52 protein-coding genes and 2 tRNA genes (1 of these 54 cut by a window edge) are annotated in these 57671 nt (G+C 45.8%); 31 read left to right on the forward strand and 23 right to left on the reverse strand.

Annotation, left to right across the window (positions count from 1 at the left end):
• Positions 1 to 78 precede the first annotated feature (78 nt).
• Positions 79 to 357 (forward strand): hypothetical protein, encoded by a 279-nt coding sequence (locus QH73_RS16080; RefSeq protein WP_039717153.1) that lies wholly within the window; start codon positions 79 to 81, stop codon positions 355 to 357.
• Between the two features lie 67 nt (positions 358 to 424).
• Here QH73_RS16080 and QH73_RS16085 read toward each other — a convergent pair whose 3' ends face one another.
• Complete coding sequence (locus QH73_RS16085) at positions 425 to 1471, reverse strand: ABC transporter ATP-binding protein (protein WP_039717152.1); 1047 nt, start codon at positions 1469 to 1471, stop codon at positions 425 to 427.
• Between the two features lie 134 nt (positions 1472 to 1605).
• Here QH73_RS16085 and QH73_RS16090 point away from each other — a divergent pair, with 134 nt between their 5' ends.
• From QH73_RS16090 to QH73_RS16105, 4 genes are all read left to right on the forward strand, one after another.
• Positions 1606 to 3279: an ABC transporter permease gene (locus QH73_RS16090; RefSeq protein WP_039717151.1), complete on the forward strand. Its 1674-nt coding sequence runs from the start codon at positions 1606 to 1608 to the stop codon at positions 3277 to 3279.
• A gap of 194 nt (positions 3280 to 3473) precedes the next feature.
• Complete coding sequence (locus QH73_RS16095) at positions 3474 to 4487, forward strand: histidine phosphatase family protein (RefSeq protein ID WP_201278178.1); 1014 nt, start codon at positions 3474 to 3476, stop codon at positions 4485 to 4487.
• Positions 4488 to 4662: 175 nt separating this feature from the next.
• The gene (locus tag QH73_RS16100; RefSeq protein ID WP_039717150.1) at positions 4663 to 5331 is read left to right on the forward strand and encodes a Fe2+-dependent dioxygenase; all 669 of its coding nucleotides are present in this window, start codon (positions 4663 to 4665) and stop codon (positions 5329 to 5331) included.
• Between the two features lie 104 nt (positions 5332 to 5435).
• A complete protein-coding gene (locus tag QH73_RS16105; RefSeq protein WP_039717149.1) occupies positions 5436 to 6497 on the forward strand; it encodes a Fe(3+) ABC transporter substrate-binding protein in 1062 nt (353 codons plus the stop codon).
• 77 nt (positions 6498 to 6574) lie between these two features.
• Here QH73_RS16105 and QH73_RS16110 read toward each other — a convergent pair whose 3' ends face one another.
• Positions 6575 to 6820 (reverse strand): hypothetical protein, encoded by a 246-nt coding sequence (locus QH73_RS16110; protein ID WP_039717148.1) that lies wholly within the window; start codon positions 6818 to 6820, stop codon positions 6575 to 6577.
• A 302-nt stretch (positions 6821 to 7122) separates the two neighbouring features.
• Here QH73_RS16110 and QH73_RS16115 point away from each other — a divergent pair, with 302 nt between their 5' ends.
• From QH73_RS16115 to QH73_RS16145, 7 genes are all read left to right on the forward strand, one after another.
• A complete protein-coding gene (locus QH73_RS16115) occupies positions 7123 to 8037 on the forward strand; it encodes an IS982 family transposase (RefSeq protein WP_039711688.1) in 915 nt (304 codons plus the stop codon).
• Positions 8038 to 8200: 163 nt separating this feature from the next.
• Positions 8201 to 9562, forward strand: coding sequence for an AAA-like domain-containing protein (locus QH73_RS16120; RefSeq protein WP_039717146.1), 1362 nt, complete (start codon positions 8201 to 8203; stop codon positions 9560 to 9562).
• Between the two features lie 4 nt (positions 9563 to 9566).
• On the forward strand, positions 9567 to 11117 hold the full coding sequence (locus tag QH73_RS16125; RefSeq protein WP_039717145.1) for an AAA-like domain-containing protein: 1551 nt from the start codon (positions 9567 to 9569) through the stop codon (positions 11115 to 11117).
• Between the two features lie 306 nt (positions 11118 to 11423).
• Positions 11424 to 12869 carry an ABC transporter substrate-binding protein gene (locus QH73_RS16130; protein ID WP_039717144.1) on the forward strand — a complete coding sequence of 482 codons (1446 nt, stop codon included), beginning with the start codon at positions 11424 to 11426 and terminating at the stop codon, positions 12867 to 12869.
• 64 nt (positions 12870 to 12933) lie between these two features.
• Positions 12934 to 14397: a sugar ABC transporter substrate-binding protein gene (locus QH73_RS16135; RefSeq protein ID WP_052290225.1), complete on the forward strand. Its 1464-nt coding sequence runs from the start codon at positions 12934 to 12936 to the stop codon at positions 14395 to 14397.
• 122 nt (positions 14398 to 14519) lie between these two features.
• Positions 14520 to 16988: a hybrid sensor histidine kinase/response regulator gene (locus QH73_RS16140; RefSeq protein WP_039717143.1), complete on the forward strand. Its 2469-nt coding sequence runs from the start codon at positions 14520 to 14522 to the stop codon at positions 16986 to 16988.
• A complete protein-coding gene (locus QH73_RS16145; RefSeq protein ID WP_165587720.1) occupies positions 16985 to 18166 on the forward strand; it encodes a response regulator in 1182 nt (393 codons plus the stop codon). Before QH73_RS16140 ends, QH73_RS16145 begins: the two co-directional genes overlap by 4 nt.
• A 504-nt stretch (positions 18167 to 18670) precedes the next feature.
• On the opposite strand, the gene QH73_RS29405 is transcribed toward QH73_RS16145, so the two are convergent.
• On the reverse strand, positions 18671 to 18769 hold the full coding sequence (locus QH73_RS29405; RefSeq protein ID WP_445263847.1) for an IS1/IS1595 family N-terminal zinc-binding domain-containing protein: 99 nt from the start codon (positions 18767 to 18769) through the stop codon (positions 18671 to 18673).
• Between the two features lie 75 nt (positions 18770 to 18844).
• Here QH73_RS29405 and QH73_RS16150 point away from each other — a divergent pair, with 75 nt between their 5' ends.
• From QH73_RS16150 to QH73_RS16160, 3 genes are all read left to right on the forward strand, one after another.
• Complete coding sequence (locus tag QH73_RS16150) at positions 18845 to 19777, forward strand: hypothetical protein (protein WP_039717142.1); 933 nt, start codon at positions 18845 to 18847, stop codon at positions 19775 to 19777.
• Positions 19778 to 20107: 330 nt separating this feature from the next.
• A complete protein-coding gene (locus QH73_RS16155) occupies positions 20108 to 20401 on the forward strand; it encodes a Mo-dependent nitrogenase C-terminal domain-containing protein (RefSeq protein ID WP_132867154.1) in 294 nt (97 codons plus the stop codon).
• A gap of 154 nt (positions 20402 to 20555) precedes the next feature.
• Complete coding sequence (locus QH73_RS16160; protein WP_039717141.1) at positions 20556 to 21080, forward strand: DUF4242 domain-containing protein; 525 nt, start codon at positions 20556 to 20558, stop codon at positions 21078 to 21080.
• A 324-nt stretch (positions 21081 to 21404) separates the two neighbouring features.
• On the opposite strand, the gene QH73_RS16165 is transcribed toward QH73_RS16160, so the two are convergent.
• The 3 genes from QH73_RS16165 to QH73_RS16175 form a co-directional block, all read right to left on the reverse strand.
• Positions 21405 to 21476, reverse strand: a tRNA-Thr gene (locus QH73_RS16165).
• Positions 21477 to 21498: 22 nt separating this feature from the next.
• A tRNA-Tyr gene (locus QH73_RS16170) sits at positions 21499 to 21580 on the reverse strand.
• 52 nt (positions 21581 to 21632) lie between these two features.
• Positions 21633 to 23447 (reverse strand): ABC transporter ATP-binding protein, encoded by a 1815-nt coding sequence (locus tag QH73_RS16175; protein WP_039717140.1) that lies wholly within the window; start codon positions 23445 to 23447, stop codon positions 21633 to 21635.
• 258 nt (positions 23448 to 23705) lie between these two features.
• Between QH73_RS16175 and rbp the strand changes: the two genes are divergently transcribed.
• Complete coding sequence (gene rbp / locus QH73_RS16180) at positions 23706 to 24023, forward strand: RNA-binding regulator (protein ID WP_015155553.1); 318 nt, start codon at positions 23706 to 23708, stop codon at positions 24021 to 24023.
• A 238-nt stretch (positions 24024 to 24261) separates the two neighbouring features.
• Positions 24262 to 24441, forward strand: a complete 180-nt coding sequence (rpsU, locus tag QH73_RS16185; RefSeq protein WP_015155552.1) for a 30S ribosomal protein S21 — start codon at positions 24262 to 24264, stop codon at positions 24439 to 24441.
• Here the strand turns inward: rpsU and QH73_RS16190 are convergent.
• The 8 genes from QH73_RS16190 to QH73_RS16225 form a co-directional block, all read right to left on the reverse strand.
• Entirely contained in the window at positions 24438 to 25235 is a 798-nt protein-coding gene (locus QH73_RS16190) for a DUF6816 family protein (protein WP_039717775.1), read from the reverse strand. The genes rpsU and QH73_RS16190 overlap by 4 nt on opposite strands.
• 29 nt (positions 25236 to 25264) lie before the next feature.
• Entirely contained in the window at positions 25265 to 25672 is a 408-nt protein-coding gene (locus QH73_RS16195) for a ChuX/HutX family heme-like substrate-binding protein (protein WP_039717139.1), read from the reverse strand.
• Between the two features lie 30 nt (positions 25673 to 25702).
• A complete protein-coding gene (locus QH73_RS16200) occupies positions 25703 to 26554 on the reverse strand; it encodes an MFS transporter (protein ID WP_039717138.1) in 852 nt (283 codons plus the stop codon).
• Between the two features lie 69 nt (positions 26555 to 26623).
• Positions 26624 to 27763: a D-alanine--D-alanine ligase family protein gene (locus QH73_RS16205; RefSeq protein WP_039717137.1), complete on the reverse strand. Its 1140-nt coding sequence runs from the start codon at positions 27761 to 27763 to the stop codon at positions 26624 to 26626.
• Between the two features lie 788 nt (positions 27764 to 28551).
• Positions 28552 to 29994 carry a phosphoglucosamine mutase gene (gene glmM / locus QH73_RS16210; RefSeq protein WP_039717136.1) on the reverse strand — a complete coding sequence of 481 codons (1443 nt, stop codon included), beginning with the start codon at positions 29992 to 29994 and terminating at the stop codon, positions 28552 to 28554.
• A gap of 239 nt (positions 29995 to 30233) precedes the next feature.
• Positions 30234 to 30533, reverse strand: a complete 300-nt coding sequence (locus QH73_RS16215) for a DUF7734 family protein (protein WP_039717135.1) — start codon at positions 30531 to 30533, stop codon at positions 30234 to 30236.
• Entirely contained in the window at positions 30530 to 31126 is a 597-nt protein-coding gene (locus tag QH73_RS16220; protein ID WP_039717134.1) for a DUF3177 family protein, read from the reverse strand. Before QH73_RS16220 ends, QH73_RS16215 begins: the two co-directional genes overlap by 4 nt.
• A gap of 170 nt (positions 31127 to 31296) precedes the next feature.
• Positions 31297 to 31518, reverse strand: a complete 222-nt coding sequence (locus QH73_RS16225; protein ID WP_039717133.1) for a Calvin cycle protein CP12 — start codon at positions 31516 to 31518, stop codon at positions 31297 to 31299.
• A gap of 298 nt (positions 31519 to 31816) precedes the next feature.
• On the opposite strand from QH73_RS16225, the gene QH73_RS16230 reads away from it, so the two are divergent.
• Positions 31817 to 33235 carry a protein adenylyltransferase SelO gene (locus tag QH73_RS16230; RefSeq protein WP_039717132.1) on the forward strand — a complete coding sequence of 473 codons (1419 nt, stop codon included), beginning with the start codon at positions 31817 to 31819 and terminating at the stop codon, positions 33233 to 33235.
• Positions 33236 to 33316: 81 nt separating this feature from the next.
• On the opposite strand, the gene QH73_RS16235 is transcribed toward QH73_RS16230, so the two are convergent.
• From QH73_RS16235 to QH73_RS16245, 3 genes are all read right to left on the reverse strand, one after another.
• The gene (locus tag QH73_RS16235; protein ID WP_039717774.1) at positions 33317 to 33661 is read right to left on the reverse strand and encodes a YunG family protein; all 345 of its coding nucleotides are present in this window, start codon (positions 33659 to 33661) and stop codon (positions 33317 to 33319) included.
• A 19-nt stretch (positions 33662 to 33680) separates the two neighbouring features.
• Positions 33681 to 34604 carry a glycerate kinase gene (locus tag QH73_RS16240; RefSeq protein WP_039717131.1) on the reverse strand — a complete coding sequence of 308 codons (924 nt, stop codon included), beginning with the start codon at positions 34602 to 34604 and terminating at the stop codon, positions 33681 to 33683.
• A 75-nt stretch (positions 34605 to 34679) separates the two neighbouring features.
• Positions 34680 to 35012: a DUF565 domain-containing protein gene (locus tag QH73_RS16245; RefSeq protein WP_039717130.1), complete on the reverse strand. Its 333-nt coding sequence runs from the start codon at positions 35010 to 35012 to the stop codon at positions 34680 to 34682.
• A 211-nt stretch (positions 35013 to 35223) separates the two neighbouring features.
• Here QH73_RS16245 and QH73_RS16250 point away from each other — a divergent pair, with 211 nt between their 5' ends.
• Positions 35224 to 35838, forward strand: a complete 615-nt coding sequence (locus tag QH73_RS16250; RefSeq protein WP_039717129.1) for a hypothetical protein — start codon at positions 35224 to 35226, stop codon at positions 35836 to 35838.
• A 75-nt stretch (positions 35839 to 35913) separates the two neighbouring features.
• On the opposite strand, the gene QH73_RS16255 is transcribed toward QH73_RS16250, so the two are convergent.
• Positions 35914 to 36090 (reverse strand): hypothetical protein, encoded by a 177-nt coding sequence (locus QH73_RS16255; protein ID WP_165587721.1) that lies wholly within the window; start codon positions 36088 to 36090, stop codon positions 35914 to 35916.
• Positions 36091 to 36170: 80 nt separating this feature from the next.
• On the opposite strand from QH73_RS16255, the gene QH73_RS16260 reads away from it, so the two are divergent.
• From QH73_RS16260 to trmB, 4 genes are all read left to right on the forward strand, one after another.
• Entirely contained in the window at positions 36171 to 37976 is a 1806-nt protein-coding gene (locus QH73_RS16260) for an ArnT family glycosyltransferase (protein WP_039717128.1), read from the forward strand.
• A 90-nt stretch (positions 37977 to 38066) separates the two neighbouring features.
• Positions 38067 to 39698, forward strand: a complete 1632-nt coding sequence (locus tag QH73_RS16265) for an ArnT family glycosyltransferase (protein ID WP_039717127.1) — start codon at positions 38067 to 38069, stop codon at positions 39696 to 39698.
• A gap of 166 nt (positions 39699 to 39864) precedes the next feature.
• The gene (locus QH73_RS16270) at positions 39865 to 41076 is read left to right on the forward strand and encodes an FIST signal transduction protein (RefSeq protein WP_039717773.1); all 1212 of its coding nucleotides are present in this window, start codon (positions 39865 to 39867) and stop codon (positions 41074 to 41076) included.
• Positions 41077 to 41192: 116 nt separating this feature from the next.
• A complete protein-coding gene (trmB, locus tag QH73_RS16275; protein ID WP_039717126.1) occupies positions 41193 to 41825 on the forward strand; it encodes a tRNA (guanosine(46)-N7)-methyltransferase TrmB in 633 nt (210 codons plus the stop codon).
• On the opposite strand, the gene QH73_RS16280 is transcribed toward trmB, so the two are convergent.
• On the reverse strand, positions 41822 to 43330 hold the full coding sequence (locus QH73_RS16280; protein ID WP_039717125.1) for a dolichyl-phosphate-mannose--protein mannosyltransferase: 1509 nt from the start codon (positions 43328 to 43330) through the stop codon (positions 41822 to 41824). The two genes, trmB and QH73_RS16280, sit on opposite strands and share 4 nt — an antisense overlap.
• 628 nt (positions 43331 to 43958) lie before the next feature.
• Here QH73_RS16280 and QH73_RS16285 point away from each other — a divergent pair.
• The 8 genes from QH73_RS16285 (at position 43959) to QH73_RS16320 (ending at position 55554) form a co-directional block, all read left to right on the forward strand.
• A complete protein-coding gene (locus QH73_RS16285) occupies positions 43959 to 45188 on the forward strand; it encodes a glycosyltransferase family 4 protein (protein WP_039717124.1) in 1230 nt (409 codons plus the stop codon).
• A gap of 339 nt (positions 45189 to 45527) precedes the next feature.
• Positions 45528 to 46730: a glycosyltransferase family 4 protein gene (locus tag QH73_RS16290; RefSeq protein ID WP_039717123.1), complete on the forward strand. Its 1203-nt coding sequence runs from the start codon at positions 45528 to 45530 to the stop codon at positions 46728 to 46730.
• 38 nt (positions 46731 to 46768) lie between these two features.
• A complete protein-coding gene (locus QH73_RS16295) occupies positions 46769 to 48907 on the forward strand; it encodes a GumC family protein (RefSeq protein WP_132867158.1) in 2139 nt (712 codons plus the stop codon).
• 24 nt (positions 48908 to 48931) lie between these two features.
• The gene (locus tag QH73_RS16300; protein ID WP_236147048.1) at positions 48932 to 50413 is read left to right on the forward strand and encodes an O-antigen ligase family protein; all 1482 of its coding nucleotides are present in this window, start codon (positions 48932 to 48934) and stop codon (positions 50411 to 50413) included.
• Positions 50414 to 50474: 61 nt separating this feature from the next.
• Complete coding sequence (locus QH73_RS16305) at positions 50475 to 51491, forward strand: methyltransferase domain-containing protein (protein ID WP_052290224.1); 1017 nt, start codon at positions 50475 to 50477, stop codon at positions 51489 to 51491.
• Positions 51492 to 51704: 213 nt separating this feature from the next.
• Positions 51705 to 52619 (forward strand): IS982 family transposase, encoded by a 915-nt coding sequence (locus QH73_RS16310; RefSeq protein WP_039711688.1) that lies wholly within the window; start codon positions 51705 to 51707, stop codon positions 52617 to 52619.
• Between the two features lie 419 nt (positions 52620 to 53038).
• Positions 53039 to 54028, forward strand: a complete 990-nt coding sequence (locus QH73_RS16315) for a glycosyltransferase family 2 protein (RefSeq protein ID WP_039717120.1) — start codon at positions 53039 to 53041, stop codon at positions 54026 to 54028.
• A gap of 98 nt (positions 54029 to 54126) precedes the next feature.
• Complete coding sequence (locus QH73_RS16320; RefSeq protein ID WP_039717119.1) at positions 54127 to 55554, forward strand: oligosaccharide flippase family protein; 1428 nt, start codon at positions 54127 to 54129, stop codon at positions 55552 to 55554.
• A 111-nt stretch (positions 55555 to 55665) separates the two neighbouring features.
• Here QH73_RS16320 and urtE read toward each other — a convergent pair whose 3' ends face one another.
• The 4 genes from urtE to urtC form a co-directional block, all read right to left on the reverse strand.
• Complete coding sequence (gene urtE / locus QH73_RS16325) at positions 55666 to 56367, reverse strand: urea ABC transporter ATP-binding subunit UrtE (RefSeq protein ID WP_039717771.1); 702 nt, start codon at positions 56365 to 56367, stop codon at positions 55666 to 55668.
• A 163-nt stretch (positions 56368 to 56530) separates the two neighbouring features.
• Positions 56531 to 57304: an urea ABC transporter ATP-binding protein UrtD gene (gene urtD, locus QH73_RS16330; RefSeq protein ID WP_039717118.1), complete on the reverse strand. Its 774-nt coding sequence runs from the start codon at positions 57302 to 57304 to the stop codon at positions 56531 to 56533.
• A gap of 22 nt (positions 57305 to 57326) precedes the next feature.
• On the reverse strand, positions 57327 to 57518 hold the full coding sequence (locus QH73_RS16335) for a hypothetical protein (RefSeq protein ID WP_039717117.1): 192 nt from the start codon (positions 57516 to 57518) through the stop codon (positions 57327 to 57329).
• Between the two features lie 10 nt (positions 57519 to 57528).
• A protein-coding gene (gene urtC / locus QH73_RS16340; protein WP_052290223.1) for an urea ABC transporter permease subunit UrtC crosses the window boundary here: on the reverse strand, positions 57529 to 57671 show its end. The gene runs 1027 nt beyond the window's last position; 143 of the gene's 1170 nt are visible here — the last part of the coding sequence; its start codon lies beyond the right edge, outside the window; it ends in the stop codon at positions 57529 to 57531.

The raw sequence follows: 57671 nt of genomic DNA on the forward strand, positions 1-57671 counted from the left end.
AAACACTACTCTTTTGGTGGATGAGCGTTGAGCTACTGCCTACAGTACACTCAAAAATCATACCTACATTTCACCGATATGGAAGACACTTTGTTCAACCGTACTTTTCGGGACAGCCAGGGCGAGATTGTTCTGGCTCAAAAGCCCAATCTGCCGATTCTGGTCTGGCTAGCAGCAACTTTACTCAATTTGATTCCCACGACTGGCAACATCCACACAGGGCTAGACGCACTCGCCTTTGGCTCCTTGTTCACTTGGGCGTGGCTGGAACTGTTCCAAGGTGTTAACTACTTCCGGCGGGCGTTAGGATTTATCGTGCTAATAGGCGCGCTCGCCTCTAGACTTCCCTGGTCGTAACGGGTTCATCATTCCAAAACTGTAATGCCTATTGCATTCCTTAAAGGAGTTGACAAGGGGTGTGAGTTTAGGTTGTAGGATAAAGCTGTAACTTTTGGGTGGCGATCTCTAGCTGCACTGGAGTGTTAACCGCTAAATAAGTGTTTGTAGGAGTCCGCGCCACGATTTCACGACCGCTAGGCGTATGGAGGACGTAGCGATATTCGCGTCCGAGGAACTGGCGATCGCGAATTAAAATTTGACTGGTAGGAACGGGGGTGAGAACGATCTCTTCTTGGCGCACCATCAGATCGACTGCATCCTGCCGATCGCGATCGCCAGTTAGGGAAACAGGGATAGTGCCGATTTCTGTCTGCCACACATCACCTCGTCGCTGAGCTGGAATCAGATTGGCTTGGGTGACAAACTCGGCAACAAACCGCGATGCTGGTTGCTGATATAGGTACTCTGGCGTATCAATTTGCTCCAGATAACCATTGCACATGACTGCAACCCGATCGGCGATTGATAGCGCTTCTTCGCGATCGTGCGTGACCAGTATTGCTGATACACCCGCAGCTTTAAGGATCGCCCGCAACTCGTGCCGCAACCGCAATCGCACTTGTGCATCCAGATTGCTCAGCGGTTCGTCAAGCAAAATTAGCGCCGGACGCGGAGCAATGGCACGAGCGAGAGCAACACGCTGCTGTTGTCCCCCAGAGAGTTGGTGAGGATAGCGGTTTTCCATGCCAGTCAGATTGACTAAGGCGAGTGCATCTTTCACCTGCTTCGTAATTTTAGAGGAGCGATCTAAGCCAAATGCAATATTTTGACTCACCGTGAGATGCGGGAACAAGGCGTAGTCTTGAAACACCATCCCCACATTCCGCTGTTCTGGGGGCAACCAATGCCCGTCGCCCGATACCCGCCGCTGGGCAATGTCAATCGTGCCGTTCTGGGGCTGTTCAAATCCAGCAATTAACCGCAGGAGCGTAGTTTTACCACAACCAGAAGGACCGAGCAGCGCTAGTAAATCGCCTGCTGGCAACGATAGGGAAACCCCACAGACGGCGGGTTGACTTCGGCGGGAAAATTGTCGAGTGACCTGATGCAGACAGAGAAGGGGAGAGGGCATGAAACCAGAAAAGCCAGTATATAAACTTAGACTTGCCTTTATAGTGTAATGGAGTCCTGCAATATATTCTCATCAAGAATTTCATCTTGCTGGACAAATTGTTTCTGATTATCTTTTTGCTTCATTGTGTCCCTATGCCTACGCTCGACTCTCATCGCATTTTCAAACGTTCCTGGAATAGCTGGACGTTCTTGGTTATAGCGATCGCCTTACTGATTCTCGCTCCGATTGGAGTCGTACTCAGTAGTGTCTTGACTAACTCCGGCACGGTATGGAATCACCTTCTAGCCACAGTGCTGCCGGACTACATTAGTAGTTCTCTGTGGTTAATGCTGGGAGTTGGACTGTGTACGGTGGCGATTGGCGTAGGCACGGCATGGTTGGTGACAATGTGCCGATTTCCCGGACAGCGGCTATTAGAATGGGCGCTACTGCTACCATTAGCCGCTCCAGCTTACGTGTTGGCATACGTGTATACCGAGTTGTTAGAGTTTTACGGTCCGGTGCAGTTGGCACTGCGAGACATGTTTGGCTGGACGAGCGTGAATGACTACTGGTTTCCTACCGTTCGATCGCTTGGTGGCGCGATCGCCATTATCAGTCTCGTGCTGTATCCCTACGTTTACTTACTCAGCCGCGTGGCATTTTTAGAGCAGTCAGTTTGTACGCTAGAAGCAAGTCGGTTACTGGGATGCAATCCGTGGCGCAGCTTCACGCGAGTTGCATTGCCGCTGGCTAGACCAGCAATTGTCGCAGGAGTATCGCTGGTGCTGATGGAAACGCTGAATGATTTTGGTACGGTGCAATATTTTGCCGTGAATACATTTAGTGTTGGGATTTACCGCACCTGGTTTGGTATGGGCGATCGAATTGCTGCCTCGCAGCTATCGGCGTTGTTATTGGTGTTTGTGCTGTTACTAATCGGGCTGGAGCGCTGGTCTCGGCAGCAAACGCGCTATCACCACACGGGACGCTATCAGCGATTGTCTGCGTTTAAGTTACGGGGATGGCGAGCGATCGCTGCTGTCATCGTTTGTGGACTGCCGATCGCGCTGGGTTTTTTGATTCCTGCCGGACGCTTGCTGTACATGGCAACTAGCGATATTACCCACAACTTTAGCCAACGCTTTTGGGAGCTTTCTCGCCATAGTCTGATCCTAGCGGCAGTAACGGCAATAGTGGCAGTCGTCGTGTCGCCAATCCTGGCTTACGGTTTGCGGCTGAGTTCTAATTGGGGTATGCAGGTAGCGGTCAGAACGGCAACGGTGGGCTATGCAATTCCTGGCGCGGTGATTGCCGTGGGCGTGCTGTTTCCAATTGGGGCGATCGATAATGCTATAGATGCTGGGATGCAATCGACTTTCGGCATTTCTACCGGCTTGTTGCTCAGTGGCACAATTACAACGCTGGTATTTGCCTATTTGGTGCGCTTCTTGGCGGTGTCGTATAACACGGTTGAATCCAGCCTCAGCCGTATTAAACCCAACCTGGATGACGCGGCGCGATCGCTCGGCTGTGGCACGACCCGCACTCTGGTGCAGATTCACGCACCGTTAATGAGTGGCGGCTTGCTAACGGCAGCAATTTTAGTTTTTGTCGATGTGATGAAAGAATTGCCTGCGACACTCATCGTTCGTCCGTTTAACTTTGATACGCTGGCAGTGGAGGTATATCGGCTAGCAGCAGACGAGCGTTTGGCAGAGGCGGCTGCACCCGCATTGGCGATTGTCGCTGTTGGTATTATTCCTGTGATTGCTTTAAGTCGGCAGATTACCCGTACCAGACCGGAGGAAATTGACTACAGGTAGTTCTTTTGACACGAGATCGTGGTATATTCCTGTCTAATGCAAAAACTTATCATTAGCAGGCTATCTGCGATCGAAAAGGCGTTTTGTTAAACGCCAAGTCTTGACTGAATCTTGTCTTGACTAGATAGTGCTGAATCGATTTTCGAGTAGCACGTAGTTCCCTGGTCTTAGTTAATTAATGTGGTTAGTGAGTTATGAACTTAGGTAAGGTAAAAATCTGGGTAGGTGTGGGCGCTTACGTTCTTTCAGGCGCGGCTGCGATCGCAGGGTCAGATCGCGCCGCAGAAGCAGCTGCGGAAAGGGCGATCGAAATACCCGATCGCGCTTCAGTGATGAAGATAGCCCAAGGTGGCGAAGGTGGTGAAGGCGGTGAAGGTGGTAGCCCCGCCAAGCCTTCTACTACTACCCCTAACCAGGGCGGTGAAGGCGGTGAAGGTGGTAGCCCCGCCAAGCCTTCTACTACTACCCCTAGCCAAGGTGGTGAAGGTGGTGAAGGTGGTGAAGGTGGTGAAGGTGGTGAAGGTGGTAGCCCCGCTAAGCCCCCCACCACCTTTACTCCCAGGCAGGGTGGTGAAGGTGGTAGTCCCGCCAAGCCTTCTACTACTACCCCTAGCCAGGGTGGTGAAGGCGGTGAAGGCGGTGAAGCAGGAACATCATTCAAGGATAAGCTCAGTGGTAAGCAACTGTTAAATGCCTTGCAGAATGGTGGATATGTCATTTACTTCCGACATGCCCAAACTGAAAAGGATTATGCCGACCAAGTCTCTGCAAAAATGGGAGATTGTTCGACTCAGCGAATGCTAAGTGAAGTTGGCTGGCAGCAGTCACGGACGATCGGTCAAGCTTTTGAAGCGTTGAAGATTCCTGTGGGTCAAGTTTACTCTAGCGAGTATTGTCGTGCTTGGCAGACAGCAGATATTGCGTTTGGTCGCACTGAAAAGAGAGCAGCCTTAAATTTTCCACCTGCTGAAGATTACACCGAAGCCCAGAAAGCCCAAATGCGGAATGCGGTGATGCCATTCCTCACGACTACGCCTGCTGACGGAAGCAATACGGTAGTTGTGGGTCACGACGACGTGTTTGATGCGGCAACAGGAATTTATCCAGAGCCTCAAGGCGTTGCATACATTGTGAAGCCAGATGGCAAGGGGAAGTTTGAGATCGTCGCTAATATGTTGCCTGAAGAATGGGCAAAAATGACACAGTAAATCAGTTATCAGTTATCAGTTATTAGGGAAATTGGTAATTGGTAATTGGTTGTTGGTTGACAGTTGACAATTATCAGGGAGCAGGGGTCGAGAGTTGGGAAATTTTGAATTTTGAATTGCTCGCCTTATCTCCCTTATCCTTTCCCTAACTCCTTCTTACAGCATTGCGATCGCCATGATTCTGTGTATTGGCAATATTCTTAACCTTACAGAGCTAGAAACGACGATCGCCAAGCTGGAGATGGCTGAGTTTGTGGACGGTAAAGCTACAGCTGGCTGGCACGCTCGTCAGGTCAAACACAATACCCAACTGCCTCAGAGTTCGCCCGCACTGGCAAGCGTGCGAAATATCATTGATGCAGCTTTACAGCGGCACGCCTTATTCCAAATGGCGGTGCGTCCCTATATTGTTCGTCCGGTAACTATCAGTCGCTACGAGATCGGCATGTCTTACGGCACTCATGTTGATAATGCCCTGATGTACGATCCTCTAATGAGATCGGATGTATCGATGACATTATTTCTCAGCAATCCTACCACTTACGAAGGGGGAGAACTGATAATAGAGAGTACCCAGGGAGAGGTAGCATTTAAGTTGCCTGCGGGATCGGCGATCGTTTATCCTTCATCCACGTTGCACCGCGTGGAAACCGTGACTCAAGGCGTGCGCCTAGCAGCAGTCACTTGGATTCAAAGTTTGGTACGCGATCCTCAACAGCGAGAAATTTTGTTCGATCTCGATACGGCACGTCAAACGCTGTTTGAAGCCTCCGGCAAAACGCCTGTATTCGATTTAATTTCGAAAAGCCATGCCAATCTCTTACGCCAGTGGACGGAGTTTTGAGCTAATGCAAAACTTTTTTAAAAGTCTGTGCCTATTAATGACATTATTATTATTAAATCAAAATATCAAAATTGCGATCGCGAGAACGTAAGCTAGAAGGATTTATGAGCAAGATGACTCGTCGCACCTTTTTGGGTGCTAGTGCTGGTGCTGCTGCGGCAACTGTAACGATGGGGACGTGGGGGCTGGGAGTGTCAGCCCAAACAGGGGGCAATCGAGTAGTCAATCTTTATTCAGCGCGTCACTATGATGCAGATAGTGAAATCTATCAAGCCTTTGCAGATGCTACGGGAATTCAAGTGAACCTGATTGAAGGCGAAGCCGATCCTCTGATCGAGCGGATTAGAAGTGAAGGAGCCAATAGTCCAGCAGACGTTTTGGTGACAGTCGATGCAGGGCGTTTGTGGCGGGCAGAACAAGCAGGGCTGTTTCAACCTGCCAAATCAGCGCTCTTGACTAAAGCTATTCCCAAGAACCTGCGTCATCCTGATGGTCTGTGGTTCGGCTTCTCGAAGCGGGCGCGGGTGATTATGTATGACAAAACTAAGGTAAAACCAGCAGACCTGTCCACATACGAAGACTTGACCAACCCGAAATGGCGCGGTCAGATTTTAGTGCGACCGTCCAATAATGTTTACAACCAATCCTTAGTCGGTTCGATTTTAGCGGCTAATGGCGAGTCTAAAACGGAGGCTTGGGTACGGGGGCTAGTCGCAAACTTTGCTCGTCCAGCCCAGGGGAATGATGTCGGACAAATTCAAGCCTGCGCTGCTGGGGTGGGAAGCTTAGCAATTTGCAATACCTATTACCTAGCACGAATTGCAGCTTCCGATAAACCTGCCGATCGCGCCATTGCTGAAAAAATTGGCGTGTTTTTCCCCAACCAAAAGGGTCGTGGTACTCACGTCAATATTAGCGGTGGTGGATTGGTCAAGACCTCTCCCAATAAAGAAAACGCAATTAAATTCCTCGAATTTCTGGCAGGTTCTCGCGCCCAGGAAATTTTTGCCAAGAGCAATCACGAATATCCAGTCGTAGCCGGTGTTGCAGTCGATCCGATTTTGGCAAGCTACGGGAAATTTAAGGAAGATTCGCTCAATGCGGCTGTGTTTGGTCGCAATGGTGCAACAGCCTTGCAAATTATGGATCGAGCTGGGTGGAAATAACGCGGGTAGCTTTGTAGGGACGCACAGCTGTGCGTCCCTACAGATCGTCTGTTTTACCAATGGCAAACCGCTACCAATCAGTCTGTACAAAAAGAAATCTGCTTGTCGTTAACCGAAACAATTTTATCCAATCGAATTTCTGTACCATCATTCATCTTCAGAAAATCAGCTTGGTTTGCAGCATAAACATCCACAATGAGACCTTGAATCTCAACTAATTTACCAGCTGCATGACGATATACAATCCGACATGATTGACGCAGGGTTGCTAATGCTTCTAGCTCATCGTGAAAACCGCAATCAACAAGAATATATTTGTCCACGATCCTTTGGTTGTATGGCGTACGGGTTAAAAACTTGAGTGTTATCTAGTTTCTAACAACATAGACAAGTATGTCACGCCGCTAGTTTGCTCGATGTTATCCGAACTGGGACAACTACAAGTCTCTCTATCCCTCTGCAGATGCGTTAGGGATTGCTTTTCGCATGATAATGACCCGTTTACGTCGCTACTGAAATTCTTCATAGCGGTTTTCAATTGGGTAAACGTGAGTTCGACGGTGGGAGATGAGCCAAAAAGAAAAAAGAGACCTATGCTCAAAATACACAGCGCTCGGCCTCAGTTATGAATAGCACCATTGTATCTCGCCTAGATGTGACGCAAATTTTTTGTGAGGTAGACGACTTCTATCAAACCTTTGAACGACATTGGCAGCAACAGATGCTATTGACGGCAAGTTGTGGAGAACGCTTGTGTCGCTCTCGTTTAAGTCTGAGTGAGGTGATGACGATAGTAATTGCTTTTCATGGCTCGGGATATCGTACTTTTAAAGAATTCTACACGCTACAAGTCCTACCAGGCTGGCGTCAAGCTTTTCCTCATCTAGTCAGCTATACTCGTTTTGTCGAATTGATGCCTTGGTCGTTGATGCTGTTATGCTGCTTTGTACAGACCCGTAAGGGAGAAGTCACTGGCATTTCATTCATTGATTCAACTCCGATTGAGGTGTGTCATCCAAAACGTTCTAGAAGCCATCGTGTGTTTGAAGGCATGGTGGGTTGGAGCAAAAATTCGGTCGGGTGGCACTATGGGTTTAAGCTGCACCTAATTATCAATGACCGAGGCGAGTTGCTAGCTTTTAAGCTGACCCCTGGCAATGTAGATGACCGCAAGCCTGTGCCGGACTTAACCCAAGACCTAATTGGTAAGCTATTTGGCGATCGTGGTTATATATCTCAGGAATTGTTTGAGCAACTCTATCAGCAAGGCTTGGAGTTAATTACACGGCGTAAGAAGAAGATGAAGCAACAGTTGGTCAAGTTGATCGACAAAATTCTCTTACGTAAGCGAGCCTTAATTGAAACAGTTTATGACCAACTGAAGAACATTTCTCAAATCGAGCATTCCCGACATAGAAGCATCTGGAATTTCCTGGTCAACTTGTTAGCTGGATTAACAGCTTATACTTATTTGCCCCGAAAACCTTCTCTCGATTTAGAACCCAAAGGCTTACCTGCTCTTCCTCCTGCTGTCTTTTAACCCCGTCGAACTCACGTTGGGTAAAATACACGTCCGTAGGGGCGCAAGCCGCGCGCCCCTACCCGTATCACGCACACAATCGAAAATTGCTATAACCAACGGATTTCAACATTTCTGGTAATCTCAGATATAAGTAAAGCAGCAGGGTCAGTGTAGTATCGGTATGAACTTTGACCAAGCACTTGAAATAACCAACAAAGTTGTGTTTGCCCAGTGGGGCAGGCATCTGAGTGACGTAGAAACTGCTATTCTCATGGGTGCTTGGCAAAGTCAGACCTACGAGCAGACGGCTGAGACTGCGGGTTATTCTGTCAGTTACTTGACGCGCGATGTCGGTCCCAAATTCTGGAAGCTCTTGAGCAAAGCTTTAGGAGAAAATGTCAGTAAAACTAACTTTCGCGCCGCCTTAGAGCGTCAGTGGCGCGAGTCGATGCATGAATCTCAAGGGCAAAAAGAGAGGGAGATGCAAAGTGCATCTGTTAGCCCCAAGCCTGACTTTTTAGAATTTCCTGGCGGACCAGTACCGCTTGATTCCCTATTTTACATCGAGCGTCCGCCGATTGAAGCACTTGCCTATACCCAAATTAGCAAACCTGGGAGCCTACTGCGACTTAAAGCTCCCAGGCAGATGGGAAAAACATCCCTAATGCATAGAATTTTGGCTCATGCCAAACAGCAGGGGTTTCACACCGTGCTGTTAAGCTTGCAGCGAGCAGACAGTAGTATTTTCACGTCCTTGGATAAATTCTTACGCTGGTTGTGTGCGAATGTTAGCCGTCAGTTGAATTTAGAGTCGAGGCTGGATGATTATTGGGATGAGGATATTGGCAGTAAAGTCAGCTGCTCGTTATATTTCCAAGAATTTTTACTGGCAGAAATTGACTCTCCAATGGTTTTGGCTTTGGATGAAGTCAATCGGATTTTCGAGTATCCTGAAATCTCTAGCGATTTTCTGCCACTGCTGCGCTCCTGGTATGAAGATGCTTCGGAATTGGAGATTTGGAAAAAACTCCGACTGGTGGTAGTTCATGCTACGGAAGCTTATATCCCTCTAGATATCAATCAATCTCCTTTTAACGTGGGATTACCAATTAAATTACCAGAATTTAGTTTGGAGCAAGCGCAGGAGCTGGCAGTACGTCATCGTCTGGATTGGAGTAAGAGCGAGGAGGGGGTGAAAAATCTAGCTCTCTTGCTAGCAATGGTGGGGGGACATCCCTATCTGATCCGCATTGCGCTTTATCATTTGGCACGCCAGGAGGTGAGCCTAAACCAACTTCTACAAACTGCTCCTACAGTTTCTGGAGTCTATAGCGATCGCTTGCGGGGTTATCTTGCTAATCTCCAAGAGCATCCCGAACTAGCAACAGCATTCAAGCGAGTCGTCACATCTACTGAACCCGTGCAATTAGAAGCGATCGCTGCCTATAAATTAGAAAGTATGGGACTAGTCAAGCTGGAGGGAAATTTGGCAACGCCAAGCTGTGAGTTGTATCGATTGTATTTCCGCGAGCAATTAGGCTAAGCCTATGAACGTATACGAATATCAAGTTGGTGGCAGTCTCAAAATGGATGCTCCTAGCTACGTGGAGCGACAGGCTGACGCTGAACTGTATCAGGCATTGCTTAGAGGTGAGTTTTGTTATGTTTTTAGCTCCCGGCAAATGGGCAAATCTAGCCTGCGGCTGAGAACTCGGCATCGTTTAGAAGCAGGAGGTTTCAGATGTGCCTCGATCGACATGACACGGATCGGCAGCGAAAATATTACTCCGGCTCAGTGGTACAAGGGTGTGATGGTCGATCTGTTAAGAGGCTTCAATCTCTTTGGCAAAATCAATTTCAAAGCTTGGTGGCAAGAACGAGAAGATTTATCTCTCCTCCAGCGATTCAGCCAATTTATCGAAGACATTTTGTTAGTCCAAATTAACAGCGAGAAAATCTTTATTTTTGTTGATGAAATTGATAGCGTTCTCGGACTTAATTTTCCTACTGAAGATTTTTTTGCCTTGATTCGAGCTTGTTACAACCAGCGAGCGGAGAATCCAGAATATAACCGCCTGACTTGGGCGCTATTTGGGGTAGCAACGCCTTCAGATTTAATTGCCGATCGCCATCGAACTCCATTCAATATCGGTAAATCTATCGACTTGCATGGCTTCGATCTATCAGAAGTCCAGCCGCTAGCAGCTGGGTTAGAGGATAAGGTAGCTAATCCGATATCTGTACTCAAAGATATCTTGGCTTGGACAGACGGACAACCATTTCTGACTCAGAAACTTTGTCAAATTGCGATTCAGGAAAGGATGAGTGGGAGTCAAGATTTACAGGAATTTACAAGTCTAGAAGGCGAAGATCGATTCAAGCTAGATTACCATCTACCGATCGTAAATTATCATCTGATCCGTTTTTATTACCAATTCCCGCCATTAATCTTAGAAAAGCTGGTCAGAATGCACATTATTGAAAACTGGGAAGCGAAGGACGAGCCAGAGCATTTGAAGACGATCCGCGATCGCTTGCTGCGAAACGAACAGCGTGCTAGTGCTTTGCTAGGTATCTATCAGCAAATTTTACAAGGAGTTGAAATCCCCGTAGATGACTCTCAAGAGCAAATTGAGTTGTTGTTATCGGGTTTGGTCGTCAAGCACCAAGGACAATTGCAAGTCAAAAACCGCATCTATCGAGAAGTATTTAATCAAGCTTGGGTAGAAAAACAATTGGCGAAACTGCGCCCCTACTCCCAGGCGTTAGATGCTTGGTTAATCTCACAAAGACGCGACTCTTCGCGGTTGTTGCGCGGGCAAGCCTTAGTCGAGGCTCAAGCTTGGTCGCAGGGTAAAAGTTTGAGCGAATTGGATTATCAGTTTTTAGCAGCAAGCCAAGAATGCGATCGCCGAGAAGTCGAGACGCGATTGGAAGCAGAACGAACTCAAGAAATAGCAGCGCGATTGCTGCAAGAGCGAAAAGCTGCCAAATTCCAAAAGTTATTTTTAGGCACTTTATGTTTGGTCTTGGCGATCGCTTTAGGATTGGGGGTAGCAACTTTCTTTCAGTCCCATTGGTGCGCGGTGGCAATATGAGTGAGGGCGATCGCCATCTGTGCGATCGCCACCGTCGTTACAAAAATTCGCTCAAACATGAGCTGTCTGGTTGTAAATAGTTATTATAGCAATCCTAAATGATTCGTAAATTTTGGGTATTGTTTGTTGACGGTTGACGGCTGACAGTTAACTGTTAACTGTTAACTGGCAACCACCATAACGATAAGTTTATAACTCAAGTAGGACTGCTATATTGCTAGTTTTTATGGTTCTCTTAACAAAAAATCTATAAATTTCGACCTGATTTTTTAGCATTTGATATTTTTTTACTTGAGTCGTAGTTTAATGCCTCACAATTTCATAGAACTGATTAATTGGGTACGGACTTGGCGATCGCAGCGCACGACCTTTCGCTGGCGATACCCATTCATAACGATCGCGATCGCGATCGTGGCGATCGCCTGCACTAACAACTCTGAAACAAACCTATCCTCAGTCAACCAGTCTTCAAATGAAAGTCAAGTCTTGAAAGTCTGGTGGGATAAAGGCTATACCTTGGAAGAAGATGAAGCGTTGCAACAACTTGTGAGCCGCTGGGAGCAACAAACTGGCAACAAAGTCAAGCTTTCTTTCTATAACAATGACGAACTCTCGCAAAAAGCTCAAAGGGCAATTCAGGCGGGAAGTCCGCCCGATATCTTAATGAATGATAATGCCGATCGGGTGCTGAATCCGCGTCTGGCTTGGGAAGGCAAATTAGCAGATGTTTCAGATGCGATCGCACCAGTGAAGCAGTTTTATTCCGACACCGTATTAGCCAGTGTTTATTTTTATAACAACCGCAAAAAACAGCGCAGCTATTATGCAATCCCCATTCATCAGGGGATACCTCATATTTTTTACTGGCGAGATTTACTCAAGTTAGCAGGACGGAGCGAGCAGGATATTCCCCAAGATTGGGATGGCTTCTGGAAGTTTTGGAAACAAATGCAGGAGACTCTACAAACCCAACACAATCAGAAGATTTATGGAATTGGCTTTCCGCTCTCAGCTGGAGTTGTAGATACCTATGAAATTTTTGAGCAAATTTTAGAAGCCTATGACGTTCAAATTCTAGATGCTCAAGGTCAACTGCGCGTTGACGATCCCCAAGTCCGCCAAGGCATTATCAAATGTATAGATTGGTACACTCAATTTTACAAACAGGGCTACGTGCCACCAGCGGCAATCAACTGGCTGAACCCAGACAATAATCGCAGCTTGCTCAATCGCCAGATCGTTATGACTCCCAACAACTCCCTCTCGATTCCTGCTGCTGTGCGCCAACAACCAGACGTTTACCGCTATAAACTCGGTACAATCGGGTATCCTAATAAACCCAGCGGTAAGCCGATGCGTTATTTAGCTCTAGTTAAGCAAGCGGTTGTCCTCGCCGACTCTAAAAACCAGAAGTTAGCTAAGGACTTTCTCGCTTATTTAATCCAACCGCAGATAATCGGAAGTTTTCTCAAGGCTGCGGGAGGGCGTTTTTTGCCAGTCCATAAACTCGTCTGGAAAGACGCATATTGGACAGACAAGAGCGATCCTCACATCTCCACTGCTGCCCAGCCAGTCATGCAGGAACAAACGCGCCTGATTTCTACTGCCCAAAACCCTGCCTATAGCCTAGTTCTCAAGGAGAGTGTTTGGAGTAAGGCTGTGAATAAAGTCGTTGTCAATGACGTTGCTCCCGAACAAGCAGCAGATGAAGCGATCGCCCAAATTAAGCAAATTTTCGCTCAATGGCAGTGAAGAAACAGTTATCAGTTATCAGTTATCAGTTATCAGTTCTGACTTACGACTTACGACTTAAACCGTGACTAGTTCTGACTTACGACTTACGACTTACGACTTACGACTTAAACATCGCGATCGCTTGAGATTGAGCCATCGCTACAAATTTCTAGCATTATTTCTCAGCCTTACAGTTGTTGCTTGTACTCAAAACTCTGAAGTAGAAAACTCGAAAATCAGTGTATCTTCAGCTAGCGGTTCCTCTACTGAGAGTAGAGCGTTAAATATTTGGTGGGATAAAGGCTTTACCCTAGAAGAAGACGAAGCACTACAACGAGCTGCGAGCCGTTGGGAGCAACAAACTGGTAACAAAGTCAAGCTGTCTTTCTATCCCACCGACGAGCTACTACAGAAGGCAGAAAGGGCAATTAGGGCAGGCAAGCCACCCGATCTCTTAATGAGTCACCGTGCTGGGGAGGAACTAAATCCGCGTCTGGCTTGGGAGGGCAAACTAGCAGATGTCTCAGAGGCGATCGCACCAGTTAAGCAGCTGTATCCCAATTCGGTACTACAAGCTGTTAATTTTTATAACAACGCAGCTAAAAAGCGAAGTTACTATGCAGTACCAATCTATCAGGCAACTATTCACATCTTCTACTGGCGGGACTTGCTAGAGCAAGTGGGTCGGCGCGAACGGGATATTCCTAAAGATTGGGATGGCTTTTGGGATTTTTGGTCGCAAGTACAGCGCGATCTGCGAGCAAAGCAAAAGCGGCAGATTTACGGCTTAGGCTTTCCTTTCTCGATGGGAGCTGTAGAAACCTACTTCTTTTTTGAACAGATTTTAGAAGCCTACGATGTCCAGATTCTCAACTCCCAAGGTCAACTGCGCGTAGACGATCCCGAAGTCCGTCAAGGCATCGTTAAATGCTTAGAGTGGTATGCCAAATTTTACCGTCAGGGCTACGTGCCACCAGATGCAACTAACTGGTCAAACCCAGATAACAATCGCAGCTTGCTCAACCGCATTGTGCTGACAACACCCAATTTGACGCTTTCAATTGCTGCTGCCGTGCGTCAAAATCCGAATGTCTACCGTTATCAGCTAGGTACGATCGAGTTTCCCAATAAACCTAGTGGCAAGCCAATGCGTCTGTTGGTTACACTGAGGCAGGCTGTTGTATTTAACCAGTCCCAGCACCAGAAATTAGCCAAGGACTTTCTGGCTTATTTAATCCGACCAGAGGTAACTGGAGCATATTTCAAAGCTGCGGGAGGACGTTTTTTGCCAGTCAATCGGCAAGTTTGGCAAGATCCTTTCTGGACAGATCCAACCGACCCCCACATCTCAACTGCCATGAAGCAACTAACTCAGGGTCAAACGCGATCGTTTTATCACGTCCAAAATCCCGCTTATAGCCTAGTTGTGGCGGAGAATCTTTGGGGCAAAGCTCTCAATCGCATAGTTGTAGATCGCATATCTCCAGAGCAAGCAGCGGATGAAGCGATCGCGCGGATGAAGCAAATTTTCGCTCAATGGCAGTGAATCAACAGTTATCAGTTATCAGTGGCTAGTGACTAGTGACTAGTGACTAGAAAAAGAGTCGAGCCACTAGCCACCAGCCACTAGCCACTTCCCAACTACCAACCACCAACTACCAACTTTCCATGAAGTCTTGGAATCAACACCTGACTGCTAAAGTCGCCAGTTCCTTCTTAGTTCTGTCGCTGGTGGCTGTTGGCGTGGTGGGAAGCGTTGCTTTCTTTAGTGCTAGAGAGGCTCTCAAGCAGGCTGCTTTCAATCGCCTCAGCGTTGCTGCTACCCTGAAAGAAGAAGAAATTGGGCGTTGGTTTGAAGACCAGCAACGAGATTTTCTCCTTGTAACTCAACATCCAGAACTACAAAGGAATATCAAGATATTACTAAGTGGCAAAACTGCCGATCCAAGTTATCTTGCCGCTAACAAAATTCTCTCCAATTATCTCATTAGTGTCAGCCAAACCAAGCCAGCCTTAAGAGAAATTTTCATCCTCGATCGCAGCAATCAGATCGTTCTATCAACTGACAAGCAGCGCGAAGGTGACTACGAAATTTTAGCTAACGTGACCTATTTTGAACGAGTTGAGGCAACAGCTACCTTTGACCCAATTTTCTACGTTTCACCCGTCACTGGTAAACCGTCAGTTACCTTAGCAACACCCCTACGTGATGCATCAGGAGTGCGCCAAGGTATCATTTTAGCTCACCTCAACTTAGACCGCATCGATCGGATCGTCCGAGAACGTACGGGCTTGGGTAATAGTGGCGAGACATACTTAGTCGGCTCTTTGGTCACAAAAAACGCTTTTATCTCCAAAGCAGATAAAACTGAAGCGCAGGAATTTCCCGAAGGAATTAGCAGCCAAGGCATTGATGCGGCAATGAGTGGTGTCAGCGGCTCTGGGCTGTATCGAAACTATGCCAAACTGCCAGTCATCGGTGTTTATCGCTGGCTGAACGAGCAAGATCTGGCTTTGTTAGTGGAGATGCAGCAAGAAGAAGCATTTGCCCCAGCTCGTCAATTAGCAGGAACAATCGTACTCGTAGGACTAGCATCGGTGGGTTGTCTCTCAATTGGAGTGTATTGGCTAACCCGACAGCTAAAAATTTCTCGCGAGCAGTTGGAGAATTACAGCCATAAATTGGAACAAAAAGCACAAGAAGCTGAAGCTGCCAACCTTGCCAAAAGCGAATTTTTAGCTAACATGAGTCACGAACTGCGGACTCCGCTCAATGCCATTCTTGGCTTCACCCAATTGATGAGCCGCGATCGCTCGCTCAATGCAGCACAGCTAGAAAATTTAGACACGATTAATCGCAGTGGCGAGCATTTGCTGACTTTAATCAACGATGTCCTGTCAATGGCTAAAATTGAGGCGGGGCGCACAATCCTCAATGAAAATAGCTTCGATCTCTACGAATTATTAGATTCCCTGGAAGAGATGTTACAGCTCAAAGCAGAAGCCAAGGGCTTACAGCTGATCTTTGAACGCACCCCTGAAGTTCCCCAATGCGTACGCGCAGACGAGAGTAAATTGCGCCAAGTCTTGATTAATCTTCTGGGTAACGCAATTAAATTTACTCAAGCAGGCGGAGCAATCTTGCGCGTGAGAACGAAGCAGGACAAGCAGGAAGTATCCCAGTTGCAACCTAATAACTGTATCCTACATTTTGAAGTCGAAGATACGGGTCCTGGCATTGCACCATCAGAGTTGGAAAGACTGTTTAAACCCTTTGTCCAAACGGAAGCAGGTCGAAAATCTCATGAAGGAACTGGTCTAGGTTTAACTATTAGCCAACAATTCGTGCGCTTAATGGGAGGAGAGATCGCAGTTAGCACGACTTTGGGTCATGGCACGATTTTTAGTTTTGAAATTCCGGTTAGCCCCACAGCAGTGGTGGAAGTGCCACCGCGACAGCACTATCGGCGAGTCATTGGACTCGCGCCCGACCAACCGAAGTATCGTATCTTGGTAGTTGAAGACAAATGGGAAAACCGCCAACTTCTAGTCAAGATGCTGGAATCAGTAGGCTTCGAGGTGCGCGAAGCCGAAAATGGTGAAGAAGGAGTGGCAATTTGGGAAACCTGGCAACCGCAGTTGATCTGGATGGATATGCGAATGCCAGTGATGGATGGCTATGAAGCAACTAGACAGATTAAAGCCCATCTAAAAGGTCATGCGACGATTATCATCGCTCTCACCGCTAGTGCCTTTGACGAGGAACGTGCTGTAGTTTTATCTGCTGGGTGTAATGATTTTGTCCGCAAGCCCTTGCGGGAAGAAGTGATCTGGGAAAAAATGATGCAGTATTTAGGGGTGCGTTATATCTATGAAGATACCCAGCAGGCAGCCATTCCCAGTCAGCAGGAAGAAAAAGAACCCTATACGCTGACAGCCCAAAGCTTGAGAGTCATGCCTCCTGAGTGGGTGGTAGAGCTACACCAAGCAGCACTGCGGACTGATGAGAAGCTGATTTTCGATCTTCTAGAACAAATTCCACAGGATTATACTCCTATGGCAACTGCTCTAGCCGATTTAGTAAATAACTTTCGTATTGATAAGATTATCGATCTAACGCAACTAGATTCAGCATGAATGACGATCGCGATCGGGAGCCTAAAGCGAATATTTTAGTAGTTGACGATAAGCCGGATAACTTACGACTTCTATCTGCGATGCTATCTCAGCTAGGGTATGAAGTCCGTAAAGTGATCGACGGAAAAACAGCCTTGATGACAGCGCAAGCTGCCCCGCCCGATCTAATTTTGCTTGACATCATGATGCCAAACATGAATGGTTATGAAGTCTGCCAACACCTGAAAGCTTCACCAACAACCCGCGATATTCCGGTAATTTTTATCAGCGCCCTAGATGAGGTGATCGATAAAGTTAAAGCTTTTGCAGTTGGGGGAGTTGATTACATCACGAAACCCTTCAGTGAAGAAGAAGTTTTTGCCCGCGTCGAGAATAATCTGACGCTGCGGCGGTTACAACAGCAGTTGACAGAGCAAAATGCTCGCCTGCAACAGGAAATTTGCGATCGCCAAAAGGCAGAGTCAGCACTGTGGCTGAGCCAGTTTTATTTAGATAAATCCAGAGATGCAATCTGTATCATTAATGCCGATGCACGGTTTGTCTATGTCAATGAAGCCGCCTGTCGCATCCTGGGATATTCCCGCGCCCAACTGCTAGATATGGCTGTTTGCGATGTCAATCCCAATTTTCCATCAACAATCTGGCAGTCACATTGGCAGGAAATTCGGCAGAAAGGTTCCTTCACCTTTGAATCGACCTCACGGACTAAAGATGGTCGGGACATCAGCGTGGAAATAACTGCTAATTATTTAGAGTTTAACGGTGAAGAGTACAACTGTGCGATCGTGCGCGATATCACTGCTCGCAAGCAGGTAGAAGCAGCGCTGATTAGCAGAGAAGCTAAGTTTCGCCATTTGTTCGAGTTTGCGCCCGTGGGGATATTTTCTATACGCCTTTTCGATGGTTCGCTGCTAGATGCTAATCAGCACTTTGGGCAAATACTCGGTTATCACGCTACAGATGCGATCGCCCAAAAATCCATAACCGATCTTTTGAGCGATCTGACTGCTCAACAGCAGATCTTGGCAGCAAAACAAGCGGCGGGAAAAGTTTGCCAGTGCCAAATCCAAATCCGCAAACAAGACAGCGCGATAATTTGGGTACTGTTAGCACTACGAATTGATGCCGCAGAAGATTGTTTGGTAGGCGCGATCGCTGAGATTGGCGATCGTCTTTAGATAATACTTCAAGGTAGAAGATTCGATCCCCCCAACCCCCCTTGTTAAGGGGGGCTATAAGAATGGCTTTTTTCCCGCTTTTGAAGGGGGATTAAGGGGGATCTCCAAGATCTATGCATCATAACCGAGAAGTCTTCGAGCTAATGCCTGTAGCGACAAAAGCAAATCAACCTGAGATTACCAGACATTTTAGCTAATAAAGGTTTTCTTTAGAATTTCAAGTTCCTTAGAGCCGCAACCACTTGTAGCTTTCCCGCTGTAGTAACCGAGCTGCAAGTATCGCTCAATCTCTCTATTTTCCTAAGATTAGGACTCAAGCAAGTCCAGAGATTTCCTGTAATGACAAATACAGCCTATCAAATTACATTAATGAACGAAAGGTATGCAGCAACAACTTTTAAAAAGGTAAGTTTGCAGTAGATAATTTGCAAGAGTATTCATGAGGGCGTGGGCGACAGCCCACACCCTCATCCCCAGAAATGAAAATCTATTTTCAAGTCAGTTCTAGCAATAAATATAAAACTCATGTGAGAGCTGACGATCGCACTGCTTGCATTGGTAACACTGCCTGCCTTGACGCTGCCCGTTCTTGACCGTAGCAATTGGAGTTGCAGTTAAGACATTTTATTTGTTCTAGCGAAATCATCATTACCCTTTCAGCAACGCCAGGAGTCGCAAATGCAAGTTGTCACACTACCTATAGAACCAAAATTCGATCCCAGCCAAGGTATCGCGCTCAAAGATCTAGCTCAGATTTGGCAATGGCAGTTGGCTTTTGACTATCCTAATTTCAGTACAGCTACCAAAGAGAGTATTGTCTGCTGGCTGCTGGGAAACCGTGCGGAATGCCTGAACTCAGAGCAGTTTAAACTCGCACAGCAAGGGATAGCATACCGCTACCGAATTTTGCAGAATCGTTACTTAGGACAATCGCCAGAACAGGGTTATCGCCGCCTCTTGACCCGCTTGGGTAGTTTAGTAGTGCTACAAAATAAAATCCGCATGACGATCGCGCTCGGTCGCGATCGCCGTTGTCAAATTAGCGAAGTATTACAAGAGTTTTTGCAAGATTTACTGCAACGCGATTGTTACCTACAACAGCAAATAGCCGCGATCGCTGAATGTACGGATGACCTTCGCTTGCGAAACGCCTTACTATTTACTGCGATCGAAGAATACTGTTTGCGACCAGTTCGCAATCAACCGCTGATCGTCTACCGCTTCATCAACTATATGCGTCGCTATGCACCAGGAGGAGTGACGCAAGTACCGAACAGTAGTGAGATTCGGATTGTTTTTGCTCAAATTCCTACTGAAGATAGCGATCGCAGTTTCAGCTTGCTGGATGTACGAGCGATCGGGCAATACAAGGAACAAGAAGAAGCAGCAGAGCAACAGAGCGAGCGAGATGAAGTCAAACAGCAGCTATCTCAATACCTAGACCAAAAATTGGGACATTCAGCTGTTCAATGGCTAAATTTGTACCTACAAGGACAATCGCAGCAAGCGATCGCTTCTCAGTTAAATTTGACCGCTAAAGATGTTTACCGCTTGCGAGAAAAAGTTTGCTATCACGCTACGAGACTTTTTCAAACAGGAAACAGAAAATAGGAGACAGAAGATTGGAGAATTCAGAATTAATGTTTGATTTTTGTAGGGATGTACAGTTGTGCGCCCCTACGACTCCTCTAGTTTATTACCTGAGATTACCAGAGATTTTAGTAGCAGATATTACTACCGAGCTTTGAGTTTCTTTAAACTAAGCGCGATCGCTTCTCAAAATTTTAGTTAGTCAACCTGTGTTTTTCTGAGCTTTATTTATGAAATTCCAGAGAATTCCTGTAATGACAAATACAAAGTTATAAATTAACTTAGTCAATAGAAGGATTGCTAAAAACTATAATAAATAATCGACTCGAAAATAATCAGAGGTAATAACAAATGTCTGGCTTTACTATCACCTTAACTCATTTCAAATTTAATCTATTGCGATCGTCATGCCAATGGCTTGACTCTATCGAAATTCATAATAGCAGTCTAGCTCGATTGGTGTGCATCACAATCCCTGCTCGTTGTCCTTTTGAACGGGAAATAAAACTTTTCGATCGCACTATTTTTCGGATTCCGCCTCTATGCAAATTGAACCCTTTCTACGAACAAATAATTGGTCTGCGCTTCAAGTGCTTGTCCTATCTGGCGGATAAATGTGGTGAAGATGTAGCCGTTTATTGTTAGTAAGTTCGAGCCTAGATGAAATATGCGGAAAGTTCTCTACATATTAATTAAACCGAAAGGATCGGGAAAAACTTATATCGGATGAAGAAATCCTTAAGGCGATCGAATTGTTACGACCTGCTGCCTCAATTTAAATCATCTCATCAAAGTTGTTATGTCGCTTGCGATCGTGGAAACCCTTGCAGACTCCCCTCTCACCCCAGAATCACCGACTGATACCGATCTTCGAGTCTTGGCTTGCTTGGCAGAACGCAATGTGACGTGGCGTTATTCGCTGCTGTCGCGCGATCGCCTGCGAGCGATCTGTACTTTTGATGCCCCCGATGTAGAATCTGTCCGAGAATCCTATCGCAAAGGTGGCGGCATATTTAGTCGGATCTGGGCTGGGGAATTGATTCAGCCACAGGACATTCAACCACGGCGCAATCCATCGATGCTCAAGGTGATTGAAAGCACCTATCCCCCGTTCGAGCAGGAGGAGTGGAACGAAGTCAGTAGTAGAACCTTAAGCTGTTACGCCCACCGAGGAATTGAGTGGGTGCGATCTTACCTGTCGCTCGATCGCACCCGCGTTATTTGCGAATTGAACGCACCTGATACCCAGTCCATTCGGGAAGCTCAGCACCGAGCTGGAGTTTCTTTCGACCGCGTTTGGTCGGCAACGATCGTCAAACCGTAAGAGCATGTCCTCTGGAAACACTATCATCCTACTCACCCCCACTGGCACTTGTTAACGATTACTGATACCAATTTACTCTTTGACTACGACAAAAGAGATCCCCCTAGCCCCTCCTTGATAAGGGGGGTTGGGGGGATCTTCTATAGCATAGTTTTAGTAAAATGGTATGACAGCAACGTACCATTCGTATCTGATTGTTATCTCAATTTTTGATATAAACAAGACCTAAAAAGCTCCAAACTAGCACCCTTATTGAGAATGAAATATGGCTGCTACAGTCTTCTGAAAACGCGAAAACCCTTTACTAGAAAGGGTTTCATCCAAAGCCCGTGATGAGGATTGAACTCATGACCTCACCCTTACCAAGGGTGTGCTCTACCACTGAGCTACACGGGCAAAGTTATTCTTTTTGTGGATATGGGCCGAGCTGGATTTGAACCAGCGTAGGCTTAGCCAACGGATTTACAGTCCGCCCCCATTAACCGCTCGGGCATCGACCCATTGAATCCACCGATTCACTATATTAACATGAACTATCTGAGGTGACAAGGCTTATGTGAGCAATTCTCCAGTTTCTTGCAAAGAATGCAGACGGTGGTAAATTCCGGCTTGGTTTAATAGCTCTGTGTGGCTGCCAACTTCCACAATCCTACCGCGATCGAGGACGACAATTTTATCGGCTTCCCGTACTGTGCTAAGGCGGTGGGCGATAATGATGGTGGTGCGAGTACCGAGAATGGAACGCATAGCTAGCTGAATCGATCGCTCTGATTCGTAATCTAGGCTAGAGGTAGCCTCGTCAAAAATTAGAATGTCTGGGTTTACTAACAATGCCCTCGCGATTCCCAATCGTTGTCTCTGTCCGCCAGACAAGCGCACGCCTCTCTCACCTACTACAGTAAAATAGCCTTCAGGTAATTGCGCGATGACTTCATCTAAACGGGCGATCGCACAAGCTTGTTCTACTTGCTCGAAAGTAGCACCACGATTGCCATAAATTAGGTTATCTAATAAACTACCATTGAATACATCCACCTCTTGATGCACGATCGCCAACCGTCTGCGGTAAGCTGCAATATCAAATTGCCGAATATCTCGCCCATCTAGCAAGATTTGTCCTGTATTTGGTTCAAAATAGCGATACAGTAATTTGACCAAAGTAGATTTGCCCGAACCCGATCGCCCTACTAATGCTACTGTTTGATAAGGTTCGATTAACAGATCGATCTCTGACAAGACTGGACGTTGCGGATCGTAACCAAAAGTAACGCTAGCTAACTCTAATTTGCCTGTAAAACGATATTGAGTTACATCAGATGAAGTCTCTAAACTGCCAGCATCTTTACCTACGGGGTGTTGCATAAACTCATGCAGTCGCATCATAGAGGCATACCGACGGGCAAAAATTTCGGCAAAGTTGCTAATCGGTTCTAACTCTGCATAAGCCATGCTAGAAACAGTCAAAGTTGTGATAAAATGCCCGAGCGAAATTTGCCCTTGAATTGTGGCTCTCAGAGTTAATCCCAATACGCCAAAAACGCACAATTGAATTACAGTTTTTTGCCAAGTTCCTAGTTTGACGTAACCTAAATGGATACGAAATAGTACGACTTTTAACTCGCGGTTGAGACGCTGGTGCTGACGTTTCAGTTCTAAGCCTTCTGTAGCAAAAGCTTTTACCGTTTTGATATTGGTGATAATTTCTGAAGTTCGACTTTCGGTATTTTCCATATACCTATCGAGTCGTTCTTCTTGTTTAATCAACCGTGTCAAATCCTTGAGGCTAAAGCCGAGAATGATGATAAATGAAATTAGAAATAAAACAGCAATGCGCCACTCAATAAACCAAATCACTACAAAAATTCCCAGAACGCGAAACAGTTTAGGAATTAACTGTCCGGCTATTTCTGGATACGTCCAAGTGTGATTGCTTAATCCTCTGGCTACTCGACCGGAGATTCTGCCAGGGTTGTTTACATCGTAAAATTCTAACGGCAGAGTCAGGATTTTAGCGATCGCTTTTCGCGTGTGATACTGACGCGATCGCAAGGCTATATCCCAGTGAAACCAACCGCTCAACCACATTTGCGTCGGACCTTTGCCCACAGTGACGACAAAAATCAAACTCATCAGTACGATTAAAGATAGGAACCGATCGCGTGGCAAATTAGTTAGTTGAGAAATGGCAACGATTGCTTCTTGAATGGGACGATCCAAGGGTTGGTTAGACAATACATTTAATATTTGTCCGATCGCATAAGGAACCACCAAATCGACAATCTCGAAAAAACAGGCTGCGGCAATGCTAAACAGGGCGATTGTCCGCCAGGGACGATAATACTTGAATAAGTCTTGAAATTTCGCCATAATGCCTGGGAGCCGAACTCTTTAGCACGGTGCTACTGGGAAACTTATACTACACTATACTACAAAAGTTAAGTTGTGGCGATCGATCGGTAATGTTATAGGTTTGTTAAGTCAAATTGAGACTTACTCGAAGTCAACATTGCTCCCAGTCAATATTGTGTTAGTCTACTAAAAGAAAAGTAGATTCGGTGGTAGTGTTTGTTCAATTATTCACAAGCGCCTCTCCGGAAGTACTTCGACAACACAGTGAGGGACGCAATGTCAGTATACGTAGGAAACTTGTCTTATCAAGTCGCAGAAGAAGAACTCAGCAAAGTATTTAGCGAATATGGCACCGTAAAGCGGGTGCAACTACCCACCGATAGAGAAACTGGTCGTCCGCGCGGCTTCGCTTTTGTAGAAATGGAAACAGAAGCGGCGGAAGCAGCAGCTATAGAAGCTTTAGACGGTGCTGAGTGGATGGGCAGAGAACTTAAGGTCAATAAGGCTAGACCGCGCGAAGAAAAGAGTCGTGGTGGTAGCTGGGGAAATAATCGCGGCGGTGGCGGCGGTGGTTACTCGCGCAATCGCTACTAAATTCCTTTGAGACGAAAGTAGACAGTTACAATTAGAGCAAAATTTCCAATTTCGATCGAATGCATTAGCATTTCCGACAGAACTTGCTACTGTAATTTAGCTGGATAGCTTGAAGTTCAATGTTAGTCTCGCACTCACTGTCAGGAGTGTACCAGTTTGAACGGGCAATTTAGCACAAACTCTTTCCATGAGGACGTGCAATTGCCCGATCGTCAACGCAAGTTTAGGAGGAGATACTATGACCCAAGTGGTTGTGGGTGAAAATGAAAATATAGAATCGGCATTACGTAGGTTTAAGCGTCAAGTCTCGAAGGCTGGGATTTTTCCAGATTTAAGACGACTGCGCCACTTTGAAACTCCAATTGAAAAGCGCAAGCGCAAAGCGATCGCCAGAAGACGTAAGAGAAGCCGCTTTTAAAGATCTGTTTGCGGGGAAAATTCCAAGCGGTAGCGATAGAGAGCAATGGGGCGATCGCCCGCTTTAAAGTAATCTGGATCTTGAGCAGATAAGTAAACAGCCGTAAACTGGTCGGCGACAATTTTAACAGCAGAATTGGGTACGTAGTGATATGCGGTTGTCGATTCTACTTGGTTGAAATAGGGACGCACCCTATTACCGCGAAATTGCTGCCCGAATACTTCTGTAGTAACATATCCATTTTCTGCTGTCGCTTCTGTAGTACGACCAGTTACAACTGAAATGAGTTGGCGATCGCCCTGTAATAAAGTAATCTGACGGTTAGGCGAGTCTGGATCGACTTTTACTGCTTTCACAGTGCGATCGCCTAAGTATGCTCTTGCTAGACTTAGACCATTAAAAGCTCGATCTGCTACCACAGCCGATTTTACCTTCACGGCCTGGGGAATTAACTTTAAGGGTTGTCCAATTAAGGGCTGTCCGAGTAAGTTTTGCTTGATAAATTTGACTTGAAACTGGACTGGTTGGTTCAAATAACGCCGATTACCTTCAAATCCAGGGGTAGTAATCTCTGGGGCTAAAGGAGCAACCAAATCAACTAAAGTACTTTTTACTATCCAAGTTCCTGCCATCCACTCTGGATAGACTAAATCGCCAGATGCAACCTGTACCGTAGGCTTATTATCCCACTTAGGAAAGGTTGCAATGCGATCGCTTAATTGTCCGGCATTAGCTTCACCTATCCAGAATAAGAATAAAATTAGAGTTAGGGATAGTAACCGAGTTTTTTTCACGAGAAAGTTTTTCAACCACAAAATTTCAATTACAAACTTTCAACTGGTACTGGTTCCCATACTTCACCATACTTTTCTCGCAGGGAATGCCAATTGTCTACCTGTCCGGGTTCGTATTCTCCTGGCTTACCCCATTGGAGAAATAAACTCAAAGCAGGCTGACTTTGTTTATCTAATAATCGAATTGCATATGTTGTAAAATTACCCCGCTTCGCTTCTCCAGTCTCGAACTTAACTTGCTGAATTTCATCCATATTCAAGTGAAATTCAAAGTCCTCGGCGTGCATATTTGCATATTTGCCTTTGGGTAATTCCGCATAGAACAGTTTTTGTATCTTACTGCGGACTTCTAAAACACCCGCGCTGCTAGTGACAATGATACGCAGGGTAGAGAGGCTTTCGCAGGCTTCCAAGAATTCTTTTAATGTTGCAGACATGAGGAGATCGAGGGCTAAGGCTGTTATTTGTCAAGTTCTAACAGTGTTGCTAGATTCTAACAGTGTTGCTAGAGAAAGTTGCTGACGCAGATCTAACATTTCTGCTAAAGATCTACCAAGAGGAGAGTATACATCATTTTCTGGTACTGAAGTCGATTCTGTTTCAGAATTGGAGATATCTTCTACTGGCGATGATTCCGATCTTTGGGTAAAAACGATATTTTCAAATATCAAACTCTTCTCTTCTGGTGTTAGTTCTAGCGTCTCTAAATAGTTTTCTTTCCCATCATCGAATGAATCTTCTTGTATTAAGATCGTAAATTCATCTGATTCTGAATGGATATTTAGCTCCGATTCTGTCTCCATAGAAGATTCTACCCAAGTCGGTTTCGGTTCTGAAAGTTTGAGGGAGGAAAGACTGAGAATTGATTCTCGCAATGGTGGAAATTGTTGCTGAGGAGAAGAGTGAAATTGTAAGAAAAATTGAGACAAGTCCGACGATGACTTAGACAAACGCTTGGCGATCGCAACTCCACCTATAGCAGCGCCTAGAGTCACTGCACCTAGCAACCACGAAGACAAAGAATTATCAGATGATGCAGGTTGAGTATTTGAAGTATTTGTAGTCACTACAGATGGCGTTCCTGTTTCTTCTTTCAAAACGCCAATTTGAAAGATACTTGCTATGGAAGAGTAAATCGCGAATAATAAAAAAGCACTAACTCCAAGCAAAACCAGCTTAGGATGGCGCTGAACTAGTTCTCGCAAAAAATAAGAATTAGCCACTTTTTTTCGCTCTTTTTGCTTTCTAACCCTTTCAGTCTCATCGTCTAAAGTAAGAGGCTTAGCAATAGTTTGTTGCGAACTGTTTTGTTGCTGCATGAGAAAAAAGTGAGTAGTGAGTGGGAAGTCAGAAGCCAGAAGTCAGAACTAACTGATAACTGATAACTGTTAACTGTTTCTTTCTAAGGCTAATTGAATTAATCGATCGACTAATTCTGGAAAGGGAATACCGCTTTTTTCCCACATCATGGGATACATACTAGTTGCAGTAAAACCAGGGATGGTATTAATTTCATTGATTAAGACTTCGCCGCTTTCGGTATAGAAAAAGTCTACTCTAGCCAAGCCAGCAGCATCGACAGCTGCGAAAGCTTCGAGAGACATTTGCTGAATTTGAGAGGCAATAGCTTCTGGAATGGCGGCGGGAATTATAATATCTGCCATCCCCGCACTGTATTTGGTTTCGTAATCGTAAAAATCGCTTTGGTAAGTAATTTCGCCCACTACTGAGGCTTTGGGTTCATCATTACCTAAAACCGCACATTCTAATTCTCTGGCGATCGCACCAGCTTCGACAATTATACGGCGATCGTAGCTAGCAGCATTATCGAGGGCTGTTTCTAATTCCGATCGCGATCGCGCTTTACTAATTCCGACTGAAGAACCCAAGTTAGCAGGTTTGACAAAACAGGGATAACCCACAGTTTCCTCAATGCGATCGCAAAGTTTGGGGAATACGCAAGGATTTGACCAGATTTGAGAACGATTGACGGCGACGTACTTCACCTGCGGTAATCCCGCTTGGGCAAATGCCATTTTCATCGCTATTTTATCCATTCCCAGTGCCGAACCCAAAACACCAGAACCGACAAAGGGAACTTGCATTAATTTCAGCAGTCCTTGTACCGTCCCATCTTCTCCGTTGGGTCCGTGTAAGATTGGAAACCAGACATCAACAGATGCAACTTGGGGTAAACCAGCTGGGATGCAATCGAGCATTTTTGCATCGTGAGAGTTGTCTAGTTGACTGCTATTTTTCACCTCCTCATCTTCCCATCCACCTAGCTGAGACTGAGAAGCAACAGAATCAGCCGACGTGAATACGGGAACCCCTGACTCCAGAACCTTGTGAGATGCTTGTCCTGCTAACCAGCGCCCGTCTTTTTGGATATAAAATGGCAGTAGCTCGTACTTATTTCGGTTTTCTCCCGTTGAGATGGCTTTAGCGATCGCCCTTGCCGAATTAATTGACACCTCATGTTCCCCCGATCGTCCACCGAATAACAGTCCTACCCTCATTTTTCTTATCCTCCCAGCCTCTAGACACTATTAATGCGCAATAGCCTATCACACTAAGTCGTAAGTCGTAAGTCGAAATTAAATTGATAACTGATAACTGATAACTGACAACTGACTACAGGTGTAAGCACGATCTGTGTCAGGCTTTTAAAATCTATACAGAACTTCACAACTTAGGAGAATGGCGTGGAATTGCGATCGCTTGGGACATCGGAGATTAAAATTACCCCACGGATCGTTTAGATGAGAATCCTGTGATGTGGAGTTTTGATGTTTAAATGGTTGACAGTTGACAGTTGACGGTTAGCCGTCAGCGTTACCTAATATTGCGAGAACTTGGAGAAATTTCACAACTTTTTAATTTTAGTAAATAGTGGGTTGTGGTAAGAAGATAGCAGTGCTAGTTTAGATGCATAGGACACAAACAAAAACAAACAAAAAACAAATCTATCGGGTAATGACCTAGTGTCCCCTGTCAAAAGCCCACTTGCGATCGCTCAAGCATAGACCAAGAGGCAAGTCACCCAAAGGTAAATAACCAAGAGGTGAAAGTAGCAAACCTATGGTCTGGAAAGACGCAACTATGCTAGAGATCCAAGAGTTGTTCACCTTAGTTGTTGTGCATTAAATTGAGTCTGCTTTGAACGAATTAAATCCAACCTACGTTGTAAGGGGTCTAGCGGTACTAGCTAGACCCCAAAAAGTTTTTATCAGTTGTCAGTGACTGGTGGTTAGTGGCTGGTGACTAGTCAATAGAATTGCTCCCTCAGCTCCCTCAGCTCCCCCCGACTCCCGAACTACGCTGCAACATGTTTTTCAACAGCAGAAACTAGAGTCTCCGTCCAATGGTGGGTGAGTTCGCTACAGGCGGCTTCTACCATGACGCGAATCACGGGTTCCGTACCGGAGGCGCGGACGAGGATGCGACCGCGATCGCCCATTGCGGCTTCAGCTTGGGAGATCGCATTTTGTAGGGGTTCGCACTGTTGCCAATTCATCCGGCGATCGCGGTTTTCAACTCGCACGTTGCGTAATAGTTGCGGATAGGTTTGAAAGCTTTGGTCTACTAATTGGGTTAAAGAGACTCCTGCCTGTCTAACTAATGCTGCTAGGTGGAGGGCAGTTAATAAACCATCCCCAGCAATACCATAGTGACGGCAAAGGATATGCCCGGACTGTTCTCCGCCTAACATACCTCCAGTTCGTACCATTTCTGCTTGTACGTGTTGGTCGCCTACAGCCGTCCGAATCAGTTTACCACCCTGCTTTTGCCACGCCCGCTCGAAACCCAAGTTTGCCATCACAGTAGAGATAATCAAATTATCTGGCAACCTTTGCGCTTGTCGCAAGGTTTGCCCCCACAAGTAAAGGATGTAGTCCCCATCTACAGGTCTACCTTGACAATCGACTGCTAGCACTCGGTCGGCATCGCCATCAAAGGCAAATCCCAGGTGGGCTGAATTTTGGTTTACGGCTGTTTTCAGCAGTCCGAGGTGAGTGGAACCGCAGTTAACGTTAATGCGATCGCCATCAGGTCGATCGTGCAAACAAATCACTTCTGCACCTAGATCGCGGAATAGACTCGACGCTAACCCAGCTGCTGCCCCCCAAGCCAGGTCTAACACGACACGCATTCCACTAAAATCGCCATTATTGGGCGATAGCGGTACTTTTAAAGATTCGACATAGTTCTGAACTAACTCCGGTCGCCGAACGTAGTATCCCTGACCTTGAATAGAGGTGGGTACTACCTTCCCCCTGATCCCTGCTTCAATTGCTTCTTGTAAGGGTTGAGAAAGTTTAGCGCCATCGCTGCCAAAAATTTTAATTCCATTGTCTTCTGGAGGGTTGTGGCTGGCAGAAATCATGACTCCACCTGTAACATTGCTGGCACTGGTGAGATAGGCAACGCCAGGAGTCGGACACAGACCGATATGCCAAACATCTAGTCCCGCAGCTACAAGACCTTGAGATAAGGCAGTTGCTAGCATTTCACTCGAATTTCTGGAGTCCTGCCCCACGATAACCGGACTGAGATCGTTGTCAGTCTGCTGCTGTAAAACTTGACCTGTCCAGAAACCCACCTGCCAAGCCAAAGCTTCATCGAGTAAATCTCCTACTCGTCCCCGAATGCCATCCGTACCAAATAAAGCTGTAGCGGGAAGATCGAGTTGCGAGTTGCTAGCTGATAGTATATTTGTTTTATTTTGGCGATCGCGTTTATAATTTTGCTTTAGCATAAAAATTTTTACTCCTGACTCCTCACGCAATACCCACGTTTGGAGAATAACACTTCCTTAAAAATTTCGGTAGATTTTTGTAAAACTAAAATATTTTTAGTATTTTCTTAGGCTACTCTTACGTAGGCTTTATTCGCAATCCTACTATCTCTGCGTGCAGCAAGAGCGATAGAAGTCGTAATTTTATTTAAAATTTAAATTTGTTTGCTTAAATTTGCCTGCCAGCAGAAACTTGAGCGCTAAACTCCCAACGCTGTAAGTAGCGGTTGAAATTCCTCCCAAGTCAATCCTTGCTGGATGTATTGGGGAGACTGAGGATTGTAGGGACTGGCGACGCGATCGATCGCCACAATCCTCGCTGTATCTGGAATGACTGGAACGTCTGGATCGAAGGCTGTCGGACTGGTTAACGAACTGGAGAAACCTTTGAAGATGGCAATGCGATCGCTAGCACCGTCAATTTCCACAGTGACGATCAAAACCTCTTGCTTAGCGATCGCCGAATATTTTTCCAGCCGTTTTCCTAGAGAATCTGTCATTGTCTGACTGCAAATCGTCCTTGTTTACCTAGTTTAAGGAAGACAAAATAGATTAGGTACAAGACGTAAACAACTAAACCCATACCACCAATAAAACCGAGGAAACCTGCTTGCGTGTTTGGATGAAAGATATCCTTATAAACCAAAGGAACTTCCAGCCAAGCTTGACACAACGGATCTTGCAGGAACTTGTCTGAAAAGGCACACTGCAAACTTGGTAATTGAGCGATCGCACCGATAATACAGTAAAGTGTCACTGCCCAGCGCCAAGCATTGAAGCTGAGTTTTAAGGCACTACCTGGCAAGTCTTCAATTTCTTCGTTCAGATCGATCCAAAACCACAGGGACAGGGGAATGAGAATGCGTGACATCAATCCGGCAAGGAATCCCACCTGGAACGGTGCGATGGACACGTACAATGCGATCGCCAGCAAACTCGCCACCCGCCAGTAAATTGCTAGCAGGTGTTGCATTGGTTGTACTTTTCGTACGAAAGCCCAGATAATCAGAACCAATGGCGCTATGACGGTAAATAACAGCGCGAGGCGAAAATCCATCCAAATTAACGGTCGAAACCAAATATCGCTTTGCATATATCGGAGGCTAGAGATCGAGGGCTAAGGTTTATGTATTCAACCACCGATAACAATAATAATTGCTAATCGCTAAATGCCAATTATTTGACGAAAAATAGCAACAAAGGATACAGAAAATTTATCCTTGTTGCCATCTAAGTTAATGTTCGATAATGTTAACTCGAACCTTAATCGTCGTAAACGCGGCATTCAGCAGCTTCAGGGTTGTCGTCACAGTATTTTTCTAGAGAAGATTTGGGCTTGACTTGCCGCTTGTGGGAAGCTTCAGCTTGTAGTTCTTCTACTGTGTCCCAAGCTACTGCGCAATCAGCAGAATCCTCACCGCTGGTTTCACAAGCTTGTCTGGCTTGCTCTCTTGCTTGTTCGATTTGATCTTGGATGTTGCTCATAGATATAAAGTAGTCCAGTATTCCTCTTCTCAGTATAGAAAACCTTCGTAATTGTCAAAAGCGATTGTCAAAGGTTTATTCTGCGATCGTTTTGTAAAGCAATCTGGTTTAACCATTCGCTCTACTTGCCTGCGGCAAACGAACACGGCAGTCACTTTTCAATGAATACAAGCAACTACAACCATATTCTTTAACCAATCATACGATCTAACCTCTGCGTGTAGATCGGACAAAAGGAAGAAATACCTACAAGCCTGGATGCAACAATAGACTATACAGCCAATTAGACCTGCTGGTGATGAATAGACCCAATCCTTTTCTGTCCCTCGACTACGAACCTGCCTTAGAATCTCTAGGCGACGATTATTTTGATGAGGTTAGCGCCGCTGAATTTCCCCAGCATATTTTGCGGTATCGTAGCGATCGCCTATTACCCCAAATTGGACTAGATCCCGCAACAGTAACGGATGCAGACTTTATTGAGGCTTTTGGTAAATTTCAAGGACGAGAACCTTTACTAGCACTCCGTTACCACGGCTATCAGTTTGGCGAGTACAATCCGTTTTTAGGTGATGGAAGGGGTTTTCTCTACGGTCAAGTGCGCGGCGTAGACGGCGAACTCTACGATTTTGGCACGAAAGGTTCTGGCACAACTCCCTATTCCCGTGGCGGCGATGGTAGGTTAACCCTTAAAGGTGGGGTGCGGGAAGTTTTAGCAGCAGAGGCTTTGCATTACATGGGTGTGCGGACTTCTCGCTGTTTTAGTTTGGTTGAGACGGGGGAACAACTATGGCGCGGTGACGAACCTTCCCCGACGCGATCTTCGGTAATGGTAAGATTTAGCCGATCGCATATTCGTTTTGGTACGTTTGAACGCTTGCACTATCTCAAACGTGCAGATTTAATGAAGAAACTTGTAGACCACGCGATCGAATATTATTATCCGCACCTTTGGGGTAAATCTGATGCCTATGCCCTATTTTATGCCGAGCTAGTCCAGCGAGTGGCGGAATTAACCGCTCAATGGATGGCGGCTGGGTTTTGTCATGGGGTCTTGAATACTGATAATATGTCGATTACGGGTGAAAGTTTTGATTACGGTCCCTATGCTTTCATTCCTACCTACGATCCGCTATTTACTGCGGCTTATTTTGACTATTCCAGGCGTTACTGTTACGGACAACAGCCAAATATTTGTCAGTGGAATTTGGCAATGCTTCAGAAGCCGTTGAAAGCGGTTATTGATGCAAACGATTTGGAAACTGGATTAGCAAAATTTGATGAATGTTATGCGATCGCCTATAGAAGTTTGATGCTGAAAAAGTTGGGGTTGGCTGCAACAAATTCATCGGAATTGGATCGGCTGTTGCAATTGACGGTGAGTTTGCTTAAAGATACTCAAATTTCTTACCATCAATTCTTTATTCAATTAACGGAAAGCTTTTCACCTAGTTGGCGCGAGGATGTAAATTCTATTTTGTTTTTGGTAGATGTTTTACCGCTGGATTATTGGGATGAGTGGCGGAAACTTTATCATCAGGTTTTAGGTCAACTTTCTCGGGAAGAGATGGATAATGTTTCTCGGAGATTGCAACAAGCTAATCCTCATGTTGCTTTGCTAAGACCAGTTATAGAATCGGTTTGGGAGGCGATTACTCATGAGGATGATTGGCAGCCTTTTTACGATCTGGTGAGGCAGATTCAAGGTGATAAGTAAAAAGATTTGTGTCAGGCAAAGACGCGGAGGCGCAAAGTAAAGACACAAAGAGATTTTTAGTCGATATGTTTATTCTCTTTTCTATATCTGCTTTCTCAAATACTGCTGAAATGCATTTGATAAATAATCGTATTGTGATGCATTTGTATCCGCAAAAGCTTCTTCTCTAGTTGCAGCTAAATCTAAATACTCTAGTGGCGAATCAAATTGCTCTGCTGTGAGATCGTAACGTATCCTGTTTATGTAGTTATAGAAATGCCAGCTTTCACCAACTCTAGTTTTAAGTAATTGACCACCATAGCAATCTTGGATAACAAGAGCAGTTACGCTACATTGTCCTTTTGCAGGATGTTTTTCAGTATAAAGAGAACTCGATTCTGGCGACCAGCATTTGCTAAGTAGCTGTATAATAAATTGTTCGTCCATAGTAATTAGCACCATTGAATTAATTGAGACTGGTAGGACGATAAATTTTACCAATAGAACGATCGCGGTTAATTTCGATCGCTAAATCTACTCGCTGGTAATCTTGAATTAGAGGTTTAATAAATAATTCTGGGTGGAGCGCTTTCCAAAAATATTCTACAAATTGCTCGATTTGTAAATCTGTCATCCCTGTTTTACCTGTGGCTATCATTTGATGCTCGGCATCTTTACGCCACTGTTGGCTGAGGCGATAATCAACTGGGTAAAGTATTATCAATCGGTCTAGTTTGTCCCATAAAGGTAAGTACTCTTGCAATCGAGTATTCATATCGATAGCAAATTGTCGATCCTCGAAAGTATTAATTGGTGGAGGTGGATGGTCAAAACTAGCTGGATCGATCGGTCGAACTCCCACAAACCAACCTTCAAATAGAACGATATCAGCACCATTCACGATTTCAGGTGTACCGCGATCGCCCGCACCATGCCAAGCTGATTTATCAAAACGAGGAATTTCGATAGGTGAATCGAAATCGGATTGGCGCAAACGCTCCAAAACCTGCAATCCCAATTGAACATCGTGAGTCCCTGGTGGACCCCGCCAAATGAAACGCGGGTCTTGCTGTTGTAAAGCTAGGCGATCGCTATAAGTCTTGTACAAATCGTCCAGAGATAAACTCAGAGTTCGGTAACCCAAATGTTCTAAAATTAAACTAAGTATTTTAGCTAGGGTCGTCTTTCCCGTCCCCTGTCCGCCCAAAATGCCTTGAATTAAAGTACGTGGCTGCGCCTGACGGTAGGACGCTATCTGCATAGCCAAGGGTAGCCACAAACGCCGTAGCGTCTCTTCTAACTGCTGCGCTGGCTTGTGAAGGGTAGTTTGACAGAAATGCTCAAAAGTTGGGTAAAAAGAGCGTAAAAGCTGCGATATATCATTGGTCATTGGTAGTTGACGGTAAACGGTTGACGGTGTGAAGACGGTTGACTGACAACTGACAACTGATAACTGACAACTGATTCAAGACCCTAGCTTAAACGCCTCTAGAAACAAACTATAAGTTAAACCAATTTTGAGCGCATTTAGTGCTTCTAGCCACAACCCACGCCTTGCTTGCCAGATACGGTTGTAATAGATGCGATCGATAATTTCGCTGCCAGCAACCAAAACCCCAGCGCCGATGATATCCCAATCAGCCGCTTGTCCGGCTATGGTGGAAAAAGCCGAACCGAGGAAAAAGCCGAATAGCAAGCTGACTATTAATAAAGATAAGCGCCGCCAAGGATTGAAAAACCATCGCTGCGTTGCTGCCGCAATTGCCCCTAAAAGCCCGTTAATTCGAGTATTTTGCATTTTTTGAAGTTGCTGCTAACTATGACACACCAAAATTTGAGCTAATATTTCTTTCGTCGTATTTCATACCAGCTTTAAGCCTGTTTCAATAGTAATAGGGAGGCGATCGCAACAGTTACCAGTTTTACAGTAACCAGTTACCAAAAATAGCATCCCGCTCAATCACCAAACCGCACGTTAACTTCAAAAATTATCTTTATTTGTAGAGAATATGAACGCCAAATCTCCCGTATCTTATCCTGCGGTAATTATTGCTTCTGTATTGGGTGTATTGGGATTGGTAGGGATATTACTGCTGTGGTTTCAAGTCTCGATTACCATCGAACCAATGGGATCGGATACAGCAGTCTTGCCAGGGAAATCAGCGATAAATTCCCCATCTGAAACTGATGTAACTAACAGTACTGACACTGTTCCACCAGCCTCCACGCCATCAGAGCGATCGGTAGAACGTACAACTATAGCCCAGTCAACTCCACAAGCACCAACCGCAGCACCTGTCCCTGGGGCTTTGCGCGTTAGCAATCAAAGCGAGCAACCTTTGCGCGTAGCGTTACTAACAAAACAGCCTGGAACGAGTTCTACAGATAATAACGATAAATATAGCGAACCCATCCATTGGGACTTTGCACCTGGGGAAGGTAGCAGCCAAGGATTAATCTTATCCCTACCTCAAGGCAACCTCAAGCTGAAAAAAGGAGATATCATCGTTGCCTTCGCTGAAGATGGATCGCGTCGTTATTGGGGTCCATATGTCGTAGGCGAGACACCAGCACCCATTTTAGATCGCAAAACTTCTGAGTGGCAGTTAGTTTTGCAGCCTTAAATCGGGAGTCGGGAGTCGGGAGTCGTAGGGGCGGGTTTCGCAAATGGATCGATAACCCAAACAGTAAATCTTCTGTCAAAACCCGCCCGTACAGGAGTCGGGAGTCGGGGAAGAGAGCTGAGGGAGCGCCAGGTTGCTGAGAGAGCTGAGGAAGCAAAACAATTCAAAATTCAAAATTCTTACACCCCACACCCCACACCCCACACCCCACACCCTTTCTTCACTGATAACTGATAACTGGTCACTGGTCACTGGTCACTGGTCACTGTCACCCCACTCCCTACTACAATTAAACACGACCACTCATACGGGTCGTTTGACCGCGCGATCGCATGAAACTGAGTTTGGCTCGCAGCCTCGACCATTGGCTACAAAACAGATCGGATCGGATAGCCTTAGCTTGGCTATTGGCTATTATCTGGCTGTTGCTGCTAGGAGGAATGGCTTTTTTCTGGCGCTTAGGTAGCAATGGGCTGCTGGACGAGACAGAACCTTTGTTTGTAGAAGCTGCCCGCCAAATGACGGTAACGGGAGATTGGATCACGCCCTATTTCAATGGTGAGACGCGATTTGATAAACCACCACTGATATATTGGTCGATCGCGATCGCCTTTCACGCTTTAGGAGTTAACGAATGGGCGGCGCGACTTCCTTCGGCGATCGCGGGATTGTGTCTGGTCAGTTTTTGCTTCTACGTTCTGAAGCGTTATGGCATTGCAGCTAGGGCAAAAAAAGAGTTTCTGCCAGTGAAAAATCGGCTCTCTAGCCCAAGTCAATTATGGCTGACAGCGGGTCTGGGGGCAACTATGCTCGCCCTGCATCCTTTGACTTTTTTCTTTGGACGCTTAGGCTATTCGGATATGTTGCTGAGTGCTTGTTTTGGTGGCGGACTGTTTGCTTTTTTTCTGGGGTACGCTCAAACAGAAATGCCAAAGGTGCGATCGCGATGGTATCTCACTTTTTATATTCTGATTGCCCTAGCCGTCTTAACTAAGGGACCAGTGGGAATCGTCTTGCCAGGACTGATTATCTTCAGCTTTTTGCTTTATCTAGGAAAAGTTAGAGAAGTCTTGCGAGAAATTTATTGGTTGCGCGGGATGGCGCTAGTATTAGCTATTACCGTACCTTGGTATATTCTCGTCACGCTGGCAAATGGCGAAGCTTATATTGATTCGTTCTTTGGCGTTCACAATTTTGAGCGGTTTACCAGCGTCGTCAACGAACACCAGGGACCTTGGTATTTCCACTTGATTGTTGTTTTATTAGGGTTTGCTCCTTGGTCAATTTATCTACCAGTGGCGATCGCCCGCATTCAGCCTTTACAGCGCCAACACTGGCAAGATCGACCGCGATCGCACCATCTCGGCTTGTTTGCCGTATTCTGGTTTGTGGGAGTCTTGGGCTTTTTTACCATTGCGGCAACGAAATATTTCAGCTATACCTTGCCGTTGATGCCTGCGGCTAGCATTATTGTGGCTTTATGGTGGAGCGATCGCATTGCTCAAACGCAAAGTTTTCGCCGTCCTGGGTGGGGTTTTAAACTCAGTTGCGTTGCTAACCTAATCTTCTTAATTGTCCTGGCATTTGCCTGCTATTACAGCCCTAACTGGCTAGAAGACGATCCTTCTATGCCTAATATTGGCGCACGCATACAACAGGCGACTTTACCAATTATGGGGGCGGCGATTTGGTTAAGCAGCGCGATCGCCTGTTTAATTTTGGTACTCAAACGCCAGCATCATCGCCTCTGGGGAGTTAACTTAATTGGATTTGTTGCCTTTTTGATTGTCGTAGCATTCCCCTTCTCTCATTTAGTCGATCTCGAACGACAACTTCCCCTACGTCAGTTAGCCCAAGCTGTTACCCAAGTTCGCCAGCCCGGGGAAGAATTAGTTATGCTGTCTAAGGGATTTCCCAAACCCAGTTTAGTCTTTTATACCCAAAACCCCGTTACATACGTCCTGCGACCGTCCCGGACTTCGCGCAAGATTCGGCAAATACTAAGCGATCGACAGTCGGATACAAAGTCAGTATTATTAATTGCCCCCATTAAAGCTTTATCAAAAACGGGGTTGACACCCCAGCAATCCGAACCAATTAGTCAGGCTGGAATCTATCAATTGCTGCGAGTTAGGTGATTGCTAATTGCTAATTGCTAATTGCTAATTGCTGATGATAACTGATAACTGATAACTGATAACTGATAACTGATAAATGATAAATGATAAATGACAAATGACCAAAAAGTAGCCGCTTTATTAATTGGAGGACTGATATTTAGGATAATCATTGCGATTTTGCTTTATCCTGGTTTTGACGAAGCTTATTACTTTCTCTACACGCTAAATTTAGATTTAAGCTATTTCGATCATCCGCCTTTAGTGGCACTTTTGACTGGTTTTGGTTGTTGGTTAACAGGGGAAGTTTCTCAATTTACGATTCGGTTAGGAACGTTAATTTTACATACAGGTTCTCTATTTTTACTATATTTAAGTGGTGCGAGATTATTTTCGCCTTCAGCCGGAATATTTGCCCTCGCGATCGCCACCCTCGTTCCGATTTTTCAAATTGGTTTTGGTGTTTTAACTTTACCTGATAGTCCTTTAATCTTTTTTTGGACGGCTAGTCTATACTGCGCTAGCTGGGAATTTTTTCCTAAAAAACAAGAAAAAGAGCGCCCCAAAAGATACCAACCCAGCTATCGCTTGGCAATCCTGAGCTTACTAGTTGGTTTAGCTTGCTTGGGAAAATATCACGGTTTTCTTTTAGGGCTGGGGTTAGTTGGCTTTTGTCTGACTCGTTCCCGTTATCGTTCTGCCTTGTATTCTCCTTGGACTCTGCTCGGACTAAGCTTATTTTGCTTGGCAATTTCTCCCGTATTAATTTGGAATAGCCAGCATGAATGGGTCTCTTTTCGCTTTCAATCGCGGCGGGGAATTCCCTCGGGAGGATACAATTTTTTAGATTTATTCGTAACTTTCTTATCTGGAATTGGCTATTTATTTCCCACATTAGGACTTCCTTTGTGGTGGGTTAGCTTAAAGACATTTTTTAGAAACTTGACTGCAAGGTTATCTCGATCGCAGTTTAAGGGAATGGGAAACAGGGAACAGGGAACAGTGACTGGTAGCGATCGCGAAATACTAATTCTCTGGGTTTCTTTACCTCTAATCTTCGGTTTTACTTGGTTAGGAGGATACAAACAAATTTTACCAACTTGGGCTACACCTGGATTTTGGGGAGCGACTTTGTTGTTAGGGCAAGCAGCAACAGCCTGGAAAATCGCCCATCCTCGCTGGGTACGTCGCTGGCTGTGGGGAACGGGAATTACACTTAGCAGCCTCTTGCTTTTTGCATTACTGCACGTAACAACTGGAACCCTACAAAAACCAAGTCAGTATGCTCTATTTGGCGGATTTGTCCCTCCAGAGGACGATCCTTCGATCCAAATATTCGACGTTCAGCAGTTGAGACAGGGATTTGCCACATCGCCAGTTCTGCGCTCTGCTTTACAAAATTCTAGCTTTGTGTTTACCAATCGCTATTATCTCGCCGGACAAATAGGGATGGCTTTGGCTCCTCTTGCGTCAACACCGATAACAACCTTCGATCGCGATTTGAGGGGTTTTGCATTTTGGTCAAAACCCGATGAATGGATTGGCAAAGATGCTTTGTACGTAACTAACAATCTTTTCGTCCAAGACCAAAAATTTCTCGATCGCTACAATCTCTACTTCCAATCAATTGAAAAGATTGGCACTGTACCCATCAAGCGTGGCGGAGCAACTATAGATACTTTTCACATCTACCAGGCAAAAAACCTGCTTAAACCCTATCCGCGTCCCTACGGAAACAAGTAGGTAGAGGCACCACACCCCACACCCTTTCTTCACTGGTCACTGATAACTGGTCACTGACAACTGACAACTGATAACTGAAGTAAGATGCTTGTAAGGAAGATCGATTGCCATAATTAATTAGATGAAATGATGCATAAATCTAGATTGAGAAGGGATGGTAGAACTCATGGCAGATAAAATGCAGTGGGCAAACGCCCTATCAACTCGCCCTTCTTTAGAGGCTGCGGTGGCGGAAGTTGTGGAAGTGGCAACTTCTGCTTTACAAGCACCAATAGATCTAGGTATAGTCTTTATTTCGTCGGCTTTTACCAGCGAATATCCCCGCCTGCTACCTTTGCTGAAAGAACGCATATCCATCCCAGTGCTAATTGGCTGTAGCGGTGGTGGAATTATTGGGATGGATCGGCAAAAACAGACCCAAGAAACAGAAGATTTACCAGCTCTGAGCTTGACGTTAGCACATCTTCCTGGCGTGCAAGTCACTCCATTTCATATCGTTTCAGAGGAACTGCCTGACTTAGATAGCCCTCCCAATACCTGGGAGGAGCTTTTGGGCGTTCCTGCATCTCCTACACCGCAATTTATTTTGCTCGCCGAGCCATTTTCATCTCAAATCAACGATTTACTGGCTGGATTAGACTTTGCTTATCCTGGTTCGGTGACTGTTGGCGGACTTGCTAGCAGCAGTCAGATGGGTGGACGAATCAATTTGTTTTTCAACGAGAAAGTCTACCGCGAAGGGGCAGTCGGTGTTGCTTTAAGCGGAAATGTCGTGTTAGAAACTATTGTGGCGCAAGGTTGTCGTCCGATTGGCAAACCTTATCAGATTGGTGCTTGCGATCGCAATATCGTCTTAGAACTAGAAGCTCAACCCCCCTTGACGGTGTTGCGAGATATATTGGAAGGTTTGAGCGAAGACGATCGCGAGTTGGCGCAAAATTCTTTATTTATTGGTGTAGCGCGGGACGAATTCAAGCAAGATTTAGAACAGGGAGACTTTCTCATCCGTAACTTACTAGGAGTAGACCCGAAGTTTGGCGCAATTGCGATCGGCGATCGCATTCGTCCAGGACAGCGCATTCAGTTTCATCTACGCGATGCCAATACCTCAGCGGAAGATTTAGAATATTTGTTGCAACGCTATCAAATTCAGACTCAATCTTCTCCTGCTGCGGCTGGAGCGTTGATGTTCTCCTGTCTAGGCAGAGGTGAAGGACTCTATGGTAAAGCCAATTTCGATTCCCAGTTATTCCGCCAATATTTACCAGGTCTGCCCTTGGGTGGCTTTTTCTGCAACGGTGAAATCGGTCCTGTGGGCAATAGTACCTTTCTGCACGGGTATACCTCTGTTTTTGCTATATGTAGGGGTAAGGGGTAGGGATGAGGAGCGAGGGGCGAGGAGTGAGGGAAATTTGGAATTAAATCTTCCTGGTCCCCCTTGTCTGCTTGTCCCCTTATTCTTTCCCTACTTCCTACTCCCGACTCCCTAATTTCGTGGTTATTCGCGTTCGTCAACACGTCAATCCTTTAGCTAACAAGTATCAAACTCCGGTCAGTCCGCCAGAGTGGGATAAAATATTTGCTTTGCACGGTCAGCCTCTGCACCTAGATATTGGTTGCGGTAAAGGACGTTTTGTGTTAAAGATGGCGCAGCTAGAGTCTAGTTGGAATTTTCTCGGACTGGAAATTCGGGAACCGTTAGTAGAAGAGGCAAATAAGTGGCGGGATGAATTGGGATTGACCAATCTGCATTACTTATTTTGTAATGTGAATAATTCGCTGTTACCTATTCTCAGTTCTTTACCAGAAGGAGTATTGCAGCGCGTTACGATTCAGTTTCCCGATCCTTGGTTTAAAAATCGCCATGCGAAACGGCGAGTCGTACAACCGGAGCTGGTAGAAGAAATCGCCAAATATCTCATTCCTGGGGGAATCGTATTTTTACAATCAGATGTTGAAGCGATCGCAGTAGAAATGCGCGATCGCTTTCTTGCCCATACTGCATTTCAGATCCAAAATCGAGAATGGTTGCCAGAAAGTCCCTTACCCGTGGCTACGGAAAGAGAAAAGTCTACTCTATCGCGTGGGGAACCCGTGTATCGGGTTTTATTCTCCAAACAAAGTTAAACCCAAGAAGGCAACCACATCCGCCAGCGATAACTTTCAGGAGACAGCGGTAGACCTAAATAAAGCGGCAGCCAGAAGACAAAAGCCAGAAGAATCAGAAATATTGCCGTTATGCCTAACAGCCGTAGGTTTCTGTGGTAACTGCGCAACCATCGATCGACGATCCAAGCCAAGGCTAGTGTAGCAAACACCGAAGCACCCATGTAGTGGTACAAAAACGTGCAGCGCGTCACCCGCATCCACGGTAATAAATTTGCTAACCAATTTAGAGCAAAGTACAAATAGATCCCAATATTTTGAATTCCAGTATTTTGAAGTCTATTTTGAGCTTGAGAAGAATTACCAGTTACAAATACCTTAGCCAAGCCAAACGAAGCGATCGCGCTTTTAGCGACTACCCAAACAGCATACAAAATTGCAACAGCGGAGAACCACCACAAGATCGGATTTCCCATTGCGTGTACGTCGTAGATTACTTTTGCACTCGCTTCTGGTATGGATGGTCCGACGACTGGTACTGATTCGTCAAGAGAAATAGTAGTTTTGTAAAAATAGGCAACCGGACGCAACATTAACAACCAGGTGTACCAGCGAGAACAATATGGATGCACGTCTGCACCACTACCGATGCGTTGGTGATAAAACAAGATCTCGCGCTGCATTTCCCAAAAGTTAGGTGTGGGATTGAGCATGAGGTGAGGAATCCAACTGATACTGTAGATGGCAACGGGGATTACTCCCAGGTAAAAGGCTATTTCTATGAGAGTTGGTAGTTGGTAGTTGGTAGTTGGTAGTTGATTGTTGATTGTTAATTGTTGATTGTTACTCCTCTGCTTCCTTGTCTCCCTTGTCCGTTTGACAATCCAAGCTACGATCCAACACAAATATGCTCCTAATAAGAAGCCTAAGCCGTTCCATTTAATTGCTGCTGATGCACCGAAACCTGTTCCAGCTAGAGTAAGCCACAAGTAGCGCTTTTTTTTAGGGGCTTTCAATGCTATCAACAAAAACCAATGCCCCAGTAGCCCGAAGATGACTAAATATATATTGTTCAGAGCGTAGCGAGATTCAACTAGGAATAACCCATCCGCAGCGGCGAAGATAGCTGCAATTACAGCATAACTGCGGCGATCGCTCAATTGATAAGCAATGCCCCCGACGACTAGCGGCACGAACGAGCCTGTTAAAGCATTCAGCCAGCGATAACTCCAAGGAGAATGCAAAGAACCCGTCAGTCCGTTCGCTATATCTCGGTCGATCGGCATGTGACTGCCCAACCACATTGCGATCGCGATAATGTATTGACTCAGTGGTGGATGGGCGTTAAAAAATTGCGTCTGCGTCAAATAATTGTTCGCAAATTTTGCATAATACACTTCATCGAAGACGAGTGTATTGAATCGACTCAATTGCCAAAACCGCAAGCTAGCGCTGAATGCAAACACTGCAACCATAGCGATCGCTAACCAGGGAAACGGACGCGGAAACTTTCTAGTAGAGGGCATATGATGTCACTCAACTCAAAAGAGTTAGCACATGCTAAAACCAGTTTTCTATCTTAACGACCTAACTGGGCAATGGAGCCACTTCAAAGGTGATTAGACTTGCTTTTGCTAGTTTGTCACTCAATTCAGATTATTTAATGCAGCCCATCCATTTCTAGTTAAACATAAGCTAAACAAGTACTTTTGCCAGTAGTAGCGGCTCTCAGTTTAAAAATATTAATCAATAATGGATTGCTTCTGGTACGGCAAATCTAGTATAAATCTACGTGAGCTAAAAATATTGTTAATTTCAGTCTTCATTCTGTTCGCTCTCAAACACGCAAGCACGTAATCCCAAAACTGTTAAATACCCTGTTTCCAGAAAAGATCGCTCGCTGGCAAAGACTAGACTATCTGTTGCTGTTAAAGCTCATTTAGGCTGAGAAACCTGCAAAATTCTGTCATGTTTCGTAGCAGCCAAGTTAAACGTCAGGCAAAAGACATGGCAGAGAGATTGCAGCAGAGCGAAAAATAACGAGTGCCGATCGAGTAGGTGACGTTATTAACTTGACCTAATGTATTAAATTAGTATAAATTTTATAACGCCAAGTAAAATAGACGAAAAATTCAGCTTTTGAAGCAAACCAGAATGCGAAAACCAGTTTTAACCATTTTTTATCAGTTTAATCCCTGGTTTCCCAGCATAGGAGGCATTCAAACAGTCATTCGATACTTTATCAAATATGCTGCTAGCGAGTTTGATGTCAGAGTTGTAGGAACTTCAGATCGAGCTAATTTCTCTGCTCGAAAGTGGCAAGAAGCAGAGTTGGAGGGAAAAGCAATCCAGTTTTTCCCTCTGCTTACCGTAGATAATGATGATGTTAGAGGCTTGCTGCCGACCACGGTAAAATACACCGTAGCGTTATCGCAGCATAACTTCGCCTCAGATTTTATGCACTTTCATCGAATCGAACCAACGCTAGCCTCTCTGAATTGGCAGGGGGATAAGACTCTTTTTATTCACAACGATATTCGCCAGCAAATGACTGCCAAGGATAACAAGAAGGCAATTTTATGGCGATATTTTCCCGCAGGCTATTTTGCGCTAGAAGGACTATTAATAAAGCAATTCGCCGAAATCTTATCGTGTAATACGGAATCAGTCAAGCTTTATCAACAGCGTTATGCTAAATTAAGCGAAAGAATCAAATACATCAAAAATCCGGTAGATAATGGAGTATTTTATCCGCTTTCTCCCGAGCAACGAGAGGAAGGAAGACGCGCGTTAGCAGCGCGAATGGGAGTCTCTGACGATACTCGCTTTTTGTTGTTTGCCGGACGCTTGCATCCACAAAAAGATCCCGTCTTGCTGGTGCGATCGCTGTTTGCTATGCAACAGCCAAACGTTCACCTCTTAATTGCTGGTGCGGGAGAACTAGCTGAGACGGTAAAAGCAGAGATTGCTCAATTAGATTTATCTCAGCAAGTGACTCTGTTAGGCGCGGTTCCACCAACTCAACTCGCAAAGCTACAACAAGTTTGTAGCACCTTTGTGTTAACGAGTGCTTACGAAGGCTTGCCGCTAGTGGCATTAGAAGCTTTAGCTTGCGGTACGCCAGTAGTCACTACAGATTGTGGAGAAACACCTAAATTACTGAATGCAGGTAGCGGTATCGTCTGTCAAGAGCGTACGCCAGAAGCGATCGCCTCTGCCATAAGTCAGATCCTTTTACGAGATACAAATTATACGATCGAAGCTTGCGTGCAGGCGGCTGCACCATACGGGGTGCGTCAAATTGTCAGGGATGTGTATCAAAACATGTGGGTGCGCTGGGAACAGCGTCAGCTAGCATCTGGTGTGTCTACAAGTTATGTCTAGGTGGTAAACCTATAAATGAGGAAGTATGACAGGGATAAGATGCGACCCGAATCAACTTGCTGCACCTGTGGCAAAAGAAGCGGTCTCCGATGCCAATCTAAAGACCGCTAGGCTCCCAAACACACGTGAACGTAGGAGTCCACTCTTATACTAGCCAACAAAATTTGCCTCGCCCATAGTTTCTCAGGGAAAGCTCAAGATTCAACAACCGCTAATTGGAACGAGTCAGGACAAAAAAGATCGACAAATTGAATTCAGCAAGCCAGCAGTCTTCTAAGCCAATCTAGAGACGACTGGCTTTATACCCAAACACACGTAGATTTAACAGACACACTTTGCATGAGAATAGCCGTTATTGGTGCTAAAGGATTGCCCGCCAACCAGGGTGGTATTGAACATTACTGCCAGGAAATGTATCCCCGTATGGTGGAACGCAATCATTCCGTAGACCTGTTTGCCCGCTCCTCTTATCTAAATTCTTCCTGGCTGGAACAGTATAAATATAAAGGGGTGAGAGTCATTTCCTTGCCCTGTTTGCAGCTAAGAGGAGCAGATGCCTTTTTCACTTCCCTACTAGGGACGATCGCGGCAAGCGGTAATCAATACGACATCATTCATTTCCACGCCCTTGGACCTTCGGTATTTAGCTGGTTGCCGAAATTTGCCTCCACTGCCAAAGTCGTTGTCACCTGCCAGGGCTTAGACTGGCAGCGGGCAAAGTGGGGTAAAATCTCCAGCCGCATACTATATGCAGGTGAACGAGCCGCAGCACGATTTGCAGATGGAATTGTCGTCGTCTCTGACGAACTGCGCACCTATTTCAAACAGACATACAATCGCGACACGGTTTACATCCCCAACGGACCCGCCAGATACGCTCCTACAGATGGTAGTTTTGCCTACGGTACTTCCTTAGGACTGACTCCAGGCAAATATATTACCTATGTCGGCAGACTCGTACCGGAAAAGCGTCCAGACTTGCTGATTCAAGCTTTCCAAAAGCTAAAGCCGCGTGACTGGAAACTCGTTCTCGTCGGCGGAACGAGCGATACTAATGCCTTTGCCACAGAGTTATCAGAACTCGCTAATAGCAACCCTAACATTGTCTTTACAGGAGAACTCCGGGGGCAAAAACTAGCAGAAATCGTGCGTGGTGCGGGATGTTTTACTCTCCCTTCCGATTTGGAAGGACTACCCCTAGCCATGCTAGAAGCCATGCAAGAAGGCGTACCAGTTGTCGCCAGCGATATTCCCGCCCACCAGCAATTAGTTGCTCAAGATCGGGGATTGCTGTTTGGGGCTGGCGACGTAACAGATTGCACCCAGACTTTAGAGCGAGCGATCGCCAATCCCGAAGCACTGGCTGCAATGGCAAATCGAGCGCAAAAATACGTTCAACAGCACCATAACTGGGATGATATTACTACTGAAACTCTGAACGTGTACAAAACACTTTATCAGACAACAACAATCCGCCCCACTGTCGCCAAGCAACTGGCTACTACCCCTCCCGTTCAAGCTTCAGAAAAAATAAGTCGCTAAACACGTTAACCAACAGGCTGATAGATGAAGGTGTTGTGATGGAACAGAAATATGCGCTTTTACCGACAATTTTTTATCGGCGGCGCTTGCCCGCTTTAGCCACCTTCATCTCAGTGATGCTCGGTGCGCTGGTCTATCTGATATTTGCCCCCAGGACTTACGAAGCAGAAGCGCGGCTCATGCTTGATGGCAAACAATTGAGCCTAGCTGGGGAAACAGGACGCGATTTGACTCAAGAATCAGCCCGACTGGACTCCAACCCAGTCGCTACCCAAGCGGAACTCGCCCTGTCCCAAAAGGTTTTACGTCAGGCAATTTACGAAGCGTATACGGCAAATAACCGCAATAGTAACGCAGAACCACCAACGGTAGAAGAACTCAGAAAGCAGTTAAAAGTTAAAACCGTCCCGGCGACGAGCATCCTGGAAATTAAATACAGCAACAAAGACCCCTTAATCGCGGCTAAACTGCTCAATGCTTTAACAGAAGCCATGATTAACGAGGATACGGCAGTGATTCGGCGCGAGGCTGGCTCGGCACGCCAATTTTTAGCTGTGGAAGTTCCGAAAAAACGCGCCCAACTTGCCCAAGTAGAAGCCACGCTATCGCAGTACAAGCAGTCTCAGGGAATTGTCTCGATCGCCGACGACCAAGGACGGGACAATGCCCAGACTACGAGTATCGTCGAAAGTTTAGCCCAGATAGAAGAACAGGAACGCACTACGCTTGCCCAACTGCAAGAAGTCAAAGCACGCAATAGCTCCCTAGAACAGGTGACAGATAGCAGCACCTTAAAAAATACCTACGCCACCGTTCGCAGCGGGCAAAACGAGCAATTGCAAGCACTACGCACGCAATTGGTAGAGTTGGAAGCAAAGGTCGCCAGCGCCCAATCGAAATATAAAGCCGACAGCCCACCACTGCTGAATTTAATTGAAGAACGGGATGCAGCCCGCGCCCTCTATCAGCAAAAAATCGGTAACGAGACTGGCAACCCAGCCGCTAGCGCTCCCAACGCCGCTACTGATAAATTAAGCCAAGATCTTGCCACGCAACTCATTACTGGAGAAGTCGAGGCTTCAGCATTAGAAGGTAGACTCGCAGCAATTCGGCGCGATCGCGCTACCCTTCAAGAACGCCTGAACCAACTGCCGATCCGCGAACAAGGATTAGCTGCCTTGGTACGGCAACGCCAAGAAGCAGTAACCTCCCTAGAGTTTTTGCAGCGCAAGTTAGAAGAAGCACGGATTGCCGAAGCGCAAAAAGTCAGCAACCTGCGTCCGGTTGACCTTGCCGAACCGCCCAGATTACCGACTTGGCCCAATCCCGCGATCGTGTTAGTGCTTGCCGCTGTCGCTGGAGGTACGCTAGCCCTCGGGACTGTGCTGTTACAAGAAGGACTCGACGGCACGCTACGCAACGCTACAGAAGCAGGTAGCCTAGTCGAAGTTCCCATCATAGGGGTGCTGCCTGTCATCTCACCAGAAGTCAGGGGCAAAGAATACGCTGATGCTTTGATGCAAGAGCCAGCGATTCTAGAATCCTATCGCAGCCTGCTGAGATCCTCAGAATTTGCTGCCAACGAGGATATTAAAGTTATCGTCGTCAGTAGCGCTCTGTCTGGTGAAGGCAAATCTTTAGTGTCTTCCTACCTTGCCGCAGTCGCCGCCACCCTATCGCGCCGCACCTTACTCATTGATGCTGACTTGCGTTGTCCGACACAACACAAACTATTTAAACTTGCTGCCAAACCAGGTCTTGCAGAAGTGGCGCAGGGTAAGCTAGCTTTGGCAGAAGCCGTTCAAACTACAGGTATTGACAAATTAAAAGTTTTATGCAGCGGCAGACCGCGCAGCCATCCTTCGGAATTATTTGAATCTAGGCAGATTCAGCAAGTTATCGCCGCTGCTGCGACTCAATACGACCTGATCGTCATTGACACTCCCCCCGTGACGAGTTGTATCGATGCCGTGAGCTTGTGCGGCAACGGCGAAAAACTGCTTCTAGTTGCCCGTCCGAGTTTTACTCAAAGGGATATTTTCACGCAAGCAGTCGCAGAACTGAGAGCGAAACGAGTCGAGATCTTGGGAGTAGCCGTCAACGGAATCGATCCTCAAATCGATAAGTACTACCGTTATGCTTTCCAAAGCTACAAGACTCTGACCAATGTTTCCTAGAACGAGCTGCTAAAACCAGGTGTTATGAACGTAAGAAATGAAATGAAAAGGTTAGCCACTAGCTACCTGCCTGCTTCACAGGTCTCTTTTTGGATCGGAGTGGCGGGTGTTTTGGTAGGGCTAGCTGCGGGCATCCTGGTAGCTGCTCAGCCTGTTTATCTATTTGCTGGGGTGGTTGCTTTTGCGATTATTATCAACTTCTTTGCTGATTTTGAACGCACGGCGATCGCCCTGTTAATTCTTCGCAGTTCGCTAGACATCTTCTCGGCGCAGCAAATCCCGGCATTATTTGCGCTAGGACTAGCGGCTTTAACATTACTCTATGTCGCCGCTGCGTTTTTAGAACGACGCACCATACATACAGATTGGTTTTGGTGGTTTTTGTTGGCGTGGGTGATGCTGCAAGGTTTGTGGCCCGTACTGTGCATCTTGGGAGGCTTGGGACTGGATGCCTCACCCTATCTAGTCGATAACGTCAGAGAGTGGACGCGCTTATTCTCTTGGGCAATGGTCTATCTATTAGTCATGCAGATGAAAGATCGAGTCGCGCCGCAAAAGATTATCGCACTGCTCTTTTTTTCGTTAATTCCGCCGATAATTGTCGGCATGTTGCAGAAATATGCCAATTTCTTGCTACCATCTATCCTGGCGCTGAAAAAGCCAGAGGTTGTCAGTCAGTTCGTACCAGCAGAGGTTGTCTCAGGCACGCGGATCAACAGCACGTTTGCCCATCCGAATAATTTCGTACTTTATTTACTACTTTTTATTTGTTTGGCTTTCTGGCAACTGTTGCGGGGAAACAAACCGCGCTGGATGTGGTTGATTCTCTTATTTTTAATGGCAAATCTCTACGTCGGTACTGGGGCAATTTTTGGTTTAGTCATGCTTATGACTGCTCTCGGAATTGCGATCGCCCCCAGATTGAAATTTTATAACGCCCTTGGTGGCATCATGTTACTGCTGTTGGTTGTAGTTCTATTTGCCAGTACGGATTACGGACGCAGCCGCCTGGATGGAATTGCCAATACACCGCTGCTGAACCCAGATATCGACGTTTCGCGGGCGATCGTCATGTCCTTTTCCGACTACAACAGTTTTAACTGGCGGATTGCCCAGTGGTATTATCTCTTACGCGCATGGCTGTACGAACCTTGGTTTGGCTACGGACTAGGTACGGGCGTTTACTTGAGTCCGTATAATTTAGTACCGCACAATGACTACATTCGCGCTTTAGTAGAAGGAGGTATTGTCGGCTTAGTGACATTTGTGTCACTCTTGGTGGCACAGGCGATCCGCCTGCTCCAACTACTGCGACAAGCCCCCAAAGGTAGCGATCGCTGGAATTTTTGCTGGAGTTTGCTCGCTCTACTGATTGCAACTTCCTTGGGGATGGCAACAGATAACGTTTGGAGCGGTACGGCTTTTTACTTTTACTGGTGGACTGTGATGGGTATAGCAGGCTGGAACTGGCAAGAGCGGAAGGATCGCCGCACGGCGATCGCGTGATGCTGTTGACGAGGAAGACTGCGCTCGAAGTGGAAAATTAACCCTCATTCAAAATGCATCCATGAAAACACAATCTCCTATTTCCTTATCAACTGCTGACAGTACTCCTTCGTCCCTGCGTCTATCTGAGGAAACACAACAATTGTTGTGCTGTCCGGTTTGCTCCTCTCAATTAGAATTGGACGAGTCTCAGGTCAAATGTACGAACAGTCTGTGTCAGGCTTGTTTTCCGATCGTGAATGGCATCCCTATACTGATTGACAATGAGGCAAGCGTATTTGCGATCGACGATTATCTCGATATAGATACTACAACTCTCAAACCCAAATCTTTGTGGGAGAGACAACTCATTAATTTAATTCCCAGCATTCATTTAAATCTTAAAGGCAAGCAAAACTATCAAAAATTTGTTGCCCTACTTCGGCAGCGCCATTCCCGCCCAAAAGTGTTAGTTGTTGGTAGTAGCATTAGAGGTCAAGGGATGGAACCCCTGTATTCCGCTCCTGAGTTAGAACTTGTAGAAACAGATGTTGCCTTTGGCGCGGATGTCTCAATTATCTGCGACGGTCACAGCCTACCTTTTGCGGACAATTCCTTCGATGGAGTTGTCATTCAAGCCGTCCTCGAACACGTTGTCGATCCTTATCGATGTGTAGCAGAGGTGCATCGCGTTCTCAAACCAGAAGGAGTTGTTTATTCCGAGACTCCTTTCATGCAGCAAGTCCACTTAGGGAGATATGATTTTACTCGCTTTACCCACTTGGGACATCAGCGGTTATTTAGAAGTTTCGCCGAAATCGCCAGCGGTCCAGTCTGCGGTACGGGAATGGCACTCGCTTGGAGCTATCAGTATTTTCTGCTGAGCTTTGTCAAGTCTTCCCTTGCTAGAGCTTTAGTCAAGACAGTAGCAAGATTCACTAGTTTTTGGTTGAAGTATTTCGACTACCTGTTAATTGACCGAGCCGGAACGTATGATGCGGCATCTGGTTTCTATTTTCTCGGTACGAAAAGCGATCGCACTCTTTCAGATCGAGAATTGCTGACTCAATATAAAGGCGCTCAAGCTAGCTCTTTTTAAAAGAGCCTTACCATAAAATTGTATTTTTTACCTAATACCAATTTACTCTTTGACTACGACAAAAGAGATCCCTCCAACCCCCCTTATCAAGGGGGGCTAGTTCAGATCTTCCGTAGCATAGTTTTAGTAAAATGACGTGAGTTCGACGGTGGGAGATGAGCCAAAAAGAAAAAAGAGACCTATGCTCAAAATACACAGCGCTCGGCCTCAGTTATGAATAGCACCATTGTATCTCGCCTAGATGTGACGCAAATTTTTTGTGAGGTAGACGACTTCTATCAAACCTTTGAACGACATTGGCAGCAACAGATGCTATTGACGGCAAGTTGTGGAGAACGCTTGTGTCGCTCTCGTTTAAGTCTGAGTGAGGTGATGACGATAGTAATTGCTTTTCATGGCTCGGGATATCGTACTTTTAAAGAATTCTACACGCTACAAGTCCTACCAGGCTGGCGTCAAGCTTTTCCTCATCTAGTCAGCTATACTCGTTTTGTCGAATTGATGCCTTGGTCGTTGATGCTGTTATGCTGCTTTGTACAGACCCGTAAGGGAGAAGTCACTGGCATTTCATTCATTGATTCAACTCCGATTGAGGTGTGTCATCCAAAACGTTCTAGAAGCCATCGTGTGTTTGAAGGCATGGTGGGTTGGAGCAAAAATTCGGTCGGGTGGCACTATGGGTTTAAGCTGCACCTAATTATCAATGACCGAGGCGAGTTGCTAGCTTTTAAGCTGACCCCTGGCAATGTAGATGACCGCAAGCCTGTGCCGGACTTAACCCAAGACCTAATTGGTAAGCTATTTGGCGATCGTGGTTATATATCTCAGGAATTGTTTGAGCAACTCTATCAGCAAGGCTTGGAGTTAATTACACGGCGTAAGAAGAAGATGAAGCAACAGTTGGTCAAGTTGATCGACAAAATTCTCTTACGTAAGCGAGCCTTAATTGAAACAGTTTATGACCAACTGAAGAACATTTCTCAAATCGAGCATTCCCGACATAGAAGCATCTGGAATTTCCTGGTCAACTTGTTAGCTGGATTAACAGCTTATACTTATTTGCCCCGAAAACCTTCTCTCGATTTAGAACCCAAAGGCTTACCTGCTCTTCCTCCTGCTGTCTTTTAACCCCGTCGAACTCACGTTAAAATGGTATAAAAGAAACCAAGGCAGCTGCTTGGCAGCGGTCGTTCCTTGGTTTTGAAGTTTATAGCAATTTAATGCGATCGCAATCGATCGCATTGCGCTCTATCTCGATCCATTTCAAAGTGCAGTTATTAACTAATAACTGCATAGCAATATATTGATTTATTGCAGAAATTGAGATAAAGATAAGTCAATTGATGACAAGCTCGTGTTTGTACTAAGACTTGTTCATCTATGAAGAGACGTTGCCCGATCGCTATTCCTTGTCATGAAGATCGCAGCGATTGGATCGAGTCAAAAAATGATTTCAATTGGCTATTATGTATTTTCGATATCTAGACGAACTGAAAAGGAATACTCTAGCGTAAGAATCATAATTGACCAAGTTGAACTTTAACAACATGCCTAAAGTTTCAGTCATTATTCCAGCCTACAATTCTATGGCCTATTTACCAGCAACTCTAGACAGTGTGTTGGGACAGACGTTTACTGATTTTGAAGTATTAGTCATTGATGATGGTAGTTCGGATAATACTGCTGCATGGGTAAGTCAGATCCAAGATCGGCGCGTCCAATCGATCGCTCAAGCCAATCAAGGTACGTGTGCTGCGCGCAATACAGGTATTGCTCTGGCGCATGGAGAATACATAGCATTCCTCGATGCAGATGACTTATGGCATCCAACCAAGTTAGCTAAACAAGTCCGCTATTTAGACGAACATCCAGAAGTCGGCTTAGTGTATACTTGGACAGCATTGATCGATCCCGAAGGCAAACCTACGGGCAGAATCTTTGCCAATCGCGCCCAGGGTGATGTCTGGCAGCAACTTGTACAACACAATATTACGGAATCTGGCAGTTCGTTTACGATCCGCCGTTGCTGTTTTGAAACCGTAGGGGTATTCGACACGACCTTATCACACGTTGGCGACTGGGATATGTGTTTGCGAATTGCCGCTCGCTATCATTTTGGGGCGATCGAAGAACCTCTAGTTTACTATCGCCAGTACTCGAACAGCATGTCCAAAAACTGGCAGCGGGTGGAGAAATGTTTTTATACAGTGCTGGACAAAGCATTTCAATCTAAACTGCCAGAACTACAAGATTTAAAAGACCGTTGCTATGGCTTGGTAAACTTAACCCTTGCTTGGAAATGCCTGCAAACTCAAACCAAGGATTACAAACAAGCAATTCAATTTCGTACCACTGCGATCGCCTATTCCCCTCAACTGCGGTACTCTAAAGAGTACATTCGCCTGAGTGTAGCAATTGCGATCGTGCGCTGGTGTGGTGCTGATGGCTACAATCGCATCTTGGCAATATTTCATGCTCTGCGGCGGCGAATCTCGAACCTCAGAGATCGGCTTTCAGTTCCTCTCAGTACGGGTTAAGTGTTGCTTGTAACTTATGCTTTAAGTAGTTCGAGTCCTCAATCGTCTAGCTTAGTGCGACCGGATGGCGACGAACTACCGTCTAAAACCAAGAATTAATGCATACCAACCAATCTCTCAAAACTCTCAAAAACAAAGTCCTCCAAGGAGGTATTTATCTAACTATCAGACAGTTAGCAGCATCAGCGCTTTCATTAGTCAGCGTGCTGGTCATTGCTCGCGTCTTAGGACCAGAAAATTATGGCGTAGTTGTCTCGGCTGCATTTATTCTTTACTTCACTTTCTGGACGGCAAAATGCGGTTTAGATGTCTACTCGATCCGCCAACCCAATTTACCTAAAGATGCCGCAGAGCAGATTTTAGCGTTTTACAATACGGCAGGGATCGGGCTGTGCGTGTTGCTGTGGTTTGCTACGCCTCTAGTGGGTGCGTGGACGGGACAAAACGTGCTAGTCGAAGTCCTGCGGTGGCTAGTTCCCGTCATTTGGTTGGAAATGGTAGCTAGTGCATCGATCGCAATGATGGAGCGAGAACTGCGTTTTCCTCAAGTTGGTTTAGTTGAAACTTTGGCACAGGTATCTAACTATGCAATCTCCGTACCGCTCGTACTCCTAAATTGGGGCTATTGGGGACCAATTGCTGGTTTTGTCGTTCAGTTTACGCTACTAGCAGTGATGGCTTCTGTTTGCTATCCGATCGCGTGGCGTTGGCGCTGGCAACCGCAATTCATCGCTTCTGCACTGCGTAGCGGTCTGGCTTACTCCGGGTCTAATTTAATTTGGAATTTTAAAACTCTCACCGTCCCCTTAGTTGTGAGCCGTCTAGGTGGGTTAGAAGCGGCTGGAATTGTCGGGATTGCCATCCGTCTTTCCGATCAGTTGGGGATGTTGCGAATCGTAATCGCTCGGCTTTCTATCAGTACTCTTGCCAAATTACTCGGCGATACTGATGCATTGCGCCGTGCCATTAGCCGTGGGATCATCTATCAAGGTCTGCTCGTCGGTCCAGTGTTTGCCATTTTTTCTTGCTGTGCTAATTGGATCGTCCCTTTAATGTTTGGCAAAAGTTGGCTACCCAGCACCCAAGTCTTTACGTTTGTTGCCCTAGCAACATTACTCTACACGGTATTTAACATGCATATCTCGGCATTATATGCCGCAGGTCACAATCGCGACGTAGCTCGGTTTAACGCCATCTATATTAGTCTGTTTTGGCTAGCTGCTTGGCTGCTACTACCAGTGTTAGGAGCTTGGGGTTATGGCGTGGCAGAATTATTTGCCTTACCTAGTTTTTTAGCGCTGCATTTTTCCATCACTAAACTATGTGGCACACCGGATTACGGAGATGCGATCTGTTTAATTATCGCGACAGCAATCCCCTTACTCGCTGGTCCCTGGTTGCCGTTTTACATCAGTTTGAGTTTGCTGGTTGCCAGCTATAGTATCTTATTTCTGGTGCGACCCACCCTCAGAAGCATTCCTCTCGAATTGTACGCAGCTTGGAAAGCCCCCAAACCAGCTAAGTAGTAGAAAGTTATTTGTCAATTGTCATTTATGGTAATCGATGGTTAGTTCTCAGTTTTGACCCTTCGCTTTGCTCAAGAGCAAGCTTTTGACTTTTGACTTTTGACTTTTGATCTAGACTGCCAAAAATCGCTGAATGACATCCTGACTGAGTTCGCTGGTAGTACCAGAGGCGACAATTCCACCTTTTTGCATCGCATAGTAACGGTTGGCTTGGCGGACAAAATGTAAGTGTTGCTCTACCAACAGCACGGAAATTCCAGTCGTGGCGATAATGTCGCGAATTGCTGCCTCAATTTCTAAAATAATTGAAGGCTGAATTCCCTCAGTCGGCTCGTCTAGTACGAGTAGACGGGGATTTCCCATTAAGGCACGGGCGATCGCGAGTTGTTGCTGTTGTCCGCCGCTTAAGTCACCACCCATCCGCGATCGCATGGTTTTTAAGACGGGAAACAAGGAAAAAACGCGATCGGGAATCTTCTGATGGCTTTTTCTACCTTGGGGTAGTGCTTCAAAACCCAGTAGTAAATTTTCTTCTACTGTTAAGCGAGGAATAATTTCGCGCCCTTGAGGAACGTAACCAATTCCTAATTTTGCTCGTTTGTCTGGAGACTTGAGAGTAATCGGCTGTCCGGCAAAAGTTACTGCGCCGCTACGAGGTTTAATTAAACCCATAATTGTTTTTAGCAGCGTCGTTTTTCCCACACCGTTGCGCCCGATCAGACAAACCATTTGTCCTTCTGGGACACTAATATCTACGTTGCGTAAAATATGGCTTTCGCCATAGTAGACATTCAATCCAGCAACTTGTAACACTGGTTTTTGGGCAGCAGCAGCATCGAATGATGAGGCGATCGCGTCTGTGATAGGATTCATATTTTATTTTTTGGTAATTGGTAGTTGGTAATTGGTAGTTGGTAGTTGGTAGTTGCGTGGTTTTTCTCCCTCAGCTCCCTCAGCTCTCTTGCCTCCCTGCTCCCTACTCCCTGCTCCCTGCTCCCTGCTTGTGTTCTACTTCCTGTCCCAGATACACTTCAATCACACGAGGATCGTTTTGAACTTCGTCAATGTTACCTTCACACAGTACCGAACCTTGATGCAATACTGTTACCTTACGCGCAATCTGACGCACGAATTCCATATCATGCTCGATCACCATAATGGAATGACTTTGAGCCAACGCTAAGAGTAAATTCCCGACATTTTCGGTTTCTTCATCGGTTAACCCTGCCACAGGTTCGTCAACTAATAATAAATCTGGCGATTGCGCTACTAGCATTCCAATTTCTAGACGCTGTTTTTCCCCGTGGGATAGTTTTGACGCAGGTAGATCTGCATTTGCAGTTAGTCCGATTGTTTCTAATAACCCAGATACGGTTTGGCGTTCCGCACTCTTAGATTTACCAAATAAAGTTGACCAAAGCTTTTTTTGTTGATTGCAAGTGAGTTCTAGATTTTCTCGTGGAGTTAAGTTGAGATACACTCTAGGCGTTTGAAATTTGCGACCGATACCCATGCGGGCAATTTGATGTTCTTTGAGCGATCGCAAGTTTTTTCCTTTGAACAATACCCGTCCTTGAGTTGGTTTTGTCTTCCCTGTAATCACGTCCAGAAATGTTGTTTTTCCTGCTCCGTTAGGACCGATAATAACTCTTAATTCACCTTTGTCTAAACTAAAATTAAGATCTTTTAGGGCTTTAAATCCATCAAAACTAACCGTAACATCTTCTATTGCTAAAATTTTTTCGCCCACCTTATACCCCCTATATCAGTTATCAGTTATCAGTGAAGAAAGGGTGTAGGGGAGCCAGTGCGGTCTTGGGGGTTCCCCCCATGAGCAACTGGCGTTGTGGGGTGTAAGAATTTTGAATTTTGAATTCTTTTGCTCCCTCAGCTCCCTCAGCTTCCTCAGCTTCCTCAGCCCCCCTCAGCTCTATTCTCCTTGTCTTCTTTTTCCCTTCCCTCACCCCTCACCCCTCACTCCTCACTCCTCGTCTCTATCTCCTGCCGTTCGCTTTGCACTTCTGGGTTGACTTCAATTTCAGGATAGGTTGATAGCTGCCGACGTTGACCTAGCCGTAACAAGTTTGAACTACGCAACCAACCGACAATACCATCGG

This window comes from Scytonema millei VB511283 (genome assembly GCF_000817735.3).
GTDB classification, from domain to species: Bacteria; Cyanobacteriota; Cyanobacteriia; order Cyanobacteriales; family Chroococcidiopsidaceae; genus Chroococcidiopsis; species Chroococcidiopsis millei_B.

What these genes read in the sequence shown, in the direction of transcription:
- QH73_RS16080 (WP_039717153.1), top strand. Translation starts at nt 79, where the DNA reads ATGGAAGACACTTTGTTCAACCGTACTTTTCGGGACAGCCAGGGCGAG.
- QH73_RS16085 (WP_039717152.1), bottom strand. Translation starts at nt 1,471, where the DNA reads ATGCCCTCTCCCCTTCTCTGTCTGCATCAGGTCACTCGACAATTTTCC.
- QH73_RS16090 (WP_039717151.1), top strand. Translation starts at nt 1,606, where the DNA reads ATGCCTACGCTCGACTCTCATCGCATTTTCAAACGTTCCTGGAATAGC.
- QH73_RS16095 (WP_201278178.1), top strand. Translation starts at nt 3,474, where the DNA reads ATGAACTTAGGTAAGGTAAAAATCTGGGTAGGTGTGGGCGCTTACGTT.
- QH73_RS16100 (WP_039717150.1), top strand. Translation starts at nt 4,663, where the DNA reads ATGATTCTGTGTATTGGCAATATTCTTAACCTTACAGAGCTAGAAACG.
- QH73_RS16105 (WP_039717149.1), top strand. Translation starts at nt 5,436, where the DNA reads ATGAGCAAGATGACTCGTCGCACCTTTTTGGGTGCTAGTGCTGGTGCT.
- QH73_RS16115 (WP_039711688.1), top strand. Translation starts at nt 7,123, where the DNA reads ATGAATAGCACCATTGTATCTCGCCTAGATGTGACGCAAATTTTTTGT.
- QH73_RS16120 (WP_039717146.1), top strand. Translation starts at nt 8,201, where the DNA reads ATGAACTTTGACCAAGCACTTGAAATAACCAACAAAGTTGTGTTTGCC.
- QH73_RS16125 (WP_039717145.1), top strand. Translation starts at nt 9,567, where the DNA reads ATGAACGTATACGAATATCAAGTTGGTGGCAGTCTCAAAATGGATGCT.
- QH73_RS16130 (WP_039717144.1), top strand. Translation starts at nt 11,424, where the DNA reads ATGCCTCACAATTTCATAGAACTGATTAATTGGGTACGGACTTGGCGA.
- QH73_RS16140 (WP_039717143.1), top strand. Translation starts at nt 14,520, where the DNA reads ATGAAGTCTTGGAATCAACACCTGACTGCTAAAGTCGCCAGTTCCTTC.
- QH73_RS16145 (WP_165587720.1), top strand. Translation starts at nt 16,985, where the DNA reads ATGAATGACGATCGCGATCGGGAGCCTAAAGCGAATATTTTAGTAGTT.
- QH73_RS16150 (WP_039717142.1), top strand. Translation starts at nt 18,845, where the DNA reads ATGCAAGTTGTCACACTACCTATAGAACCAAAATTCGATCCCAGCCAA.
- QH73_RS16155 (WP_132867154.1), top strand. Translation starts at nt 20,108, where the DNA reads ATGTCTGGCTTTACTATCACCTTAACTCATTTCAAATTTAATCTATTG.
- QH73_RS16160 (WP_039717141.1), top strand. Translation starts at nt 20,556, where the DNA reads ATGTCGCTTGCGATCGTGGAAACCCTTGCAGACTCCCCTCTCACCCCA.
- QH73_RS16175 (WP_039717140.1), bottom strand. Translation starts at nt 23,447, where the DNA reads ATGGCGAAATTTCAAGACTTATTCAAGTATTATCGTCCCTGGCGGACA.
- rbp (WP_015155553.1), top strand. Translation starts at nt 23,706, where the DNA reads ATGTCAGTATACGTAGGAAACTTGTCTTATCAAGTCGCAGAAGAAGAA.
- rpsU (WP_015155552.1), top strand. Translation starts at nt 24,262, where the DNA reads ATGACCCAAGTGGTTGTGGGTGAAAATGAAAATATAGAATCGGCATTA.
- QH73_RS16195 (WP_039717139.1), bottom strand. Translation starts at nt 25,672, where the DNA reads ATGTCTGCAACATTAAAAGAATTCTTGGAAGCCTGCGAAAGCCTCTCT.
- QH73_RS16200 (WP_039717138.1), bottom strand. Translation starts at nt 26,554, where the DNA reads ATGCAGCAACAAAACAGTTCGCAACAAACTATTGCTAAGCCTCTTACT.
- glmM (WP_039717136.1), bottom strand. Translation starts at nt 29,994, where the DNA reads ATGCTAAAGCAAAATTATAAACGCGATCGCCAAAATAAAACAAATATA.
- QH73_RS16215 (WP_039717135.1), bottom strand. Translation starts at nt 30,533, where the DNA reads ATGACAGATTCTCTAGGAAAACGGCTGGAAAAATATTCGGCGATCGCT.
- QH73_RS16220 (WP_039717134.1), bottom strand. Translation starts at nt 31,126, where the DNA reads ATGCAAAGCGATATTTGGTTTCGACCGTTAATTTGGATGGATTTTCGC.
- QH73_RS16225 (WP_039717133.1), bottom strand. Translation starts at nt 31,518, where the DNA reads ATGAGCAACATCCAAGATCAAATCGAACAAGCAAGAGAGCAAGCCAGA.
- QH73_RS16230 (WP_039717132.1), top strand. Translation starts at nt 31,817, where the DNA reads ATGAATAGACCCAATCCTTTTCTGTCCCTCGACTACGAACCTGCCTTA.
- QH73_RS16235 (WP_039717774.1), bottom strand. Translation starts at nt 33,661, where the DNA reads ATGGACGAACAATTTATTATACAGCTACTTAGCAAATGCTGGTCGCCA.
- QH73_RS16240 (WP_039717131.1), bottom strand. Translation starts at nt 34,604, where the DNA reads ATGACCAATGATATATCGCAGCTTTTACGCTCTTTTTACCCAACTTTT.
- QH73_RS16245 (WP_039717130.1), bottom strand. Translation starts at nt 35,012, where the DNA reads ATGCAAAATACTCGAATTAACGGGCTTTTAGGGGCAATTGCGGCAGCA.
- QH73_RS16250 (WP_039717129.1), top strand. Translation starts at nt 35,224, where the DNA reads ATGAACGCCAAATCTCCCGTATCTTATCCTGCGGTAATTATTGCTTCT.
- QH73_RS16260 (WP_039717128.1), top strand. Translation starts at nt 36,171, where the DNA reads ATGAAACTGAGTTTGGCTCGCAGCCTCGACCATTGGCTACAAAACAGA.
- QH73_RS16265 (WP_039717127.1), top strand. Translation starts at nt 38,067, where the DNA reads ATGACAAATGACCAAAAAGTAGCCGCTTTATTAATTGGAGGACTGATA.
- QH73_RS16270 (WP_039717773.1), top strand. Translation starts at nt 39,865, where the DNA reads ATGGCAGATAAAATGCAGTGGGCAAACGCCCTATCAACTCGCCCTTCT.
- QH73_RS16280 (WP_039717125.1), bottom strand. Translation starts at nt 43,330, where the DNA reads ATGCCCTCTACTAGAAAGTTTCCGCGTCCGTTTCCCTGGTTAGCGATC.
- QH73_RS16285 (WP_039717124.1), top strand. Translation starts at nt 43,959, where the DNA reads ATGCGAAAACCAGTTTTAACCATTTTTTATCAGTTTAATCCCTGGTTT.
- QH73_RS16290 (WP_039717123.1), top strand. Translation starts at nt 45,528, where the DNA reads ATGAGAATAGCCGTTATTGGTGCTAAAGGATTGCCCGCCAACCAGGGT.
- QH73_RS16295 (WP_132867158.1), top strand. Translation starts at nt 46,769, where the DNA reads ATGGAACAGAAATATGCGCTTTTACCGACAATTTTTTATCGGCGGCGC.
- QH73_RS16300 (WP_236147048.1), top strand. Translation starts at nt 48,932, where the DNA reads ATGAACGTAAGAAATGAAATGAAAAGGTTAGCCACTAGCTACCTGCCT.
- QH73_RS16305 (WP_052290224.1), top strand. Translation starts at nt 50,475, where the DNA reads ATGAAAACACAATCTCCTATTTCCTTATCAACTGCTGACAGTACTCCT.
- QH73_RS16310 (WP_039711688.1), top strand. Translation starts at nt 51,705, where the DNA reads ATGAATAGCACCATTGTATCTCGCCTAGATGTGACGCAAATTTTTTGT.
- QH73_RS16315 (WP_039717120.1), top strand. Translation starts at nt 53,039, where the DNA reads ATGCCTAAAGTTTCAGTCATTATTCCAGCCTACAATTCTATGGCCTAT.
- QH73_RS16320 (WP_039717119.1), top strand. Translation starts at nt 54,127, where the DNA reads ATGCATACCAACCAATCTCTCAAAACTCTCAAAAACAAAGTCCTCCAA.